The organism is Streptomyces sp. NPDC104581 (assembly GCF_055583685.1).
The window spans coordinates 114,838-163,664 of the sequence record NZ_JBVJNN010000013.1; the positions used below are offsets into that span (position 1 = coordinate 114,838).

General features: G+C 71.8%; 43 protein-coding genes and 2 tRNA genes (1 of these 45 running past the window's edge). 10 read left to right on the forward strand and 35 right to left on the reverse strand.

What is annotated here, in order from left to right; all coding sequences use genetic code 11:
- From era to ACZ61E_RS13705, 3 genes are all read right to left on the reverse strand, one after another.
- A protein-coding gene (gene era, locus ACZ61E_RS13695) for a GTPase Era (RefSeq protein WP_469699827.1) crosses the window boundary here: on the reverse strand, positions 1–286 show its beginning. The gene continues 668 nt to the left of window position 1, outside the view; only the first 286 of its 954 coding nucleotides appear in the window; it begins with the start codon at positions 284–286; its stop codon lies beyond the left edge, outside the window.
- A gap of 69 nt (positions 287–355) precedes the next feature.
- Positions 356–709, reverse strand: coding sequence for a cytidine deaminase (locus ACZ61E_RS13700; RefSeq protein ID WP_469699828.1), 354 nt, complete (start codon positions 707–709; stop codon positions 356–358).
- Positions 706–1,125: a VOC family protein gene (locus tag ACZ61E_RS13705; protein WP_469699829.1), complete on the reverse strand. Its 420-nt coding sequence runs from the start codon at positions 1,123–1,125 to the stop codon at positions 706–708. Before ACZ61E_RS13705 ends, ACZ61E_RS13700 begins: the two co-directional genes overlap by 4 nt.
- A gap of 324 nt (positions 1,126–1,449) precedes the next feature.
- Between ACZ61E_RS13705 and ACZ61E_RS13710 the strand changes: the two genes are divergently transcribed.
- Positions 1,450–2,856 (forward strand): polysaccharide pyruvyl transferase family protein, encoded by a 1,407-nt coding sequence (locus ACZ61E_RS13710; RefSeq protein ID WP_469699830.1) that lies wholly within the window; start codon positions 1,450–1,452, stop codon positions 2,854–2,856.
- Between the two features lie 13 nt (positions 2,857–2,869).
- On the opposite strand, the gene ACZ61E_RS13715 is transcribed toward ACZ61E_RS13710, so the two are convergent.
- From ACZ61E_RS13715 to hrcA, 11 genes are all read right to left on the reverse strand, one after another.
- Complete coding sequence (locus tag ACZ61E_RS13715; RefSeq protein ID WP_469699871.1) at positions 2,870–3,223, reverse strand: MmcQ/YjbR family DNA-binding protein; 354 nt, start codon at positions 3,221–3,223, stop codon at positions 2,870–2,872.
- Positions 3,224–3,246: 23 nt separating this feature from the next.
- A complete protein-coding gene (locus ACZ61E_RS13720) occupies positions 3,247–4,533 on the reverse strand; it encodes a hemolysin family protein (protein ID WP_469699831.1) in 1,287 nt (428 codons plus the stop codon).
- Positions 4,530–5,027: an rRNA maturation RNase YbeY gene (ybeY, locus tag ACZ61E_RS13725; RefSeq protein WP_469699832.1), complete on the reverse strand. Its 498-nt coding sequence runs from the start codon at positions 5,025–5,027 to the stop codon at positions 4,530–4,532. The genes ACZ61E_RS13720 and ybeY overlap by 4 nt, the downstream gene beginning before the upstream one ends.
- Positions 5,028–5,077: 50 nt before the next feature.
- Positions 5,078–6,109: a PhoH family protein gene (locus ACZ61E_RS13730; RefSeq protein ID WP_469699833.1), complete on the reverse strand. Its 1,032-nt coding sequence runs from the start codon at positions 6,107–6,109 to the stop codon at positions 5,078–5,080.
- A 161-nt stretch (positions 6,110–6,270) separates the two neighbouring features.
- Entirely contained in the window at positions 6,271–7,383 is a 1,113-nt protein-coding gene (locus tag ACZ61E_RS13735) for a carbohydrate kinase family protein (protein WP_469699834.1), read from the reverse strand.
- A 106-nt stretch (positions 7,384–7,489) separates the two neighbouring features.
- Positions 7,490–8,398 (reverse strand): ribonuclease Z, encoded by a 909-nt coding sequence (locus ACZ61E_RS13740; protein ID WP_469699835.1) that lies wholly within the window; start codon positions 8,396–8,398, stop codon positions 7,490–7,492.
- A 12-nt stretch (positions 8,399–8,410) separates the two neighbouring features.
- The gene (locus ACZ61E_RS13745; RefSeq protein ID WP_469699836.1) at positions 8,411–8,770 is read right to left on the reverse strand and encodes a histidine triad nucleotide-binding protein; all 360 of its coding nucleotides are present in this window, start codon (positions 8,768–8,770) and stop codon (positions 8,411–8,413) included.
- Between the two features lie 101 nt (positions 8,771–8,871).
- A complete protein-coding gene (locus tag ACZ61E_RS13750) occupies positions 8,872–9,612 on the reverse strand; it encodes a 16S rRNA (uracil(1498)-N(3))-methyltransferase (RefSeq protein ID WP_469699837.1) in 741 nt (246 codons plus the stop codon).
- Positions 9,609–10,682 (reverse strand): nitronate monooxygenase, encoded by a 1,074-nt coding sequence (locus tag ACZ61E_RS13755; protein WP_469699838.1) that lies wholly within the window; start codon positions 10,680–10,682, stop codon positions 9,609–9,611. Before ACZ61E_RS13755 ends, ACZ61E_RS13750 begins: the two co-directional genes overlap by 4 nt.
- 356 nt (positions 10,683–11,038) lie before the next feature.
- Entirely contained in the window at positions 11,039–12,172 is a 1,134-nt protein-coding gene (gene dnaJ / locus ACZ61E_RS13760) for a molecular chaperone DnaJ (RefSeq protein WP_147872988.1), read from the reverse strand.
- A complete protein-coding gene (gene hrcA, locus ACZ61E_RS13765; protein WP_469699872.1) occupies positions 12,173–13,189 on the reverse strand; it encodes a heat-inducible transcriptional repressor HrcA in 1,017 nt (338 codons plus the stop codon).
- 165 nt (positions 13,190–13,354) lie between these two features.
- Between hrcA and ACZ61E_RS13770 the strand changes: the two genes are divergently transcribed.
- Entirely contained in the window at positions 13,355–14,074 is a 720-nt protein-coding gene (locus tag ACZ61E_RS13770) for an MBL fold metallo-hydrolase (protein WP_469699839.1), read from the forward strand.
- Positions 14,075–14,126: 52 nt separating this feature from the next.
- Positions 14,127–14,948 carry a DUF3097 domain-containing protein gene (locus ACZ61E_RS13775; RefSeq protein ID WP_469699840.1) on the forward strand — a complete coding sequence of 274 codons (822 nt, stop codon included), beginning with the start codon at positions 14,127–14,129 and terminating at the stop codon, positions 14,946–14,948.
- 990 nt (positions 14,949–15,938) lie between these two features.
- On the opposite strand, the gene hemW is transcribed toward ACZ61E_RS13775, so the two are convergent.
- Both hemW and ACZ61E_RS13785 read right to left on the reverse strand, forming a co-directional pair.
- Positions 15,939–17,171 (reverse strand): radical SAM family heme chaperone HemW, encoded by a 1,233-nt coding sequence (gene hemW / locus ACZ61E_RS13780; protein WP_469699841.1) that lies wholly within the window; start codon positions 17,169–17,171, stop codon positions 15,939–15,941.
- Between the two features lie 40 nt (positions 17,172–17,211).
- On the reverse strand, positions 17,212–19,347 hold the full coding sequence (locus ACZ61E_RS13785) for a SpoIIE family protein phosphatase (RefSeq protein ID WP_469699842.1): 2,136 nt from the start codon (positions 19,345–19,347) through the stop codon (positions 17,212–17,214).
- 240 nt (positions 19,348–19,587) lie between these two features.
- On the opposite strand from ACZ61E_RS13785, the gene ACZ61E_RS13790 reads away from it, so the two are divergent.
- Entirely contained in the window at positions 19,588–20,259 is a 672-nt protein-coding gene (locus tag ACZ61E_RS13790; protein ID WP_469699843.1) for a response regulator, read from the forward strand.
- 51 nt (positions 20,260–20,310) lie between these two features.
- Here the strand turns inward: ACZ61E_RS13790 and ACZ61E_RS13795 are convergent, their stop codons facing one another.
- Both ACZ61E_RS13795 and lepA read right to left on the reverse strand, forming a co-directional pair.
- Complete coding sequence (locus tag ACZ61E_RS13795; protein ID WP_469699844.1) at positions 20,311–22,200, reverse strand: AMP-dependent synthetase/ligase; 1,890 nt, start codon at positions 22,198–22,200, stop codon at positions 20,311–20,313.
- 203 nt (positions 22,201–22,403) lie between these two features.
- Entirely contained in the window at positions 22,404–24,269 is a 1,866-nt protein-coding gene (gene lepA / locus ACZ61E_RS13800; protein ID WP_469699845.1) for a translation elongation factor 4, read from the reverse strand.
- Positions 24,270–24,470: 201 nt separating this feature from the next.
- Here lepA and rpsT point away from each other — a divergent pair, with 201 nt between their 5' ends.
- Positions 24,471–24,737, forward strand: coding sequence for a 30S ribosomal protein S20 (gene rpsT, locus ACZ61E_RS13805; RefSeq protein ID WP_078077403.1), 267 nt, complete (start codon positions 24,471–24,473; stop codon positions 24,735–24,737).
- Between the two features lie 291 nt (positions 24,738–25,028).
- Here rpsT and holA read toward each other — a convergent pair whose 3' ends face one another.
- Positions 25,029–26,015 carry a DNA polymerase III subunit delta gene (gene holA / locus ACZ61E_RS13810; protein WP_469699846.1) on the reverse strand — a complete coding sequence of 329 codons (987 nt, stop codon included), beginning with the start codon at positions 26,013–26,015 and terminating at the stop codon, positions 25,029–25,031.
- A gap of 69 nt (positions 26,016–26,084) precedes the next feature.
- Between holA and ACZ61E_RS13815 the strand changes: the two genes are divergently transcribed.
- A complete protein-coding gene (locus tag ACZ61E_RS13815; protein WP_469699847.1) occupies positions 26,085–26,339 on the forward strand; it encodes a hypothetical protein in 255 nt (84 codons plus the stop codon).
- Between the two features lie 9 nt (positions 26,340–26,348).
- On the opposite strand, the gene ACZ61E_RS13820 is transcribed toward ACZ61E_RS13815, so the two are convergent.
- From ACZ61E_RS13820 to leuS, 6 genes are all read right to left on the reverse strand, one after another.
- Positions 26,349–27,194: an arylamine N-acetyltransferase family protein gene (locus ACZ61E_RS13820; protein ID WP_469699848.1), complete on the reverse strand. Its 846-nt coding sequence runs from the start codon at positions 27,192–27,194 to the stop codon at positions 26,349–26,351.
- 130 nt (positions 27,195–27,324) lie between these two features.
- Positions 27,325–29,841, reverse strand: coding sequence for a ComEC/Rec2 family competence protein (locus ACZ61E_RS13825; protein WP_469699849.1), 2,517 nt, complete (start codon positions 29,839–29,841; stop codon positions 27,325–27,327).
- Complete coding sequence (locus ACZ61E_RS13830) at positions 29,838–30,794, reverse strand: ComEA family DNA-binding protein (protein ID WP_469699873.1); 957 nt, start codon at positions 30,792–30,794, stop codon at positions 29,838–29,840. Before ACZ61E_RS13830 ends, ACZ61E_RS13825 begins: the two co-directional genes overlap by 4 nt.
- Positions 30,795–31,533: 739 nt before the next feature.
- A complete protein-coding gene (locus tag ACZ61E_RS13835; protein ID WP_469699850.1) occupies positions 31,534–32,379 on the reverse strand; it encodes a DegV family protein in 846 nt (281 codons plus the stop codon).
- A gap of 235 nt (positions 32,380–32,614) precedes the next feature.
- Positions 32,615–33,484 (reverse strand): hypothetical protein, encoded by an 870-nt coding sequence (locus tag ACZ61E_RS13840; RefSeq protein ID WP_469699851.1) that lies wholly within the window; start codon positions 33,482–33,484, stop codon positions 32,615–32,617.
- 216 nt (positions 33,485–33,700) lie between these two features.
- Positions 33,701–36,601 (reverse strand): leucine--tRNA ligase, encoded by a 2,901-nt coding sequence (leuS, locus tag ACZ61E_RS13845; RefSeq protein WP_469699852.1) that lies wholly within the window; start codon positions 36,599–36,601, stop codon positions 33,701–33,703.
- 484 nt (positions 36,602–37,085) lie between these two features.
- On the opposite strand from leuS, the gene ACZ61E_RS13850 reads away from it, so the two are divergent.
- Positions 37,086–38,774 carry a hypothetical protein gene (locus ACZ61E_RS13850; RefSeq protein ID WP_469699853.1) on the forward strand — a complete coding sequence of 563 codons (1,689 nt, stop codon included), beginning with the start codon at positions 37,086–37,088 and terminating at the stop codon, positions 38,772–38,774.
- Positions 38,771–40,366: an NADH-ubiquinone oxidoreductase-F iron-sulfur binding region domain-containing protein gene (locus ACZ61E_RS13855; protein WP_469699854.1), complete on the forward strand. Its 1,596-nt coding sequence runs from the start codon at positions 38,771–38,773 to the stop codon at positions 40,364–40,366. Before ACZ61E_RS13850 ends, ACZ61E_RS13855 begins: the two co-directional genes overlap by 4 nt.
- Positions 40,367–40,414: 48 nt before the next feature.
- Here the strand turns inward: ACZ61E_RS13855 and ACZ61E_RS13860 are convergent, their stop codons facing one another.
- Positions 40,415–41,314, reverse strand: coding sequence for a putative RNA methyltransferase (locus ACZ61E_RS13860; RefSeq protein WP_469699855.1), 900 nt, complete (start codon positions 41,312–41,314; stop codon positions 40,415–40,417).
- Between the two features lie 74 nt (positions 41,315–41,388).
- Positions 41,389–41,461, reverse strand: a tRNA-Ala gene (locus ACZ61E_RS13865).
- Positions 41,462–41,580: 119 nt separating this feature from the next.
- Here ACZ61E_RS13865 and ACZ61E_RS13870 point away from each other — a divergent pair.
- A complete protein-coding gene (locus ACZ61E_RS13870; RefSeq protein ID WP_469699856.1) occupies positions 41,581–42,810 on the forward strand; it encodes a glycosyltransferase 87 family protein in 1,230 nt (409 codons plus the stop codon).
- Here the strand turns inward: ACZ61E_RS13870 and ACZ61E_RS13875 are convergent.
- The 8 genes from ACZ61E_RS13875 to ACZ61E_RS13910 all read right to left on the reverse strand — a co-directional run bounded on the left by ACZ61E_RS13875 (position 42,789) and on the right by ACZ61E_RS13910 (position 47,450).
- A complete protein-coding gene (locus ACZ61E_RS13875) occupies positions 42,789–43,022 on the reverse strand; it encodes a hypothetical protein (protein WP_469699857.1) in 234 nt (77 codons plus the stop codon). The two genes, ACZ61E_RS13870 and ACZ61E_RS13875, sit on opposite strands and share 22 nt — an antisense overlap.
- Before the next feature lie 3 nt (positions 43,023–43,025).
- Positions 43,026–43,190: a hypothetical protein gene (locus ACZ61E_RS13880; protein WP_469699858.1), complete on the reverse strand. Its 165-nt coding sequence runs from the start codon at positions 43,188–43,190 to the stop codon at positions 43,026–43,028.
- A 268-nt stretch (positions 43,191–43,458) separates the two neighbouring features.
- A tRNA-Ala gene (locus ACZ61E_RS13885) sits at positions 43,459–43,531 on the reverse strand.
- A gap of 151 nt (positions 43,532–43,682) precedes the next feature.
- Positions 43,683–44,336 carry a histidine phosphatase family protein gene (locus ACZ61E_RS13890; RefSeq protein ID WP_469699874.1) on the reverse strand — a complete coding sequence of 218 codons (654 nt, stop codon included), beginning with the start codon at positions 44,334–44,336 and terminating at the stop codon, positions 43,683–43,685.
- Entirely contained in the window at positions 44,333–44,764 is a 432-nt protein-coding gene (rsfS, locus tag ACZ61E_RS13895) for a ribosome silencing factor (RefSeq protein ID WP_469699859.1), read from the reverse strand. Before rsfS ends, ACZ61E_RS13890 begins: the two co-directional genes overlap by 4 nt.
- 75 nt (positions 44,765–44,839) lie before the next feature.
- Entirely contained in the window at positions 44,840–46,552 is a 1,713-nt protein-coding gene (locus ACZ61E_RS13900; protein WP_469699860.1) for an LCP family protein, read from the reverse strand.
- A 19-nt stretch (positions 46,553–46,571) separates the two neighbouring features.
- Positions 46,572–47,201: a nicotinate-nucleotide adenylyltransferase gene (gene nadD / locus ACZ61E_RS13905; protein ID WP_469699861.1), complete on the reverse strand. Its 630-nt coding sequence runs from the start codon at positions 47,199–47,201 to the stop codon at positions 46,572–46,574.
- 39 nt (positions 47,202–47,240) lie between these two features.
- Positions 47,241–47,450, reverse strand: a complete 210-nt coding sequence (locus ACZ61E_RS13910) for a hypothetical protein (protein WP_469699875.1) — start codon at positions 47,448–47,450, stop codon at positions 47,241–47,243.
- A 150-nt stretch (positions 47,451–47,600) separates the two neighbouring features.
- On the opposite strand from ACZ61E_RS13910, the gene ACZ61E_RS13915 reads away from it, so the two are divergent.
- On the forward strand, positions 47,601–48,722 hold the full coding sequence (locus tag ACZ61E_RS13915) for a M48 family metallopeptidase (RefSeq protein ID WP_469699862.1): 1,122 nt from the start codon (positions 47,601–47,603) through the stop codon (positions 48,720–48,722).
- Positions 48,723–48,827: the final 105 nt, after the last annotated feature.

The following is a 48,827-nucleotide window of genomic DNA, read 5'->3' on the forward strand; positions in this document are numbered from 1 at the left end:
CCCAGGTGGTGCGCACGACATCGTTCAGCCGCTCACCGAGCAGCGTGCGCGGCTTGTGGAGACCGGGGGTGTCGACCAGGATCAGCTGCGCCTCGGGCCGGTGGACGATGCCGCGCACCGTGTGGCGCGTGGTCTGCGGCCGGCTCGACGTGATGGCCACCTTCTGGCCGACCAGAGCGTTCGTGAGGGTGGACTTGCCCGCGTTGGGGCGACCGACGAAACAGGCGAAACCGGCCCGGTGGGGGGCTTCGGACGTCTCGGGAGACGGAGAGGTACGAGCGCTCATGGCGCCCATTCTCCCCGATCGTCCCGCCGCCTCCGACCAGCCGGCCCGGAGACGGACCCCCCGGACGCCTCAGCCGGCGGTCAGGGACCGCCGCACGGTCCCGTCGGGGGCGGCCACCAGCACGGGCGTCGCGGGCCCGCCGAGATCGCGTACGGCGGCCCGGTCCTCCTCGCTCGGCGCCTCCGCGTCGGTGACGACGGCCGCCGCCTCCAGCGAGGTGGCGCCGCTCGCGACGGCCATGGCGACGGCGGTCCGCAGCGCGCTCAGCCGCAGGGAGTCGAGAGCGACGGTCCCGGCGACATAGGTGCGCCCGGTGTCGTCCCGTACGGCGGCCCCCTCGGGCACGCCGTTACGGGCACGGGCGCTGCGGGCCAGCGTGATGATCTTGCGGTCCTCGGGGTCGAGGTCGGTGCTCTGCGTCATGGCTCCAGCGTAGAGAGCCGCTCCACCGGGCGGGCGGCCCGCCCCGGCCGGCCGAGAAGGCAGAAGGGGTGCCCCGCCGGATCCGCGAAGACCCGCCACCCGGCGGGGTCGACGGCGAGCAACACCGCGCCGAGACCGAGCACTTGCTCCTGGGCCAGGTCGATGTCCCCGACGTCGAGATCCAGATGGAACTGCTGCGGATACGCGGCGTCCGGCCACCGGGGCGCCCGGTACTCCGGCACCCGCTGGAAGGCCAGGACGAGACCGTCCCCGGTGTGCAGGGTCGCGAAGCCGTCGTCCACGGCCCACCGGGGATCGGGCCGGTCGACGTCGCCGCCGAGCAGGGCCTGGTAGAAACGTGCCAGCCGCCGCGCGTCGGCGCAGTCGAGCACCACGCACTGAAGTCTTCCGATCACCGACGGGGTGTCCTTCCGGCTTTCCTGGGGTACAGAGGGGTGTCCCGGTGCGCGTGTTCCACCGTCACCGCGGGGACGCCGGCACACGGAGCGCACCGTCCGCCTGACACAGCGTCGCACTCCGCGATTCCGGCATCCCGCACGAGCTGTGAATCACATGAACGCCATCCCAACAAAGCATGAAATACCCATGTCTTCTAGCTTTTGATCTCGGGTATCGTCCCGTTCCATGCCGCCCGGTCACTGACCAGGACCGGTGCCGGTGGGGGAGAGCGCTTGCCGGGCTCCCAGACAGGTGTGTCTGAGCAAACGAGGAAGAAGGTCATGAAGCGCATACTCATACGCTCTGGTAAGAGCCCGTTCTACGTCGCCAGTCAGCAGGAGTTCATCCAGAAGGACCTGATCGGCACGAACTCCGGGAATCTGCTCTTCAGCGACGCCGCGCACAAGATCCTCCTCACCGAGCGCACCGAGATCACGTCCAACGGGCTCAGCACCGTCCCGACGGCCGAGCGTGCCCGGCAGATCAACGAGCAGTACGACGTCTTCGTCGTCCCCCTCGCCAACGCCTTCCGCCCCTCCTTCAAGGGCGCGCTGGACAAGCTGTCCACCCTCATCGAGCAGCTCACCATCCCCGTCGTCGTCGTGGGCGTGGGCGCGCAGGCCACCCATGACTACGACACCGCCAAGCTGGGGCCCATCGAGGCGTCGGTCAAGCGGTTCGTCAAGGCCGTTCTGGACAGGTCGGCCTCCATGGGCGTACGCGGTGAGCTGACCGCCTCCTTCCTGGAGCGGCTCGGTTTCAAGAAGCACATCGAGGTCATCGGCTGTCCGTCGATGTTCCTGCACGGCGACACCTTCCCGACGCCCCGGAACCCGGGCACGATAGACGCCCACTCCCGGATCGTGATCAACATGTCGCCGGGCGCGACGACCGTCGGCGACCTGGAGGGCCTGGCCCGCCACGCGCTCGAACGCTTCCCGCACCTGCGGTACTACGCGCAGAACCTCGCCGACGCCGAGATCCTCTTCTGGGGCGACACCTCCGCCGTCACCGGCCCGAAGACCCGCTTCCCCCGCCGGCTGACCCACCCGCTGTTCGAGGAGAACCGGGTCAGGGTCCCGCTGGACCCCAAGACCTGGATGGACGAGCTGGCGACGTACGACTTCGTCTACGGCACCCGTATCCACGGCAACATCGCGCCCCTGCTCGCCGGCACCCCCAGCGTCGTGCTCGTCCACGACTCGCGGACCCTGGAGCTGTGCCGCTACTTCGGCATACCGCACCGGATGCTCAGCGCCACGCCCGCCGACATCCACCCGCAGGAGCTGTACGACCAGGCCGACTTCAGCGAGATGCTGAACGGGCACAAGGAGCGCTTCGACCGCTTCGTCGGCTTCCTCGACCGGAACGGGCTGGAGAACACCTTCACCCACGGCGACGGCGGAGCCGCGTTCGACCTGCGCCTCGGCGCGCTCGACCTGCCGCCGTCCCTCGGTGTGTGGGACGGCACGGACGACGGCTCGCTGCACTACCGGTTCAGCCGGCTGCACGAGCGGCACACCGTCACCGACCGCCGTATCGAGGTGCTCACCAAGAAGAACAACGAGCTCCAGAAGAAGCTCAACTCCATGGAGCGGCGGCTGTCCGACCTGGAGAACGGCTCGCCGCTGCGGATCGGTCCGGCGGTGAGGCGTCAGGTGCGCCGCAGGCTGCGGCCCAACAGCTGAGACCGGGGACCTGTCACGGCCGGTCCAGCCGGAGGCGCTCCGCCTTCGGCAGACCGGCCACCACCAGGTCGTAGCTGTCCTCGATCAGCTCGCGCACCGTCCCGGCGGGCAGCCCGGCGACCGTGACCGTGTTCCAGTGCCGCTTGTTGAGGTGCCAGCCGGGGACGATCTGCGGATGGGCGGCACGGAGCCGGATCGCCTCGTCCGGGTCGCACTTGAGCGAGACCTTCAACGGCTCGGCGTCCAGCGCGGTGAGCGCGAACACCTTCCCCACGACCTTGAAGACCGACGTCTCCGGGTTGAAGGGGAACTCCTCCGTCACGGCGTCGAACTCCAGGCAGAACGCGCGCAGTCCGTCCCGGGACAGCGAGCCGTCCCGCGCCGCCCCGCTCACCGCGCGGTCGTCCGCTCGGCCGGCTCCGCGAGGACCGTCACGATCTTGTTCCGCCGGCCGGCCGGGGACTCCGCCGTCAGCCGCAGCGTGCGCCCGTCCGGCAGCTCCACCAGCGCGCTGGCCCCGGCGATCGGCACCCGGCCCAGCGCCTTCGCGAGCAGACCGCCGACCGTCTCCACGTCCTCGTCGTCGAACTCGTCGAGCCCGTACAGCTCCCCGAGATCGCCGATGTCGAGCCGGGCGGTGACCCGGTAGGAGTCGGTGCCCGTCTCCTCGACGGGCGGCAGCTCACGGTCGTACTCGTCCGTGATCTCGCCGACGATCTCCTCCAGGATGTCCTCGATCGTCACGATGCCGGCCGTGCCGCCGTACTCGTCGATGACGACGGCGACGTGATTGCGCTCCTGCTGCATCTCCCGGAGCAGATCGCCCGCGTTCTTCGTGTCCGGCACGAACGCCGCCGGGCGCATCGCAGTGGAGACCAGATCGGCCTCGGAGTCGCGGTTGATGTGCGACTTCCTCACCAGGTCCTTGAGGTAGACGATGCCGACGATGTCGTCCTCGTTCTCCCCCGTGACCGGGATCCGGGAGAAGCCGGAGCGCAGCGCCAGCGTCAGGGCCTGTCTGATCGTCTTGTAGCGCTCGATGCAGACCAGGTCCGTACGCGGGACCATGACCTCCCGCACCAGCGTGTCCCCGAGTTCGAAGACCGAGTGCACCATCCGGCGCTCGTCGTCCTCGATCAGCGACTCCTGCTCGGCGAGGTCCACCATCGCCCGCAGCTCCGCCTCGCTCGCGAACGGGCCCTTGCGGAAGCCCTTGCCGGGCGTGAGGGCGTTGCCCAGGAGGATCAGCAGCTGCGGGACCGGCCCCATGATCCGGGCCAGCGGCAGCAGTACGTACGCGGCGGCGGTCGCCGTGTTCAGCGGGTGCTGGCGGCCGATGGTGCGCGGCGAGACGCCCACGGCGACATAGCTCACGAGGACCATCACGCCGATCGCGACGAGCAGCGCGGCCCAGGTGTCCCGGAACTCCTCCAGGCAGACGTAGGTGACCAGCACCCCGGCGGCCATCTCGCAGGCGACCCGGACCAGCAGCGCCACGTTGAGGTACCGGGTGGGGTCGGCGGCGATCTGGGCCAGCTTGTCGGCGCCGCGCCGCCCGGAGCGCTCGGCCTCGGCCGCCCGGAACGTGGAGACGCGGGCGAGCCCCGCCTCGGCGCAGGCCGCCAGCCAGGCGACGACGACCAGCGCGACCGCCCCGATGATCAGTTGCGTGATCACGAGACGGTCGGTGCGGGAGAGGGACCGGTGAGGCCCTGTTCGGCCCGCCAGCCGTCCACGATGGCCGCCTGGAGGCCGAACATCTCGGCCTTCTCGTCCGGCTCCTCGTGGTCGTACCCGAGGAGGTGCAGGACGCCGTGGACGGTGAGGAGCTGGAGCTCCTCGTCCATGGAGTGCCGCGTCGGCGCTTCCTCGCCCTGGGTCCTGGCGACCTCCGGACAGAGCACGACGTCACCGAGGAGCCCCTGCGGGGGCTCCTCGTCGTCCTTCACCGGTGGACGCAGCTCGTCCATCGGGAAGGACATGACATCGGTCGGACCGGGCAGGTCCATCCACTGCATGTGGAGCTGCTCCATGGCCGCGGAGTCCACCACGATCACCGAGAGCTCGGAGAGGGGGTGGATTCGCATCCGGGTCAGCGCGTAGCGGGCGGCCCCGAGGATCGCCTGCTCGTCGACCTCGGTGCCTGACTCGTTGTTGACGTCGATCGACATGGTGCGGTGTGACTCTCCCGGTAGATGCCGCTGGGCCGCGAGGTGCCGGCTCAGCTGTGCTGTTCGCCGCCGTCGCGGCTGTCGTACTGCTCGTAGGCGTCGACGATACGGCCGACGAGCTTGTGCCGGACGACATCGTCCGATGTGAGCCGGGAGAAGTGCACGTCCTCGACGTCGTGCAGGATGTCCTGGACCTGGCGCAGACCGCTCTTCGTGCCGCCGGGGAGGTCGACCTGGGTGACATCGCCCGTGATGACGATCTTCGAGTCGAAGCCGAGCCTTGTCAGGAACATCTTCATCTGCTGCGAGCTGGTGTTCTGCGCCTCGTCGAGGATGATGAAGGCGTCGTTCAGCGTCCGGCCGCGCATGTACGCCAGGGGCGCGACCTCGATCGTGCCCGCGGCCATCAGGCGCGGGATCGAGTCGGGGTCGAGCATGTCGTGCAGCGCGTCGTAGAGCGGGCGCAGATACGGGTCGATCTTCTCGTACAGCGTGCCGGGCAGGAAGCCGAGCCGCTCCCCCGCCTCCACCGCGGGTCTGGTCAGGATGATCCTGGTGACCTGCTTGGACTGGAGGGCCTGCACGGCCTTGGCCATGGCGAGATAGGTCTTGCCGGTACCCGCGGGACCGATACCGAAGACGATGGTGTGCTTGTCGATCGCGTCCACGTAACGCTTCTGGTTGAGCGTCTTGGGGCGGATCGTGCGGCCGCGGCTGGAGACGATGTTCTGCGTGAGAACTTCGGCGGGGGTCTCGGGTCCGTCCGCGCCGCCGTTCTCGCTCGCCCTGAGCATGGCGATCGAGCGTTCCACTGCGTCCTCCGTCATCGGCTGACCGGTGCGGAGCACCAGCATCATCTCGTCGAACAGGCTCTGGATCAGCGCGACCTCGGCCGCGTCGCCGACGGCGCTGATCTGGTTGCCCCGGACATGGATGTCGGCGGCCGGGAACGCCTTCTCGATCACGCGCAACAGCGAGTCACCGGAGCCGAGGACCGTCACCATCGGGTGCTTGGCGGGGATGGTGAAGTGGGCTCGCGCCTGACCGGGCGCGGTGGTACGGACTGTGGGTGTCTGAGTCATGGGCCGGCACTGTGGCCTGCGCATACCTCCCGTTGCGGGGTTCTCGCCGCTCGACAACCTCTGGGTACCAGCGTACGACTTGGCACTGAGAAGCCCGTAGGGCTTTTCCGCGCGGCTTTCCGGCGGGGGGTCCGAATGGTCACCGGACGGGGCTTCCGTCCTCAGCCCGAGCGGCCGAACCCGATCGTCGGCACGGCCCTGCGCAGTGGCCACGGCCGGCTCGGCGCGGGCAGGAGCCCGGCCAGGAAGGCGTACCGGCGCAGCGCCGCCGGGTCCTGGTCGGACGACTCCCGGACATAGCTCCACCAGGCGGCGACCTCCGCCCAGCCGGGCGCCGACAGCGATCCGCCGAACTCCTGGACCGACAGGGCGGCGGTGAGCCCGGAGAAGGCGAGCCGGTCGGCGAGCGGCCAGCCGGCGAGGGTGCCGGTGACGAACCCGGCGACGAACACGTCACCCGCGCCCGTCGGGTCGAGCGCCTCCACGTCGATGGCAGGCACCTCGGCGGTGGCCCCGGTGGCGCCGTCGACCGCGTAGGCGCCCTCCGCGCCCAGGGTCACGACGACCAGCGGCACCAGTTCGGCGAGCGCCCGCGCGGCGGCCTTGGGGCAGTCCGCCCGGGTGTAGCGCATCGCCTCCTGGGCGTTGGGCAGGAACGCCTCGCAGTGCGCCAGGTCGGGGAGCCCGGCGAGGTCCCAGCGGCCCGTGTCGTCCCACCCCACGTCGGCGAAGACCCGCGCGCCGTGCCCGGCGGCGCGGGCGATCCACCCCTCGCTGCGGCCCGGTGTGAGCGCGGCGACGGCGGCACGCGCGCGTGGCGGGCACTCGGGCAGGGTGCCTTCGGGCGGCGGCGCCTCGTGGCCGTGGGAGACCATCGTGCGCTCGCCCTCGTACGCCATGGAGACCGTGACCGGTGAGTGCCAGCCGGGGACGGTGCGGGAACGGGAGAGGTCGATGCCCTCGCCCTGCTCCAGCGCGTCCCAGCAGTACTCCCCGTAGTGGTCGTCGCCGAAGGCGGCCGAGAGTGAGGTGCGCAGTCCCAGCCGGGCCAGCGCGCTGGCCATGTTGGCGATGCCGCCGGGGCTCGAACCCATGCCCCGGGCCCAGGACTCGGTGCCGCGCACGGGGGCGCTGTCGAGGCCGGTGAAGATGATGTCGAGGAAGACCGTGCCGGTGAGGTAGACGTCGCAGTCCGGGTCGTCGGGGGCGCGCAGGGCGCCCAGCGGGTCGACGTCGGCGGTGTGTGCCTGCGGGGTTCCTTCACGTGGGGTCACGGTCGCGCTCCCGGATCGGCGTACGGTCCGGACAGTGTGCCCGATGGCACTGACAGCCGGCGTGACGGCGGGGCCGTGCGGTCCGTGCCGGCGGGCCGGGCGCGGGTCAGCCGGAGCGCTTGGGGAGCGGCACCCGCACGAGGTCCGCCGCGACGGTCATGTCTCCCTCGTAGCCGGCCGCCCTGGCCTGCCGCTCGAACTGGGCCGGGTCGCTGTAGCGCTGCGAGAAGTGCGTCAGGACGAGGTGCCGTACGCCGGCCTCCCGCGCCACCGCGCCCGCCTGGCCCGCCGTCAGATGCCCGTGGTCGGCGGCCAGTTGATGGTCCTCGTCGAGGAAGGTGGACTCGATGACCAGCATGTCGCAGCCGTCGGCCAGGGCGTGCACGCCGTCGCAGAGCCGGGTGTCCATGACGAACGCGAAGCTCTGGCCCCTGCGCTCCTCGCTGACGTCGGCGAGCGTCACCCCGCGCAGTTCGCCGTCCCGCTGGAGGCGTCCCACGTCGGGCCCCTGGATGCCGTGCGCGGCGAGGCGTTCGGGCAGCATCCTGCGGCCGTCGGGCTCGGTGATCCGGTAGCCGTAGGACTCGACGGGGTGCGAGAGCCGGTGCGCCCGCAGGGTGTACGAGCCGGTGCGCGCGAGTACGCCGTCGGCCTCGACGGGTGCCTCGGTGATGTCGACGCTCTCGCGGTACGCCGTCGCGTAACGCAGCCTCCTGAAGAAGACGTGCCCGCTCGCCGGGTAGTGCGCGGTGACCTCGTGCGGGACGCCGTCCAGGTTGATGCGCTGGATCACTCCGGCGAGGCCGAGCGAGTGGTCGCCGTGGAAGTGCGTGACGCAGATCCGGTTGATGTCGTGGGCCGCGACCGCGGCACGCGCCATCTGGCGCTGGGTGCCGTCGCCCGGGTCGAAGAGGATGCCCTCGCCGTCCCAGCGCAGCAGATAGCCGTTGTGGTTGCGGTGCCGGGTGGGGACCTGGCTGGCGGTGCCGAGGACGACGAGTTCTCGTACGGACACGGTGTCGGACGCCTACCCGGGGGGCCAGTTGAGGCCGCGTCCGCCGAGCACGTGGGCGTGCGCGTGGAAGACGGTCTGGCCGGCGCCGCTGCCGGTGTTGAAGACGATCCGGTAGCCGCTGCCGACGGTCTTGTCCTCGGCGGCGACCTCGGCGGACTCGCGCAGGACGTCGGCGGCGACCTGCGGTTCGGCGGCGGCGAGCGCGGCCGCGTCCGGGTAGTGGACCTTGGGGATCACCAGCACATGGGTGGGGGCCTGCGGGTTGATGTCCCTGAAGGCCACGGTGGTGTCCGTCTCACGTACGACGGTCGCGGGCACCTCCCCGGCGACGATCTTGCAGAACAGGCAGTCGGCCTGTCGTTCTCCCGCCATGGTCCGGGTCTCCTCGTGTCGGTCGGCCGGTCGTGCCCGGTCGCTTCCGTAAGGAGGCATGCTATCCGCCCCGCCGGCGCCGGGAGGTGTCCGCCCGGCGATCAGGACCAGCGGCCGGTGCGGCCGAGCAGCAGCGCGCAGGCGGCCGTGCCGGCGGTGGAGGTGCGCAGCACGGTCCGGCCGAGCCGGTACGGGGCGGCCCCGGCGTCCGCGAACAGCGCCAACTCGTCGGGGGACACGCCGCCTTCGGGCCCGACGACCAGCACGATGCTTCCGGTGTCCGGGAGTTCGGCGGTGGCCAGCGGCAGGCTGCCCTCCTCGTGCAGGACGGCGGCGAAGTCGGCGGTCGCCAGGAGCGCCGCGACCTCTTTGGAGGACATCGCGTCCGCGACCCGGGGGAAGCGGAGTCTGCGGGACTGCTTGCCCGCCTCGCGGGCGGTGGCGCGCCATTTGGCGAGGGCCTTGGCGCCCCGCTCGCCCCGCCACTGGGTGACGCAGCGCGCGGCCTGCCAGGGCACGATCGCGTCGACACCGGTCTCGGTCATCGTCTCGACGGACAGTTCGCCCCGGTCGCCCTTGGGCAGGGCCTGTACGACGGTGACGCGCGGCGCGGGCTCCTCCTCGGTCAGTACGCCGGTGACGGCCACCTCCAGCCGGTCCTTGCCGTGGACGGCCGCGACCGTCCCGTGGGCGCCGGTGCCGGAGCCGTCGGTCAGGACGACCTCCTCCCCCACGCGCAGCCTCCTCACGGAGACGGCGTGGCGGCCCTCGGGGCCGTCCAGCGTGACGGTGCCGGTCCGCAGGGTCTCGGCGGTGTCGACGACGAAGACGGGTGCGGTCATGAGGCGTGTCCCGGGGTCAACGAGGCGCGGGCGGCGTCGAATTCGTCGGCGAGGACCTCGACGAGCCGCCCGGCGGGCAGCGCGCGGGCCATCCGGTGGCCCTGGCCCGCCCACAGGGCCATGCCCTGCGGGTCGCCGACCTTGGCCGCGGCCTTGCGCAGCCCGGCGGTGAGGTGGTGCACCGCCGGGTACGCGGGCGGGGCGTAGGGGCCGTGTTCGCGCATGAAGCGGTTGACGAGACCGCGTGCGGGCCGGCCGGAGAAGGCGCGGGTGAGTTCGGTCCGGGTGAACATCGGGTCGGTCATGGCGCGTTTGTGCAGGGCGTGGGCGCCGGACTCCGGGCAGACGAGGAAGGCGGTGCCGAACTGGGCGGCGTCGGCGCCTGCGGCGAGTACGGCGGCGATCTGGCCGCCGCGCATGAGCCCGCCGGCCGCGATGACCGGCAGGGTCACGGCCTCGCGTACCTGGGTGACGAGCGACAGCAGCCCGATGCCCGCGCCGTCGGTGGCGGGGTCGTCGCGGTGCGTGCCCTGGTGGCCGCCGGCCTCGACGCCCTGCACGCAGACGACGTCGGCGCCCGACCACTCGGCGGTCTGGGCCTCTTCGGGCGTGGTCACCGTGACGACGGTGAGGGTGCCGACGCGGGAGAAGGCGTCGAGCGTGGTGGGAGTGGGGCAGCCGAAGGTGAACGAGACGACCGGGACGGGATCGTCGAGGAGTATCGCGAGCTTGGCCTCGTACCCGTCGTCACGGCCCGCCTCGGGGTCGCCGAGGGGCGTCTCGTACCAGGTCGCCTCACCGGCGAGCTGATCGCGGTAGAGCTCCACGGCGGCGTGGTCGTCGTGGTGCGGCTGCGGCATGAAGAGGTTGATCCCGAACGCGCTGCCGCTGAGCCCCCGGAGCTGTTTGACCTCCTGGTACATCCCGTCGGCGGTCTTGTACCCGGCGGCGAGGAATCCGAGGCCCCCGGCGTCGCCGACGGCCGCGACCAACTGCGGGCAGGACGCGCCGCCCGCCATGGGGGCCTGCACGATCGGATACCGGCAGATGTCGGTCAACACGGAGGGCATGCACGCATCGTGCCATGCCCCCGGTGGGGCGCCGCACGTGGACCGCGATCCCGGGACGGGCGCGGCCCGATGCCTGTCCGCCGAGTCCCGCCGCCCCGCGGCGCACCGCGTTCCGCCCCGGACCGGACGGGCCGCGTGTGCGGCCCGCCGGGCGCGGGGGCGGAACGCGGGAACGGGCCCTGGGCCGTGTCCGACAAATGGCGCCGTCCGCCCGTAGGGCGGGGCTCGCGGCGGCTGGTGCGGTGCATCGCGAGGCGGAGGATCGGACTCGTACCGGGCGTACTCGGCCGAGTCCGACAACGCGGCGAGGTGCCGTACCAGGCGCCGCGAGCCAGGCGGGAATTGTCAGACACGGCCTAGCGGCCGTTGAACGCGTCCTTCAGCCTGGAGAACAGCCCCTGTTGGCCCGGCTGGAACTGGCCGGTGGGCCGCTCCTCGCCCCTGAGCTTCGCCAGCTCGCGCAGCAACCGCTCCTGCTCCGGGTCGAGTTTCGACGGCGTCATGACCTCGACATGGACGATCAGATCGCCCCGGCCGCCGCCGCGCAGATGCGTGATGCCGCGCCCGTGGAGCGGGATCGACTGGCCCGACTGGGTGCCCGGCCGTACGTCGATGTCCTCGACGCCGTCCAGTGTCTCCAGCGGACACTGGGTGCCCAGCGCCGCCGCGGTCATCGGGATCGTCACCGTGCAGTGCAGATCGTCGCCGCGCCGCTGGAACACCGCGTGCGGCGATTCGTGGATCTCAACGTACAGATCGCCGGCCGGCCCGCCGCCGGGGCCGACCTCACCCTCACCGGAGAGCTGGATACGGGTGCCGTTGTCGACGCCTGCCGGGATCTTGACCGTGAGCGTGCGGCGGGAGCGGATGCGGCCGTCGCCGGCGCACTCGGGGCAGGGGGTCGGCACGACCGTACCGAAGCCCTGGCACTGCGGACACGGCCGCGATGTCATGACCTGGCCCAGGAAGGACCGGGTGACCTGGGAGACCTCGCCACGGCCGCGGCACATGTCACAGGTCTGCGCGGAGGTGCCGGGTGCGGCGCCCTCGCCCGAGCAGGTCGTACAGACGACCGCCGTGTCGACCTGGATGTCCTTGGTGGTGCCGAAGGCCGCCTCGTTGAGGTCGATCTCCAGCCGGATCATCGCGTCCTGGCCGCGCCGCGTCCGCGACCTCGGGCCACGCTGCTGCGACGTCCCGAAGAACGCGTCCATGATGTCGGAGAAGTTGCCGAAGCCACCGGCCCCGAATCCGCCCGCGCCACCGCCCGCCTGCGAGAGCGGGTCGCCGCCGAGGTCGTAGACCTGCTTCTTCTGCGGGTCCGACAACACCTCGTAGGCGGCGTTGATCTCCTTGAAGCGCTCCTGCGTCTTGGGATCGGGATTGACATCCGGGTGCAGCTCGCGGGCGAGCCTGCGGAATGCCTTCTTGATCTCGTCCTGCGACGCGTCGCGGCGTACGCCGAGTACGGCGTAGTAGTCCGTGGCCACTTACGACTCCGCCAGGATCTGTCCGACGTAACGTGCCACTGCGCGTACCGCTCCCATCGTTCCGGGGTAGTCCATGCGGGTCGGTCCGACCACGCCGAGTTTGGCGACTGCCTCGTCGCCCGAACCGTAGCCGACCGCGACGACGGACGTGGAGTTGAGGCCCTCGTGGGCGTTCTCGTGCCCGATTCGTACGGTCATGCCCGAGTCCTCGGCCTCGCCGAGCAGCCTGAGGAGCACGACCTGCTCCTCAAGTGCCTCCAGCACCGGCCGGATCGTCAGGGGGAAGTCGTGCCCGAAGCGCGTCAGATTGGCGGTCCCGCCGATCATCAGCCGCTCCTCCGTCTCCTCGACCAGCGTCTCCAGCAGCGTCGCCAGGACGGTGGTCACCGTGCCCCGGTCCTCCAGGTCGAAGGACTCGGGCAGCTCCTGCACCAGCAGCGGCACGTCCGAGAAACGGCGGCCGACGACCCGGGCGTTGAGCCGGGCCCGCAGGTCCGCCAGCGAGGTCTCGCCGAACGGCACCGGGCAGTCGATCATGCGCTGCTCGACCCGGCCGGTGTCGGTGATCAGGACGAGCATCAGCCGCGCGGGGGCCAGCGAGAGCAGCTCCACGTGGCGCACCGTCGAGCGCGTCAGCGAGGGGTACTGCACGACCGCGACCTGCCGGGTCAGCTGCGCGAGCAGCCGCACCGTACGGCCCACCACGTCGTCCAGGTCGACGGCGCTGTCGAGAAAGTTCTGGATGGCCCTGCGCTCCGGCGCCGACAGGGGCTTGACGCCCGCGAGCCGGTCGACGAAGAGGCGGTAGCCCTTGTCCGTCGGAATACGCCCCGCGCTCGTGTGGGGCTGGGCGATGAAGCCCTCGTCCTCCAGGACGGCCATGTCGTTACGGACAGTGGCCGGGGAGACACCGAGCTTGTGCCGCTCGGTCAGCGCCTTGGAGCCGACGGGCTCCTCCGTGCCGACATAGTCCTGGACGATGGCGCGCAGCACCTCAAGCCTGCGTTCGCTCAGCATCGCGCACACCTCCAGCTCTGGTTCCTCGGATCCGGCTTGGCACTCGGTGCGTTGGAGTGCCAGCATTCCCCGGGCCAGTGTACGGCCGTGAGGTACGCCCCTAGCAAGGCCGACCGGTCACGCTACCGCGCGCGGCACCGCCGTCCCCACCGATAGCGTCGCCGTATGAACGTCCGTTGGGAAGAGCAGGGGTGGGAACGCATCGCACCGGGAGTCGGCAGACGCAGGCTCCCTGGCTGGGATGCGACGGTCGGGCTGGTCATGGGTGAGGACGCCGTACTTCTGTACGACACGGGCTCGACGCTCCGTGAGGGCGCCGAGATCCGCGCGCAGGCGCAGGCGCTCTGCGGCCGGCGCGTCACGCACATCGTGCTCAGCCATCCCCATTTCGACCATGTCCTGGGGACGGCCGCGTTCTCCGGGGCGCGGGTGTACGGCGCGGTCGGCATGGCGGAGCTGCTCCCGCGCGACCGCGACAGCCTGCGCGCCTCCGCCGTACGGCACGGGGTGGCCGTCGCCGACGCGACCGAGGCCGTGGACGTACTGGTCGGGCCGCAGCACGAGGTGTCCGGCGAGTCGACGCTCGATCTCGGCGGACGGCAGGTACTTCTCGCCAATGTCGGGCCGGGCCACTCGGGGCACGATCTCGCGCTGCTCGTCCCCGGCGAACGCGAGGTCGTCTTCTGCGGCGACGTGGTCGAGGAGTCGGGCGAACCGCAGGCCGGCTCCGACGCGATCCCTTCACGCTGGCCGGCCGCGCTGGACCGGCTGCTGGCGCTGGGCGGCGAGGACGCGCTGTACGTTCCCGGCCACGGCGCGACCGTCGACGCGGCGTTCGTACGGGCGCAGCGGGACCGACTGGCGGCGCGTTTCGGCACGGCGTAGCCACCCCGCGGGTATCCGCGCGGGGTGGCGCCGGCCCCGATATCGTCGGCGGATGCGCAGCTACAGCCCCGATCTGACCCCGCCCTGGAAGCGTTCGAAGCCGGTGCCCGAGGTGCCCGCGGAACCGGATCTGGTGGTCGAGGAGGTGTCGACCGGCTTCTGCGGCGCGGTGATCCGCTGCGAGAAGACCGCCGAGGGGCCGACGGTCACGCTGGAGGACCGCTTCGGCAAGCACCGGGTGTTCCCGCTGGTGGAGCGGGGGTTCATGCTCGAAGGCCAGGTCGTCACCCTGGTCCGGCCCACCGCGGGCGGTCCCGTCCGCCCCACCCGTACGGCCTCCGGCTCGGTCGCCGTCCCGGGCGCCCGCGCCCGGGTGGCCCGTGCGGGGCGCATCTATGTGGAGGGGCGGCACGACGCGGAGCTGGTGGAACGGGTCTGGGGCGACGACCTGCGGATCGAGGGCGTGGTCGTGGAGTATCTGGAGGGCATCGACGATCTCCCGGCGATCGTCGCGGAGTTCGGCCCGGCGGCGGACGCGCGCCTCGGTGTGCTGGTCGACCATCTGGTGCCCGGCTCCAAGGAGTCCCGCCTCGCGGAGCGGGTCACCGGGGACGACGTCCTGATCGTGGGCCACCCGTACATCGACGTCTGGCAGGCGGTGAAGCCGTCGTCGGTCGGCATCCCGGCGTGGCCGACGGTGCCTCGGGGGCAGGACTGGAAGACGGGGGTGTGCCGCGAGCTGGGCTGGCCGGAAAACACCGGTGCGGCGTGGCAGCGGATCCTGTCCTCGGTGCGGTCGTTCAGGGACCTGGAGCCGGCGTTGCTGGGCCGGGTGGAGGAACTGATCGATTTCGTGACGGAGCCGGGGTTGTAGTGCGGCTGGTTGCGGGGCGCCGGTGGGGTGGGGTGGTGCGGGCTGGCGCCCGGGGCCCGCTTCCGGGGCCGAGGTGCCGCCTCTTCGGGCCGGGGCGGGGTGGCCTCAATCGCCGGCCGGGCTTCGGTGGTGCGGGCCGGTGCCCGGGTGCCGCTCCGGGGTCATGCCCGGACGGCGTGATTTACGGCGCGTGCACCGCTCGTTGGACCCGACGACCCACCCTGTCCACGCACCACAAATCAGCCCAAGTGTCCGACCACGACCCCTGCGCGTCCCCCTTCCCCCCGCGGGAAGAGGGACGACCTGTCTCTGCGGGAGGCGGGACCGCCTGCGGGAGGTGGAAACGGGGGCGGCACGTGCCGGTGCCCTCACGGCGCGAAGCGGACCGGGGCAGGCCACCGCCAAGATCACCCGCGACAGACGGAGACGGGGGCTGGGGTCAATGACCACCGGAATCACCCCGCCGGAGGCGACCCCGGGGCCGTACCGCTGTCGTGACGCCGCAGGAGGGGCACACGGTGACGGTGACCGTTACGGGTGACGGCGGCGGACCCGGGGGCGGCCTCTGCGAGTCCCCTCACGGGGACCGTGGCCGGTGACCGCCAGGATCGCCCGCCGGAGGCGACCCCGGGCCGTGCCGGCCTCGTGACGCCGCAGGAGGGCGGACCGGGGGTCGGTGACCGTCGCGAGTGACGGCGTAAGGGGGGCGGGGTCGCAGGAGGTGCGTGTTCGGACACTCAGGCTGATTTGTGGCGCGTGAACAACCCGGGTCAACGGGTCCAACGAACGGGGCACGCGCCGTAAATCACGCCGTCCGGACATGCACCTCCGGAGACCCCGCACCCCAACCCACACCCACAACCGCAACCCAAACCCCAGACCCCGCACCCCGCCGGGAGGCCACCCGCCCCCGGACCGGGAGGACACCCGGAGGGCACCAGCCCGGCCGGCGATTGAGGCCAACCCGGCCGCCGGCCCGCAGGGGCGGACTCAGTCCACCAGCCCCCGCACCACCGCGTCCGCCAGCAACCGCCCCCGCAGCGTCAGCACCGCCCGCCCCTCCCTGTACGGCCCCGCCTCCAGCAGCCCCTCCGACCGTGCCCGCCCCGCCGCAGCCAGCCCGGCCGGCCGCAGCAGCGACAGCTCCACACCGTCGGACAGCCGCAGCTCCAGCAGGATCCGCTCCACGCGCCGGTCCTCCGCCGTGAGGACCTCCCGGCCCGCCCCCGGCGACCGCCCCTCCGCCAGCGCCGCCGCGTACGCCCCGGGGTGCTTCACGTTCCACCACCGGACCCCGCCGACATGGCTGTGGGCGCCCGGCCCCGCGCCCCACCAGTCCGCGCCGCGCCAGTACAGCTCGTTGTGCAGGCAGCGCCCGGCGTCGGTGGTGGCCCAGTTGGAGACCTCGTACCAGGAGAACCCGGCCGCCGCCAGCGTCTCGTCCGCGATCAGATAGCGGTCGGCGTGCTCGTCGTCGTCGGTCATCGGGATCTCGCCGCGCCGGATGCGCCGGGCCAGCCCCGTGCCCTCCTCGACGATCAGCGCGTACGCCGAGATGTGGTCGGGCCCGGCGCCCACCGCCGCCGACAGCGAGGCGCGCCAGTCGTCGTCGCTCTCGCCGGGCGTGCCGTAGATCAGGTCGAGGTTCACGTGGTCGAACCCGGCCGCGCGGGCCTCGGCCACGCACGCCTCGGGCCGCCCGGGGGTGTGCGTACGGTCGAGCACCTTCAGGACGTGCTGTCTGGCGCTCTGCATACCGAAGGAGATCCGGTTGAAGCCGCCGTCGCGCAGCTCCGCGAGGTACGCCGGGTCGACGGACTCCGGGTTCGCCTCGGTGGTGACCTCAGCGTCGTCGGCGAGGCCGAACTCCTCGCGTACGGCGCCCAGCATCCGTACGAGGTCGGACGCGGCCAGCAGCGTGGGCGTACCGCCGCCGACGAAGACCGTGCGGACGGGCCTGGGGTCGTCGCCGAGTACCTTCCGGGCGAGCCGGATCTCGTCGGTCAGGGTGTCGGCGTAGTTGTCGCGGGAGGCCAGTACGCCGCCCGAGCCGCGCAGCTCGGTCGCCGTGTAGGTGTTGAAGTCGCAGTAGCCGCAGCGGGTGGCGCAGTACGGCACGTGGAGATAGAACCCGAGCGGCCGGTCCGCGGCGCCCTGGAGGGCGTGCGGGGGCAGCGCGCCGGTCTCGGGCATGGGGTCACCGTCGGGCAGTGCGGAAGGCATGCCCCCAGTGTCCCGCACCTCGCGGGTGCGCCGGCGCGCCTCACACCGCGCGCAGCACCAGCATCGCCAGGTCGTCCGAGGGCGGGCTCGGGTCGAAGTCGTGCACGGCGCGTCTGATCCGCTCGGCGACGCCCTGCGCGCTCAGTCCCGCGCAGCCCGCGAGGATCGCGGCGAGGCCGTCGTCGTCGTCCAGGAGCAGCCGTCCCGAGCGGCGCTCGGTGACGCCGTCGGTGACGCACAGGAGCGTGTCCCCGGAGGCCAGGTCGAAGCTGAGGCTCTCGTAGGCGACGTGCTCGTCGACCCCGAGGAGCAGTTGCGGCTCGGCGGCCGCCCGTACCGTCCCGTCGGGCCGCAGCAGCAGCGGCAGGGGGTGGCCGGCGCTGGCGAGGGTGCAGCGGGCGCCGCCGCCGGTGCCGGGCAGCGGCTCCAGCTGGCCGTAGAGCAGGGAGAGGAACCGGGACTGGCCACCGTCGGCGAGCCCGGCGCCCCGGCCGTCGTCGAGGCTCTTGCCGATGTCCTGGATGTCACCGAGCGGGCCCAGGTCGCTGAGCCCGTTCTCGCCGCCGGAGAGGTCCTGTCCGCCGGCCACGGCGACCATCAGCGCCGCGGCCTCGGCGGCCTCCATCGCGTCGTCCAGCAGGAGCCTGTTGAGCCGGTCGAGGACTTCGCCGACGCGGTACCCCTCGCGGGCCAGGAGCCGCAGCCAGGGGCGGGCCAGTCCGGTGACGACGGCGGCCTCGGGGCCGCTGCCCTGGACGTCGCCGAGCATGAAGCACCAGCGTCCGCCGGGCGGCGCGGGGAAGACGTCGTAGAAGTCGCCGCCGACCACTCCGTCGTCGGCGGGCTCGTACACGAGGTGGCTCTCGACACCCGGGATCCGGGCGACCTGGCTGGGCAGCAGGCCGCGTTGCAGGATGCGGCTGATGGTGGCCTGCCGGGTGTAGCGGCGGGCGGCGCCGATCGCGAGGCCGACCCGGCGGGCGAAGTCCTCGATGAGCGCGATCACTTCGTCGGGCATCCGCGCCAGGCGCCGGCGTCCGAGGACGAGGGTGCCCAGGGGGCGGCCGTTGGCGACGAGCCGGCAGGAGACGGCGGCGCCGTCGTGCGCGCCGGTCTGGCCCGAACCGGGCCAGGGGACGGGCACAGGAACGTTCCGCCCTGGGCTCGAACCCGTCGTGTCCTGGGCGTCCGGGGAGTCGAGCAGCCGGGGCGGCTCCTTCTCCAAGAGGGTGCGCAGGATCTCGATGCGGGACTCGTCGGCGTGCCAGACGCGGGCCAGTCGCGGTGCGGCGCCCGCCCTGCCGTGGCCTTCGCCCTCGCCGTCGAGCCAGATCGCGCACCAGTCGGCGATCCGGGGCACGAGCAGCTGACCGGCGAGTGCCGCGACCAGGTCCTCGTCGAGCTGTCCGGCCAGCAGGTCGGAGGCTTCGGCGAGGAAGGAGAGGGCGCCCCGGCTGATCCAGTCGGGATCCTCGCGCGCCGTTCCGCGCGGGGCGGGGGCGATGATCTCGGCGGCGCGCAGTCCGCGCCGGAGCGCGGGTTCGCCGACGACTCCGGCGGCTCCCGCCGCCGCGTCGTCGGCGCCGACCGCCGGGTCGTCGGCGGTCGGCCCGTCGAGGGGGAGACGGGCCCAGACGGTCTTGAGGCCGGTGCGGTAGGTGATGCCCCAGCGTTCCGTGAGGGCGGCGATGAGCTGGAGGCCCCGGCCGTACTCGGGGGAGCCGCCGCCGGCCGGGCCGTGCGCGTCGCTGCGCACCGAGCGGGCGGGGTGGTGGTCGGACACCTCGATGACGAGGGCGGCGGGCTCCCGCTCGGCCGCGCTCTCGTCGTCGGGTCTCTCCTCCACCTCACGGGGTGCTTCGAGCCGGCAGAGCAGTTCCACGTTGGTGCCCGCGTGCACGACCGCGTTGGTGACCAGTTCGTCGACGATCAGCACGGCGTCGTCGGCCAGTCCGTCCGTGCTGTGCCCGCCCGGCGGGCACGCCTCGTCGCCCTGGCACAGGGCACAGGTGGCGAGCAGCCCGAGGCTGGTCCACTCGGCGAGCGCCGCGCGCACGAAGCGGCGCGCGGCGGACGGGGCGAGCGGATTCCCCGGCAGGCTGGTGCGTGCCGTGCGTCGCTCGTCGTTCCTGAACGTCCGGCTCCGAGCCGGATTCGGCTCTTGCGGATCGCCCACGTTCCCACAGTCCCCTATAGGCCCCACGTGCGGCTCCTGGTCGTTTCCCTCGTTGCGCCGCTCACCACCCGGACAGAGTGACAGACTGAGCGTGCCCATAAGCGTCGAGTCGTCGAAAATGGGCGAAGAAGTGAACGAAGAACGGAGCTCGGAACCACTTCCCCGGCCGCCGCGCCCTCCCTCACCCCGTACCCCGGATTCCCCCGCACCCGGCCATCACGCACTCGGACGCCACTCACGATGAGCAACCCGATACCCACCGAACCGCCCGCCGACACACCGGTCACCGACCGCGCCGGCATCCTCCTCGTCGACGACATGGAGGAGAATCTCCTCGCCCTGGAAGCGGTGCTGGCATCGCTCAACGTGCCGCTGGTACGGGCCCGTTCGGGCGAGGAGGCGATACGGGCGCTGCGCCGCGAGCGGTTCGCCCTGGTCGTGCTGGACGTTCGGATGCCGGGCATGGACGGTTTCGACACCGCGGCCGGCATCAAGCGCCTCGATCAGGCCAAGGACGTCCCGATCATCTTCCTGACCGGGAGCGATCCCGACAGCGGCTTCACGTTCCGCGGCTACGCGACGGGGGCCGCCGACTTCATCCCCAAGCCGTTCGATCCGTGGGTGCTGCGCGCGAAGGCGACCGTCTTCCTCGAACTCCACCGCAAGAACCGCCAGTTGGAGGTCCTGCTCGCGCGTGATCACGTACAGCTCGCGGAGATGGCCCGGCGGCTCTCCGCCATCGGGTCCCTGCTCGGCGCGGAGGGCGACGACGCGGACGGCGGTGCCGGCGAGGGTGACGGCGACGCGAAGACCCTGCGCGGGCCCGGCGAGTTGGCGGCGCTGCGCGGCCATGTGGCCGGGCTGGACAACATACTGCGGGAATTACGCCGCGGACGGAGCCCTCAGCCGTAGTTCCCGGCCGACAGCCCCGCCCGCGTACTCATGTACGACGCGTAGATGCCTCTACGCCTCCCGCGCTCCGGCGTACATCTCGTCCAGCAGGTGCTTGTACTCGCGCTCCACGACGGGCCGCTTGAGCTTCAGGCTGGGCGTCAGCTCGCCGTGCTCGATGTCCAGGTCGCGCGGCAGCAGCCGGAACTTCCTGATCGTCTGCCAGCGCTGAAGCCCCTCGTTGAGCTGCTTCACATAGCCGTCGACCAGTTCCTGGGTCCGCGGCGACGCGACCACGTCGGCGTACGACGCGCCCTCCATACCGTTCTCGGCGGCCCAGCCGAGCAGCGCGGCCTCGTCCAGCGAGATGAGCGCGGTGCAGAAGTTCCGGTCGGCGCCGTGCACCAGGATGTTGGAGACGTACGGGCACACCGCCTTGAACTGGCCCTCGACCTCGGCCGGCGCGATGTACTTGCCGCCGGAGGTCTTGATCAGGTCCTTCTTGCGGTCGGTGATCCGCAGATAGCCGTCGACCGACAGCTCGCCGATGTCCCCGGTGTGGAACCAGCCGTCGGATTCGAGGACTTCGGCGGTCTTCTCGGGCAGTCCGTGGTAGCCGTCCATGATGCCGGGGCCGCGCAGCATGATCTCGCCGTCGTCGGCGATGCGGACCTCGGTGCCGGGCAGCGGCTTGCCGACGGTGCCGGTGCGGTACGCCTCGCCCGGGTTGACGAAGCTCGCGGCGCTCGACTCCGTCAGGCCGTAGCCCTCCAGGATGTGGATTCCGGCGCCGGCGAAGAAGAAGCCGATGTCGGGCGCGAGCGCGGCGGATCCGGAGATCGCGGCGCGCAGCTGTCCGCCGAACGCGTCGCGGAGCTTGGCGAAGACGAGCCTGTCGGCGACGGTGTGCTTGACGCGGAGCGTGAAGGGCACCGAAGCGGTGCCGGTGTGGCGGAAGTTGTCCTGGCCGGCCTTCGCGTACTCGCGCGAGACACCGGCGGCCCACTGGAAGATCTTGTACTTCGCGCCGCCGCCCGCCCGCGCCTTGGCCGCGACCCCGTTGTAGACCTTCTCGAAGATGCGGGGCACCGCCGCCATGTAGGTCGGCCGCACCACGGGCAGATTCTCGATGATCTTGTCGACGCGCCCGTCGACGGCGGTGACATGACCGACCTCGATCTGGCCGGAGGTCAGCACCTTGCCGAAGACGTGCGCGAGCGGCAGCCAGAGGTACTGCACGTCGTCCCTGGTGATGAGCCCGGTGGCGGCGATGGCCTTCGCCATGTACGACCAGTTGTCGTGCGGCAGCCGCACGCCCTTGGGGCGGCCCGTGGTGCCGGAGGTGTAGATGAGGGTGGCGAGCTGCTCGGCCGTGATCGCGCCGACCCGCTCCTTGACGACACCGGGGTGCTCCTGGAGGTACTTCGTCCCGCGCTCCTCCAGTTCGGCGAGCGAGAGCACCCAGCCCTCCGGGTCGCCGTCGGCGGGCTTCGCGTCCGCCGTCTCGATCACCACGACATGGGCGAGGTCGGGCAGCTCGGCCCGGCGCTCACGCGCCTTGGCGAGCTGGGCGGCGTCCTCGGCGATCAGGACCCGGCTCCCGGAGTCGGCGAGGATGTACGCGCACTCGTCGGCGTTGGTCGAGGGGTAGACCGTCGTGGTCGCGGCGCCCGCGCACATCACCCCGAGGTCGGCGAGGATCCACTCGACACGGGTGGCGGCGGCGAGCGCGACGCGCTCCTCGGCACGTACGCCGAGCGCGATCAGACCGGCCGCCACCGCGTACACGCGCCCCGCGGCCTGGCCCCAGCTCAGGGACTTCCAGTCGTCGGGGCCCTCGCCCGAGGCGGAGGGAACGGGATAGCGGTAGGCCTCGGCGTCCGGCGTCGCCGCCACGCGCTCAATGAAGAGGGCCGCCACCGACGGCGGCCTGTTCTCGATCAAGGTCTTTGTGTCGCTCACGACGTCCTCCGGGCCCCGCAAAGCTGCGCGACTGGCTTGTTGTTTAACTGGTGAGTAACCATCGAGCAGTGATCAGACTAGAGGGCACCCGCCCGGTGCGTAAGAGGACGCGTGCAGCCGCTTCATAACGAACCGGACCCGTGCATGACGCACGGGCCCGGGCGCCTGAGCGCGCGGGCCCGGACCCCTGACCTACCGGCGAGTCACTTCTTCTTGCCCGACGACTCGTCACTGGAGAGCACCGCGATGAACGCCTCCTGCGGGACCTCCACGCTGCCGACCATCTTCATCCGCTTCTTGCCCTCCTTCTGCTTCTCCAGCAGCTTGCGCTTCCGGGAGATGTCACCGCCGTAGCACTTGGCGAGAACGTCCTTACGGATGGCGCGGATCGTCTCGCGGGCGATCACCCGCGAGCCGATGGCCGCCTGGATGGGCACCTCGAAGGCCTGGCGCGGGATGAGCTCCCTGAGCTTGGCGACGAGCCGGACGCCGTACGCGTACGCCTGGTCCCGGTGCGTGATGGCGGAGAAGGCGTCGACCTTGTCGCCGTGCAGCAGGATGTCGACCTTGACGAGCTGGGCGCTCTGCTCACCGGTGGGCTCGTAGTCCAGCGAGGCGTAACCACGGGTCTTGGACTTCAGCTGGTCGAAGAAGTCGAAGACGATCTCGGCGAGCGGGAGGGTGTAGCGGATCTCGACCCGGTCGGCGGAGAGGTAGTCCATGCCGAGGAGCGTGCCGCGGCGTGTCTGGCACAGCTCCATGATCGAGCCGATGAACTCACTGGGCGCCAGGATCGTGGCCCGCACGACGGGCTCGTGCACCGAGTCGATCTTCCCCTCGGGGAACTCGCTCGGGTTGGTGACGGTGTGCTCCTTGCCGTCCTCCATCTCGACCCGGTAGACCACGTTCGGCGCGGTCGCGATCAGGTCGAGGTTGAACTCACGCTCCAGCCGCTCCCGGATCACGTCGAGGTGCAGCAGCCCGAGGAAGCCGACACGGAAGCCGAAGCCGAGGGCCGCGGAGGTCTCCGGCTCGTAGACCAGCGCCGCGTCGTTGAGCTGGAGCTTGTCGAGGGCGTCGCGCAGCTCGGGGTAGTCCGAGCCGTCCAGCGGATAAAGACCGGAGAACACCATCGGCTTGGGGTCCTTGTAGCCGCCCAGCGGCTCGGTCGCCCCCTTGCTGAACGAGGTGATCGTGTCACCGACCTTGGACTGCCGCACGTCCTTCACGCCGGTGATGAGGTAGCCGACCTCGCCGACGCCCAGGCCGTCCGCCGGGGTCATCTCGGGCGAGGAGACACCGATCTCCAGCAGTTCGTGGGTGGCGCCGGTCGACATCATCCGGATGCGCTCGCGCCTGTTGAGCTGGCCGTCGATGACACGGACGTAGGTGACGACGCCCCGGTAGGAGTCGTACACCGAGTCGAAGATCATCGCGCGCGCCGGGGCGTCCGCGACGCCGACCGGCGGGGGCACGTCCTTGACGACCCGGTCGAGCAGCGCGTCCACGCCGACACCGGTCTTCGCGGAGACCTTCAGGACGTCCTCGGTCCGGCAGCCGATGAGGTTCGCCAGCTCCTCGGAGAACTTCTCGGGCTGCGCGGCCGGCAGGTCGATCTTGTTGAGCACCGGGACGATGGTGAGGTCGTTCTCCATCGCCAGATAGAGGTTGGCGAGGGTCTGCGCCTCGATCCCCTGGGCGGCGTCCACCAGCAGGATCGTGCCCTCGCAGGCGGCGAGCGAGCGGGAGACCTCATAGGTGAAGTCCACGTGGCCCGGAGTGTCGATCATGTTCAGGACATGGGTCGTTCCCTGGTCAGGACCCTCGTTGGGGGCCCACGGCAGCCGGACCGCCTGGGACTTGATCGTGATGCCGCGCTCGCGCTCGATGTCCATCCGGTCGAGGTACTGAGCGCGCATCTGCCGCTGGTCGACGACTCCGGTCAGCTGGAGCATCCGGTCGGCGAGCGTCGACTTGCCGTGGTCGATGTGCGCGATGATGCAGAAATTACGGAGCAGCGCCGGGTCCGTACGGCTCGGCTCGGGCACGTTGGTAGGGGTCGCGGGCACGCAGGGTCCTGATTCTTGAGACGCGCGGCGTCTCGTCTCGGGTCGACATCGGATCGATACGTAGGCTCCATCGTCCCACGGGTACGGGGCTGCGCCCGGTTTGGGCCGGTCGGACGGTCACTGGTAGCGTGGGCGGCTGTGTCTTCCGCTGTCTCGGCGCGGGCACTCATTCAAAGATCATCGAACCTGAAAAGGCATTTCGTGGCGAACATCAAGTCCCAGATCAAGCGGAACAAGACCAACGAGAAGGCGCGCCTGCGCAACAAGGCCGTCAAGTCGTCGCTCAAGACCGCGATCCGCAAGGCCCGCGAGGCCGTCGTCGCCGGTGACGTCGAGGCGGCCAACGTGGCCGTCCGCGAGGCGTCGCGCAAGCTCGACAAGGCTGCCTCGAAGGGTGTCATCCACAAGAACGCCGCCGCCAACAAGAAGTCGGCGCTGGCGTCCAAGGTTGCCGCCCTCCAGGGCTGAGCGACTGTCTGCTCACTCTTGATTCCAACCGCCGGAACGGACTCAGCGGGCCCTCTCTACCGCTCCTGACCGGTGTCTTACGGATTCGCACACGACTGCGTTCGCCACGCGGGTGCGGATCCAGCCAGGTTTGACGACGAAGGCCCCGGTACGCCGTACCGGGGCCTTCGGCACGAGGTACGCGGCTTGCGGCTCCCCTGCTCCGGTCCCCACGGCAACGCGGCAACGCGGCAACGCGGCGAGGGACGCGTACCGGCCGCCGTGAGCCGGACGCCGGTTCGAAAACAGGACCTAGCGGCCGGCGCGGGCCGCGCGGGCGATGGTGACGACCGCCTTCTCCAGCGCGTACTCGGGGTCGGCGCCGCCGCCCTTGACGCCTTCGTCGGCCTCCGCGACCGCGCGCAGCGCCGTCGCCACCGCGTCCGGGGTCCAGCCCCGCATCTGCTGGCGGACCCTGTCGATCTTCCACGGCGGCATGCCCAGCTCGCGGGCGAGGTCGGCGGGCCGGCCGCCCCGCGCCGACGAGAGCTTGCCGATGGCGCGCACGCCCTGCGCCAGGGCGCTGGTGATCAGTACGGGCGCGACCCCGGTCGACAGGGACCAGCGCAGGGCTTCGAGCGCCTCGGCCGCGCGGCCCTCCACGGCCCGGTCGGCGACGGTGAAGCTGGACGCCTCGGCGCGGCCCGTGTAGTAGCGGGCGACGACGGCCTCGTCGATCGCCCCCTCGATGTCGGCGACGAGCTGGGACACCGCGCTCGCCAGCTCCCGCAGATCACTGCCGATCGAGTCGACCAGCGCCTGGCACGCCTCGGGGGTGGCCGAGCGCCCCAGCGAGCGGAACTCCGACCGTACGAAACCCAGCCTTTCGGCGGGCTTGGTCGTCTTCGCGCACGGCACCTCACGGGCGCCGGCCTTGCGGGCCGCGTCCAGCAGGGCCTTGCCCTTGGGTCCGCCCGCGTGCAGCAGGACGAGCGTGATCTCCTCGGCCGGCGCGTCGAGATACGCCTTGACGTCCTTGATCGTGTCGGCCGAGAGGTCGTGCGCGTTCCGGACGACGACGACCTTGCGCTCGGCGAACAGCGACGGGCTCGTCAGCTCGGCGAGGGTGCCCGGAAGGAGCTGGTCGGAGGTGAGGTCGCGCACGTCCGTGTCCGGGTCGGCGGCGCGGGCCGCCGCCACGACCTGCTGGACGGCGCGGTCCAGCAGCAGGTCCTCCTGGCCCACGGCGAGCGTGAGAGGGGCGAGCGGATCGTCGGGGGAAGTCTTCCTGGTGGCCATCGCGGTCCAGCATCGCACGGCCCACCGACACCGCCCGGACCACCGCCCGCGGTACGGGAGAATGACCGGGTGAGTGATGTTCGACATGTACTGGTGCTGCCCGACCGCGACGCCGCGGAGGAGGTCGCGGGCGAACTCGCCGACCGCTTCGGCGTGCTGGAGGAGCCCCAGCTCGTACGGGACGCCCTGGCCGGCGAGGACGACGCCGAGGACGCGCAGTGGCTGGTCGTGATCGAGGACGCGGGGTCCCGGCTGGACCCCGCGGCGCTGGACGCCTTCGCGGGCGAGTACGAGGGGTGGCTCGAAGCGCCCGCCGAGGGGTGAGAGCGCCCCTCAACCGCACGTGCCGGACGTCCAGCTGCGTCCTTCCCTGCGTCCTTCGGTCCTCACGCGCGGCACCTGGTCGAGCTCCAGCCCGAAGTGCTCCCGGTAGGCGGCCAGGACCTCGGCGTCCCCCTCCAGCCGCCGCTCGTTCCGGTCGCCGGCCACGGTGGTGATCAGGGTGCTGCCGGTGAGCGTGATCCGGCCGTCGGCGGTGTTCCGGGAACAGACCAGCGAGCGGGTGAAGTGGGAGTCCGGCGACGTCCGGTGGTACCAGGCGCCGGCGGTGAAGTCGGCGAGCGCACGCGGCCGTTGGTCGACCCGGAACTGGGGCTTGCCGTCCCTGACGACGTCGAGGTCCCCGTCCGGGCCCGCCACGATCCGGAACGTACCGGCGGGGTCCTCCTGGTCACCGCGCTCGTCGCGGGAGAGCGGATGGGCGCTGTGGCTCCCGAAGCCCACGTCGGCGAACCACCGGTCCGTGTCACGTCCCGACCCGGCCGGGGCGGGTGTCTCGACGAGGAGCGTCATGTGGTCGTACGGGATCCCCAGACCTCCGTCCGCCGTGAACACCCGGGCCTGGAGGAGCGTCACCCGGAAACCGAGCCCACGCAGCAACACCGCGAAGGCGCCGTTGAGTTCGTAGCAGAAACCTCCCCTTCTCCTGTCCACGACCTTGGCGGCCAGCGCCCGCTCCTCCAGGACGATCTCCTCGCCCAGATGCACGGACAGATTCTCGAACGGCACGGTCCGCAGATGCCGGACCTGAAGGTCCCGCAGCGCCGTGGCGTCCGGTACGGCGGGCCGGTCGGCGCCGATCCGGCGCAGATAGTCGGAGATGGTCCGGGACATGTCCATGACCTCAGTCTGTCCCGGCGGCCCCCTTCCCACCATGCGTCGTTCGTCCTGGTCCGAACGACCGGGACCCCGGCGGACCCCGGTCCGGCCGACCGGGACCCCGCGACGGGCCGCGCCGACGCGGGGCCGGTCATCCGGGCCCGCGCGCCACGGCCCGCAGCCCCTCCCCCGCGCCGGTCACGGCGACGGCGCCGTCGGTGTCGGTCCGCATCACCACCGCTCCCTGGGCCCGCAGCGCGCCCACCGTGCGCGGGGACGGATGGCCGTACGGGTTGTCCCGGCCGCAGGAGATCAGGGCCAGCCGGGGCCGCACCGTACGCAGGAGTCCGGGGTCCTGGAAGGCCGAACCGTGGTGGGCGACCTTCAGCACATCCACCGGTGGCAGGGCCGGATGGTCCCTCGACAGGCCCTGCTGCGCGGGCGGTTCGAGATCGCCGGGCAGCAGCAGCGTCGTACCGCCCGCCGTCCGGACGAACAGCGTGACACTGGCGTCGTTCGGCCCGCCCGCGCCCAGCCCCGGGCCCGCCCTCGGCCACAGCACCCGCCAGTCGAGCGGCCCGACCCGGCGCCGCTCCCCCGGTGTGGCGCGTACCAGCGGGACGTTCGCGGCCTCCGCCGTGCGCCGCACGAACGCTGCCTGCTCCCACGGCTCCTGAAGGGCCGTCGTCTGGATGGCACCGACCGTCCTGCCCCGCAACACCCCCGGCAGCCCGGTGACATGGTCGGCATGGAAGTGGCTGACCACGAGCAGCGGCACACGGGTGATCCCGAGATCCCGCAGACAGCGGTCGGCCAGCTTCGGATCGGGACCGGCGTCCACGACCACCCCCGCGCCCTCACCGGCCGCGAGCACCATCGTGTCGCCCTGGCCGACGTCGCACATCGCCAGCGCCCAGCCCGGCGGCGGCCAGCCGGTGACCATCCGGGTGAAGGGAGCCGGCCGCAGGACCGCCAGCAGCAGGAGCACCACACAGCCGGCGGCGACCCACGGGCCGCGTATCCGCCGTACCGCGCACACGACGAGGACGGTGATGAGCGCCAGCAGCGCCCCGCCCCGCCAGCCACCTGGCCACTCGGCCTCGGCTCCCGGCAGCGAGGCGCCGGTACGCGCGACGGAGGCGATCCATTCGACCGGCCAACCCGCGCACCAGGCCAGCAGCTCGGCGACCGGCATCGCCACCGGCGCCGTCGCGAGCGCGGCGAACCCGAGCACCGTCGCGGGCGCCACGGCCAGTTCGGCGAACAGGTTGCAGGGGATCGCGACGAGGCTGACCCGCGCGGCGAACACCGCCACCACCGGTGCGCAGACCGCCTGCGCCGACGCGGCAGCCGCCAGTACCTCGGCGAGCCGGGGCGGTACGCCGCGCCGCTGCATCGCCGCACTCCAGCGCGGCCCGATGGTGAGCAGCGCGCCCGTGGCGGACACGGACAGGACGAAGCCGAAACTGCGCGCCAGGGCCGGGTCCCAGAGAACGAGGAGCAGTACGGCGGCTGCCAGCGCCGGGATCAGTGATCTGCGGCGGCCGGTACCGATGGCGAGCAGGGTGATCAGTCCGCAGGCCGCCGCCCGCAGCACACTCGGCTCCGGTCGGCAGACCACCCCGAAGGCGAGCGTGAGCGCCCCGCCGAACACGGCGGTCGACCGCAGCGAGATCCCCAGACGCGGGGCGAGTCCGCGCCGCTCGGCCCGCAGGGCGAGCCCCGGAGGCCCGATGAGCAGGGCGAGAACGATCGTCAGATTGCTTCCGGAGACGGCGAGCAGATGGGAGAGGTCGGTCGCGGTGAACGCGTCGTGCAGTTCGGGCGGGATACGGGAGACGTCCCCGACGACCAGTCCGGGCAGCAGGGCCCGCGCGTCCGCCGAAAGCCCGTCCGTCGCCTCCCGCAGCCCGGCGCGCAGGTCACCGGCCGTGCGCTGCGGACCGGTCGGCTCGCGTACGACCCTCGGCGGCCCGCTCCCCTCCACCCGCAGCACCGCCGCGTACCGCTCGTCGCCCTCCGTCGGCGGCGCGAGCCGCCCGGCCAGGCTGAGCCCGGTGGACGGCAGCAGCCGCTGCCACGCCTCGGCGCCTCCGCCTGCCCCGGCCTGCGCGAAGACGAGCACAGGCGTACGGAGGGTGGTGACGGCTCCGTCCGCGGACCTCACGCGCGTGAGGTCCGCGTCCAGGACGAGACCGGCCGCCGAGAGTGCCTCGCCCCGGACCCTCGGCCTGGTGGGACGCGGGTCGGAGGTGACGGTCAGGTCGACGGTGACGCGCGCGTACCGCTCGGCCAGTCCCGGGACCGGGCCCTGGTGCCGGTCGGCGCCGTGCAGCCAGGCGGAGCCCGCCCCGGCCGCGGCGCAGAGCAGCACCGCGGCGACCGCGACACCGTTCACCCGTCGCCGGACGCCACTCGGCCCGGCAGGGGTCCGGCGTCCCCGCCGCGTCGGGACGAGAGCCGCCCGCACCAGCAGCGCACCGGCCAGGACCAGCGCGGCCAGCACCGCGCCGGCGGTCCAGTCACCCGGGGCGCCCGTCGCCAGGGCCGCAGCGGCCCAGGCCGCCAGCGCGGGCGGAACCAGCCGCAGATCGGCCGGGCCCTCCTGATGGGGGTCCGCGGCACCGAGAGGGTGGCCGGAGGCGGCATGAACTGCCGCGCGGGTCACGGCCGTACACGGGGCTCGATGTCCGCGAACCGGCGCTCGCCGATCCCGTTCACCTCGCGCAGCTCGTCGACGGACCGGTATCCGCCGTGCTCGGTGCGGTAGTCGATGATGTGCTGCGCGAGCACCGGGCCGACGCCGGGCAGTGTGTCGAGCTGTTCCACGGTGGCGGTGCTCAGGCTCACCGGCGCCCCGGCGGCACCGCCGGGCCCACCCGGCACGGCCGCTCCCCCGCCCGGCGCGACCTGTCCGGGTGGCGCGGGGCCTCCGACGACCACCTGCTCGCCGTCCACCAGCACGCGTGCCCGGTTGAGCCCGGTCAGGTCGGCGCCGGGCTTGACTCCCCCGGCGGCCCGGAGCGCGTCGGTGACCCTCGACCCGGCGGGCAGCCGGTGGACGCCCGGACTGCGCACCTTGCCGCTGACGTCGATCACCACCCGCTTGGCCGGTGGCGCGGCGGGCGGCGGTGCTCCCGGCGACGGTTCCGGCTGCCGCGCGGAGCCGCTCGCGGCCACCTCCTCACGGACGGTCTCCGGCGCGCTGACCGGCTGCGGCCTGCCGGACCAGAAGTGCTGGGCCGCCAGGACGGCGGCGACGACCAGCACCACTGTCAGAGCGGCCAGGGTCCTGGGCTCCAGCCCACATCTGAGCTGCACCCACACGGGTAACCGATCCCGCAGCGCGACCCACACCCGCTCACGCCGCCCACTCGCCGGCGCCCCGTCCGGTGGCAACGGCGAAACGGCCGCCGGTGCCGATCCCTGTGCCGGTGCCGGTGCTGTAGACCGTTGCCGGCTCGCACCCACCGGCGCCCGCCCGCCTGTCGGCGCCACCCCGCCACGACCACCACCCGCAGCCCCGACCGGAGTCGATGCCGGAACCGCGACCGAACCGGCTGCCGGTCCTGGTACTTGAGCTGGTCGCGGGCCCGCGCCCACCGGCGCCCGCCCGCCCATGGGCGCCACCCCGCCGGCGCCGACCGTAATCGGCGGCGAACCCACTGCCGCGACCGAAACAGGTGCCGGTCCTGTTACCGGAGCTGGTAGCGGGCCCGCAACCACCGGCGCCCGCCCGCCCATGGGCGTCACCCCGCCGGCGCCGACCGTAATCGGCGGCGAACCCACTGCCGCGACCGAAACAGGTGCCGGTCCTGTTACCGGAGCTGGTAGCGGGCCCGCAACCACCGGCGCCCGCCCGCCCATGGGCGCCACCCCGCCGGCGCCGTGCGCCACGCCGACCGCAGTCAGCGGCGAACCCGGTGCCGCGACTGGCACCGCAGTCGGTGCCGGGCTCGCGGGCCGCGTCGGGGTCGTAGTTGTCGTGGTGGGGCCCCCGGCTGCGGGCACCCCCGTGCCGGGTGTGGCGCCGAACAGGGCGTCGGCGCGGCGGCGCAGCGCGGCGGGCGTCGGCCTCGTACCCGCGCGCCGGTGGCGCGGGCGCGGCGTGGACGAGGAACGGCGGGCACGGCCGTCGGAGGTCGAGGATCGACCCGGACCGCTGGTCACGCTGTGTGATCGAATAGTCATGCCCCAGACGGTAGGGACTCCCGCCCCATCCCGCCGAGAAGGCCGAATTACCGTGGAAAACTCACCAGTTGTGGATAACTCGGCCACCCGAACGAGTGCTTCCGCGCCCCCAGCGCGACCACACCCACACCCACACCCAGGATCAGAACCAGCAGCCCCCGCCCCCGCCTCAGCGCGGCGAGACCACGGCCCCCAGCAGCCCCGGCCCGGTGTGCGCCCCGATCACCGCGCCCACCTCGCTCACATGCAGCTCCGCGAGACCCGGCACCCGCTCCCGCAGCCGGTCGGCGAGCGCGCCGGCCCGTTCGGGCGCAGCGAGATGGTGCACGGCGATGTCGACCTGCCCGGTGCCGGCCCGGTCCGCGACGATCTCCTCAAGGCGCGCGATCGCCTTCGACGCCGTACGCACCTTCTCCAGCAACTCGATCCGGCCGCCGTCCAGTTGAAGCAGCGGCTTCACGGCGAGCGCCGAGCCGAACAGCGCCTGCGCGGTGCCGATACGGCCGCCGCGCCGCAGGTAGTCCAGGGTGTCGACGTAGAAGTACGTGTACGTCCCGGCGGCCCGCTTCTCCGCCGCCGCCACCGCCTCGTCCAGCGAGCCGTCCGACTCCGCCGTCTCGGCCGCCGCCAGGGCGCAGAAACCGAGGGCCATCGCCACCATGCCGGTGTCCACGACCCGTACCGGCACCGGCGCCTCGCGCGCGGCGAGGACGGCCGCGTCGTACGTCCCGGAGAACTCCGCCGACAGGTGCAGCGAGACGACGCCCGTCGCACCGGCTTCGGCGGCCGACCGGTAGACGTCGGCGAAGACCTCGGGGCTCGGCCGGGAGGTGGTCACGGAGTGCCGCTTCTGAAGCGCGAGGGCGAGCGATCTGGCCGAGATCTCGGTGCCCTCTTCGAGTGCCCGGTCGCCCAGCACCACGGTCAGCGGCACGGCGGTGATGCCATGGCGTTCCATCGCCTGCGGCGGCAGGTAGGCCGTTGAATCGGTGACGATCGCGACATGGCGGGACATGAGCGGGAGGTTACCCGCCGCGACCACCGGTCGGGCGCCCGGCCCCGCCTCGCCGGGTGAATCGGCGGGTGAATTCGAAGAGGTCCCCATCGGCTTCCGCCTCTTCCTGCTTCCACGTTCTCGTCCCGGCGGTGCCGTGCGTCTGACGGCCTGCCGTCCGCCATGCGTGTGCCCGCCCCGGACATCCGCAACCACCGCCCATCGGCGGTGAGCGGACACGCGGCGGTCGCTCCGGTCAGTTCGTCGTCTCCGGCCGTGCGGACTTCTCCTGCCACGGATAGGTCGTCTGCCGGGGGTCCGGCGGGTCGATCGCCTGTGGCCGTCCGGCGACGGGCGGCGGCTGGGGCCATGTCTGGTCGGCGAGCGTGGGCTCCGCGCCCTCCGCCCGCTCGGTGCGCCCGCCGGGCTGCCCGGTCTGCTCCGGGGCTGACGTCTCCGGCTCCGGCCACTCCATCGGCTGCGGTCGCACGGGCCCCGTCCGCGTGTTCTGCCCGGCCTGCGTGTTCTGGTCCCCGTGCGCGTTCTGGTCCCCGTGCGCGTTCCGGTCCGCGTCCGGTTCCACCGCGGACCAGTGCCGCAGCGCGCCGGACTCGACGTCGATCTGTTCGCTCAGCAGCGTCAGCTCGTCCTCGGAGAACTTCCGCGCCCGGTCCCTCGCCGCCCAGCGCAGCGAATCGGCCGACTTCGTGATCCGTTCCGTACGGTCGCGCAGCTCGGGCAGGCGCTGCGAGATCGTCGCGCGGTCCGGGTCCCGCTCCAGCCGCCTCAGCTCGTCGTCCAGCTCGCGCCCGTACACACTCAGCCGCTGGAAGAGGCTGATGGACTCGGCCAACGAGGCGTCCTCCGCCTCGTTGGCCCGCAGCGCCTCCTGGGTGGCGCGCATGGACGTACGCAGCGAGAGCCGGAGCTGCGCCAGCTCGGCCGTCACTCCGGTCTGCCCGAGGCTCTTGGCTCTCAGGGTGGTGTCCTCGACGGTCCGGCGGGCCTGCGTGATCGTGCGGTCCACACCCCGCTTCGCCGCGCGGACCGCTTTGACGCTCACGAACACGCCCAGGGCCACGAATGCGACAAAGAGCAGCGCCACGATCAAAAGCACGGCCTCCATGGTGGATGCCTCTCCGGTGTCGACGTCGGTACCTCCACGGTAAACGGAACGGGCAGCCCGAGGGTTCCGCCGGAACCCTCAAACTGCCCGTAGGGGAAAGCCCTGTACCGGCACCAGGCCGTGCGCGTGCCCGCCCGGGGCCCGGGAAGACCCCGTAGAGCCCCCGAGCCGCCGCCGACACCCGCCGGGACTCCCCTCGCTCCGCGCCGTAGGCGGCTACGCGGGCACGATGTTGACCAGCTTCGGCGCCCGCACGATGACCTTCCGGATCCCCGCGCCGCCCAGCGCCGCGACCACCGCGGCGTCACCCAGCGCCAGCGCCTCCAGATCCGCGTCCGAGATCGACGGGGAGACCTCCAGCCTCGCCCTGACCTTGCCCTTGACCTGGACGACGCAGGTGACGGACTCGTCCACCAGATACGCCGGGTCGGCGACCGGGAACGCCTCGTGCACGACCGAGCCGGTGTGCCCCAGCTTGCGCCACAGCTCCTCGGCGACGTGCGGCGCCAGCGGCGCCGTCAGCAGCACCAGCCGCTCGGCCACCGAGCGGGCGATCGGCGCGCCCGTCTTGGTCAGATGGTTGTTCAGCTCGGTGATCTTGGCGATGGCGGTGTTGAAGCGCAGCGCGGCCATGTCCTGGCCGACGCCGTCGATCGCCTTGTGCAGGGCGCGCAGCGTCGTCACGTCGATGTCGGCGTCGGGGACGTCGAGGACCGTGACCTCTCCGGTCGCCTCGTCCACCACATTGCGCCACAGCCGTTGCAGGAGCCGGTACTGGCCCACCACCGCGCGGGTGTCCCACGGCCGTGAGACGTCCAGCGGGCCCATGGCCATCTCGTACAGCCGCAGGGTGTCGGCGCCGTACTCCGCGAAGATCTCGTCCGGAGTGACCGCGTTCTTCAGGGACTTGCCCATCTTGCCCAGCAGCTTGCTGACCTTCTCGCCGCGGTACCAGTGGCCGTCCTCGCGCTCCTCGACCTCGGCCGCCTCGACCGCGATGCCGCGGCTGTCGCGGTAGACGAACGCCTGGATCATGCCCTGGTTGTACAGCTTGTGGAACGGCTCCACGGACGAGACATGGCCCAGGTCGTACAGCACCTTGGACCAGAAGCGCGCGTACAGCAGGTGCAGCACGGCGTGCTCGGCGCCGCCCACGTACAGGTCGACGCCGCCGTGCGGCATGCCCTCGCGGGGGCCCATCCAGTACCGCTCGACGGTGGGGTCGACCAGCTCCCGCGTGTTGTGCGGGTCCAGGTAGCGCAGCTCGTACCAGCACGAACCGGCCCAGTTCGGCATGGTGTTGGTCTCGCGGCGGTAGCGCCGTACGCCCTTGCCGTCGCCCAGGTCCAGGTCGACGGAGACCCACTCCTCGTTGCGCGACAGCGGCGTCTCGGGGCGGGTGTCCGCGTCGTCCGGGTCGAACGTGCGGGGCGAGTAGTCGTCGACCTCGGGCAGCTCCAGCGGCAGCATCGACTCGGGCAGCGCGTGCGCGACGCCGTCCTCGTCGTAGACGACGGGGAACGGCTCGCCCCAGTACCGCTGCCGGCTGAACAGCCAGTCACGCAGCCGGAAGTTGACGGTTCCCTCGCCGATCCCCTCGGCGACCAGCCATTCGGTGATCCTCGCCTTGGCCTCGACGACACCCAGACCGTCCAGGGTGACGGCGGGAGCCGACGAGTTGACGATCGTGGCTTCGTACGCGACGAACGCGTCGTCCCACTCGGCGGGGTCGGTGCCCCGGCCGTCCTTCGGCTCCACGACGCAGCGCATCGGCAGTTCAAAGGCGCGTGCGAACGCGAAGTCACGGCTGTCGTGCGCCGGGACGGCCATGATCGCGCCGGTGCCGTATCCCATCAGCACGTAGTCCGCGATGAAGACCGGGATCCGCTCGCCGTTGGCCGGATTGGTGGCATAGCCACCGGTGAAGACGCCCGTCTTGTCCTTGGCCTCGGCCTGCCGCTCGACGTCGGACTTGGACGCGGCCTGCTTGCGGTACGCGTCGACGGCGTCGGCGGGCGTCGCGTGGCCGCCGGTCCACACGTCGTGCGTGCCCTCGGGCCAGGCGGCGGGCACGATCTTCTCGACCAGTTCGTGCTCCGGCGCCAGCACCATGTACGTGGCGCCGAACAGCGTGTCCTGACGCGTGGTGAAGACGGTGACGGCACCGGCGTCGCCGACCGGGAAGTCGACGCGCGCGCCCTCGCTGCGCCCGATCCAGTTGCGCTGCTGCTGCTTGATGGCGTCGGGCCAGTCCAGCGCGTCCAGGTCGTCCAGCAGCCGGTCGGCGTAGGCCGTGATGCGCATGTTCCACTGGCGCAGCTTGGACTTGAAGACGGGGAAGTTGCCGCGCTCGGAGCGTCCGTCGGCGGTGACCTCCTCGTTCGCCAGGACGGTGCCGAGGCCCGGACACCAGTTGACGGGGGCGTCGGAGGCGTACGCCAGGCGGTACCCGCCCAGGATGTCGGCGCGCTCCTTCTCGCTCAGCGCGCTCCAGCCGCGGCCGTCCGGCGTCGGGCGCTCGCCGCTCTCGAACCGGGCCACCAGCTCGGTGATCGGGCGGGCCGCGCCGGCCTCGGGGTCGTACCAGGAGTTGAAGATCTGTACGAAGATCCACTGCGTCCAGCGGTAGAACTCGGGGTCGATCGTGGCGATCGAGCGCCGCTTGTCGTGGCCCAGGCCCAGTCGGCGCAGCTGCCGCGTCATGTTCTCCATGGCGGCCTCGGTCGACTCCCGGGGGTGGGTGCCGGTGCTGATCGCGTACTGCTCGGCGGGCAGGCCGAAGGCGTCGAAGCCGAGCGTGTGCAGGACGTTGTAGCCGCTCATGCGCTGGTGGCGGGCGTAGACGTCGGTGGCGATGTAGCCGAGCGGGTGCCCGACGTGCAGTCCGGTCCCGGAGGGGTACGGGAACATGTCCATGACGTACTTCTTGGGGCGCTCGACGACGGCCGGGTCACCGGCCAGGTCACCCGTCGGGTTCGGCGCGCGGTAGGTGCCGTCCGCGTCCCAGAAATCCTGCCAGCGTGCCTCGATGTCGGCGGCCATGGCAGCCGTGTAGCGGTGCGGCGCGGTCGGTGCGGTCGTCTCCGCGCCGGCGGCGGCCGGATTCGTCTCGCTCATGTCCTCTGAAGCTCCATCGATCGTCTCTGCCGCGGGAATGAAAAAACCCCTCGCACAGGAGGGGCAGCCACGCTGATTCCGACCGGACCGGTCATCCGTCGGTACTGATCAGCGCGGCTCGCCAAGCAGAAGGCGTACGGCACGCATGCGAGCAGGGTACCGCAGCGGACACAGCGCTCGCATGCCGCATTCGGGGCGGTATGGAGAGTGCGGTCCGGCGGCGGCGACGGCGATTCGCGACAGCGACGGGGCGTTCGACGGCCATACAGGATCGTTCGAGACGGGAACAGGTCATTGGCCTCTATGTGATTCATCGAACCTTCGACGCCCGAGTTACCCCGCGTATCGACCCTATCCGGGGCATCCCCAGGGGCAGTTGACGCTCCGTCCGCCCGTTAAACCAGCAAACGGCGTACTGCCCGGTATGGAGCGACTTAGCATGCGGCAACGGGACCGCTTTGCCGAGCCATTCGGAGTTGCCCCTATGAACTTTCACAAGATCCGTTCATCGCTTCCCCCGAGCCACGGCATGAGCCGCTCGGTCCAGGGAGGGTTGTCGGTCGCCGCGCTGGTACTGATCCCTCTCCTGGCCGTCGCGGGGAGTGACGGGTTCCGCGCGATGCTCGACTTCACCACCGGTGTCCTGTCGCTGGTCTCCCTGACGGCCGCCGTCGCCTGGGGCCTGATGGCCACGGACCGGCTGCTGCTCTCCCCGCGTCACCGGCTGCTCGCCCAGGGCATCCACCGGTTCACGGCCATGGCGTCCCTCGGTTTCCTGCTGCTGCACGCCACGGTGAAGGTCTCGCTCGGGCATGTGGCGCTGATCGGTGCCGTACTGCCCTTCAGCCTCGGGATCACCGGCACGAGCGGCCTCATCGGCCTCGGCTCGCTCGCCGGGTTCCTGATGGTCGTCGCCGCCTCGACGGGCGCGCTGCGCAGCGCCTTCGCCGTCCCCGGCCGGATCGCCGGCCGCTGGCGCGCGCTGCACATGCTGGCGTACCCGGCGTGGTGCTTCGCGCTGATGCACGGGCTGTACGCGGGGCGTGCCGCCGCCACCTGGGTGATGACGCTGTACTGCCTGTCGCTCATCGGCGTCATCGGCGCCGTCTCCGTACGGCTGCTGCCGCCCCCGGTCCAGCGCCGCCTCGCCGACAGGATCCTCACCCTGACCGGCGGCGTGCGCGAGATCCCCGAACCGGAGCAGTCGGAGCGCCGCGATCCGACCCGTGAACCGCTGCCCGGTACGGCGGGTCTGCCACGGGTGGAGTTCGAGCAGCGTTTCCCGCGCCGGCGCTCCGCCTCCGACCCGGCCTCTCCCCCGGTGTCGGCGCTGCCGCTCGGTCCGCCACTGGGCGCGGCGCGGGTACCGCCGCGCATCGCCCCGCCGTCGCCGCCTCTTTACGAGGCGGGGCGCCCGCAGGGCGCGGACCCGTTCGCGGACACCTTCGTCCCCGACTCCTTCACTCCGCCGCCGTCGGCCGCGCCGTACGCCGCCGCCCCGCCGGCGCCGCCCTCGGCCGCCCACGCCGACCCGCTGGCGGACACGTTCGTCGACCAGGGACGCGGTTCCGGTGCGGGCGGCGCCCCGGGTGCCGGTACGGGCCTCCCCCGTACGGGCCCCGGTACGGGCCTGTCGGCCGGCTACCGGGCCGTCTCGCTCGGCGCCGACCCCTCGGCGCGCACACCGGCCCCCGCGCCGGCGCCCCCGCCCTTCGCGGGTCCGTCCGACCCGCTGACATCGCCCGAGGTCCCGTACGCCGAGCGCGTCCCCATGACCGAGGAGATACCGGTCATCAGCGAGCCGTCGGCCGCCGGGGCCGGTCTGTGGCCCACGCCGTCGCCCCCGCCCCCCGTCCAGGCCCGCGCCCACGAGCAGGGCGCCGCCAGCGCCGCGCCGCCGCCCGTGACGGACCCGTACCGGCAGCCGTCGCCGTACCAGCAGGACCACCAGCGGCGGGAGACCTTCCAGCGCACTGAGACGAACCAGCGGTCCGGCACGTACCTACGGTCGGCCCCCTACTCACAGCCCGACGCCGCCCCGGGGCCCGGCACCCGCCAACAAGCCGCCCCCCACCGGCAGTCGGACGACACGTTCCGGCAGCCTCCCGCCGACGGCGGGGGAACCCCGAGTGCCGGTGAACCCTGGTACCCACCCGCAGGAGACCGACCGTGAACGCCCCTCTCCCCGATGTCCCCGAAGTCCGTGTCGTCGGCCTTCCCCAGCTGACACAGGGATTCGACCTCGTCGAGCGACTCGACCTCGCCATGCATCTGAAGGTGCACGGGCCGCTGGAGCCGATGACCGGGGAACTGCTCGCCCAGCTCGCCGAGAACATCACCCTGCGCGGACGCGGCGGCGCCGGTTTCCCGTTCGGCAAGAAGCTCCGCGCCGTCGCCAAGGCGTCGATCCGGCGCGGGGTGCGCCCCGTCGTCGTCGTCAACGGCAGTGAGGGCGAGCCGGCCTGCCGCAAGGACACGGTGCTGCTCAACCGGGCGCCCCATCTCATACTCGACGGCGCCCTGTTGGCGGCCGAGGCGCTGGGGGCGCGCACCCTGGTCGTCGCCGTCACCCGCAACTCCACCGAGATGTCGATGCGGGCCGCGCTCGCCGAACGCGGCCTGTCCGACCGGCGCGGGCAGCAGCTGCGGGCGCGGGTGGTCCGTACGCCCGAGCGCATGGTCTCCGGTGAGGCGTCGTCCGTCATCCGCGCGGCGAACGGCGGGCCCGCCCTGCCGCCCGGCCGCCGTGTGCGGGCCGCCGAGTCGGGCATCGGAGGCGCCCCGACACTGCTGTCCAACGCCGAGACGTACGCGCAACTCGCCATCGGCGCCAGGATCGGCGCGCGCCGCTACGGGCACACGGGGCTCGACGCGGAGCCCGGCACGGTCATGCTCACCCTCTCGGGCGCCGTCGCGCGTCCGATGGTCGTGGAGGTGCCGACGGGGGTGCCGCTGCGCTACGTACTCCAGCTCGCCGGGGCGCCGCCGCTCCCCCAGGGCGTGCTGACCGGTGGCTACCACGGCAACTGGATCGACTCCGTGGCCGCGCACGACGCGGTCGTCTCGCGCGAGTCCCTCGCTGCGGTGGGCGGTTCCCTCGGCGCGGGCGCGATCCTGCCGATCGGCCCCGAGACCTGCCCGCTGGGCGAGGCGCTGCGGGTGGCCAACTGGCTCGCCGCCGAGACGTCCGGCCAGTGCGGGCCGTGCAGGCTCGGCCTGCCGGCCGCGGCGGGCGGCCTGAGCGACGTACTGAACGGGGGCGGTCCCGCGGCCCTGGAGGCGCTGCGCGAGGTCACCCAGGCGGTACGGGGGCGGGGGGCGTGCAAACACCCCGACGGTTCCGCGCGCTTCTTCATGTCCACCCTCTCCGCCTTCACCGACGACCTCGCCGCGCATGTGCTGGACGGCGGCTGCGGTCGCGACACCACCGGTGTGCTGCCGCTGCCGGGCCCCGGCTACCAGACCGCGGAGGAGTCGATCCCGAGCGGCGAGAAGCTGGCGGTCGACTGGACGCTCTGCCAGGGCCACGGCCTCTGCGCGGACATCGTGCCCGAGCTGATCAGGCTCGGCCCCGACGGCTTCCCCGCGCTCGCCGACGCCTCCGTACCCATGCATCTGCGGGGCCGCGCCCAGCGCGCCGTACGGCGCTGCCCGGCGCTCGCGCTCCGTATCGAACAGCCGGAGCCGCAGCGCCCCGTCCGGCCGGGAGGCCCGGCGGCCCTGCCGCGGGGCGGTGGCAGGAAGGCCCTCGGCATGGGGCGCTGACGCGTCGTCCTTCGTAGGAAGGCAGGTCCGGGCGCGCCGGGACGGGTGTCAGAGCGGCCGGTGGACGGAGACGAGGAAGGAGACGGTCACCGGGAGCGGCGTGTCGAGCGACGCGACGCTCCGGTGCACCTCTTCCGGGCCGAGGTGGTGGGCGCTCGGGCCCATCAGGATCAGCTCACGCACGTCCTGGCCGGTCATGGTGACCGCGCGCTCGACGACATCGGCGCGTTCCGGCCGGAAGTGACCGGACAGGGTGCGGTGCAGCCGGTCCTCCTTGGCGGCGTCGACCGACAACATGCCCAGGCTGGCGGGGAGTTCACCGAGGTGGCGGGCGGTGGGGGTGACGACGACGAGGGCGCCGTCCGGCCGCAGGACGCGCCGGAACTCCGGGCCGTTGCGGGGTGCGAAGACGTTGACGACGACATCGGCGGCGCCGCTGACGACGGGCAGCGGCTTCCAGATGTCGCCGGTCGCCGCTCCGGCCCGCGGATGGGCGCCGGCGGCCCGCCGCAGCGCGAACTTGGACGCGTCGAGGCCGAGTCCCACGGCACCGGGCAGGGCGTCGAGGACGGCCGCCAGGTAGTAGCCGGTGCCCGCGCCGGCGTCCACGACGGTGCCGTCCGGCGGGCAGAGCCGGGCGACCGTGCCGGCCAGCGTACGGGCGAGCGGTTCGTAGTGACCGGCCTCCAGGAACAGCGTCCGGGCCGCCACCATGGCCGCGTTGTCGGCGTTGGCCGTGTTCGCGTTGCCGGTCAGCAGGCTGAGATAGCCCTGGCGGGCGATGTCGAACGAGTGGCCCGCCGGGCAGCCGAGGGACTTGACGCCCCGGAGGGTCTCGAAGGGCTCGGGAACACCGTGCGGGGGTGCGAGCGGCCCGCCGCACAGGGGGCACCTCAGCACATCGAGCAGCCGGTGCCAGAGGCCGGGCGCGGCGGGCGAGTTGGACACGGTGTTCCTCCGCGACGGGCTGTCAACGAGAAGAACCCGCCCGGACACGGTGTCCGGACGGGAACTTCGAGATGTGGAGCTAAGGAGAATTGAACTCCTGACCTCCTGCATGCCATGCAGGCGCTCTACCAACTGAGCTATAGCCCCTTGCGATGTACCGCGCTCCGGGCATCCCCTCGGCGGCGGTGCCAACATTACACGGTCCCCGAGGCCCACCGCCAAATCGTTTCCGATATGCACCGATAGTACTGCTACTGTCACCCTTCGTGACCGTAACCACTCACGCGCTCACGCGAGTGACCGCCGTCCGGCGGTCCGTCCTCGCGGGCGCCGGTGTCTGTCTGTTGTCCTTCGCGGGATTCTGGATCGCGCAGCGCCTCGCCGCGGTCTCGATGATCGACCTGATGGTCTATCGGGCCGAGGGCCGTACGGTCATCGACGGGCTCGACCTCTACGCGATGCGCGCGACCCGGGCGGGTCTGCCGACGACGTACCCGCCGTTCGCGGCACTGCTGTTCACACCGCTGACCCTGCTGCCCGTCCCCGAGATGCGCACCCTGGCCACCGCGGGCAACCTCCTTCTCCTCGTGGCGTTCGTCCACCTCTCACTGAGGCTGACGTTCCGGGACGCGGTGAAGCCCGCCGCCGTCCTGTGGGTGGCCGCGGTCGCCGTCTGGTGCGAGCCGGTGTGGACGACGCTGCGCTACGGACAGATCAATCTGCTGATCGGTGTGGCCGTCCTGTGGGACCTCACCCGCCGAGACGGCCACCGCTGGGCGGGCGTCGGCATCGGTCTCGCCGCGGCGATCAAACTGACACCGGCGCTCTTCGCCGTCATGCTGCTGATCACCGGTCTGCTGCGGTTCCGCGAGGCAGGCTGGAACCCCTGGCTGCGGCGGGCGGGCGTGGCGATGGGCGCGTTCCTCACCGCGACCGTCGCGTCGGCGGTCGTCCTGCCGGCCGACTCCCACCGCTTCTGGACCGAGATCGTCTTCCGGGCGGACCGGGTGGGCCGGGTCGAGGGCGCCGCGAACCAGTCGCTGCGCGGGGTGTTCGCGCGCGCCCTGCACACCGTCGATCCCTCGCACTGGTGGCTCCCCGTGGCCACGGTGGTGGCCGTGGCGGGGCTCGCCGTCGCGGTGACCGCCGCCCGCCGGGGACGGACGGCGGAGGCCACCGTCGCCTGCGCGGCCACGGCACTGCTGATCAGTCCGATCTCCTGGTCGCACCACTGGGTGTGGTGCGTGCCGATGGTGCTGCTGCTGGTGGCGCACGGCAGGACGGAGTGGGCGGTGGCGGTGGGGGTGGGCTTCTGGTCGTACGCGCTGTGGCGGGTGCCGCACGGCGCCGTGGAACGGCTTGAACTCGCCCAGAACCGGTCGCAGATGGTGCTCACGGCGATCTATCCGACGATGGCGCTGGGGATGCTGGTGTATCTGGCGGTCGCCGGCCGGAAGGAACCGGTACGCGCCGATTACGCGGTGGCGAAGGAGTAGAAGCGCTTGAGTGCGCAGTGCTCGTCCAGGAGCCGCCCGTAGATGGGCTCGCCCTCCAACTCCCGGTAGGTCTCGATCGGGTCGCCTTTTATGATGAGCGCGCGGGCGCACTCCGCGCACCAGTACTGGAACGAGGCGTTGAGCGGTTCCATGTCCCTGACGATGGGCGTACCGCTGCCGCACCAGTCGCATTTTCTCCTGTGCGCACCCATCAATCAGCTCCAGCTGTGGCCGCAGGCCGTGCACATGTAGGAAACTCCGCCGTTGTCTCCGAGTACTTGGGCCACATGGGACGAACCGCACGACGGACAGCTCGGGCCGGTGGCCGGCTCCGCCGCCGCGAGCAGATCACCGACCTGGTCGATGCTGCTGGCGGGCATCGCGCTCTCTCCTCCCCGTCCGTGCCGTCGTCCCCCTCCGGCGGTCCGATTCTGTCATGGCATCGCAAGCGGAGCAGCACGATCAGGCCGGGCCGTTACCTTCCGGCGTACGGCACCCGCTCCACCGGGTCGGGTCGGAACGGCGACCGGGTGCCTCCGGGCCCCGCGTGAGGACGTTCCGGCCCGCCGCGATCGGTGGGACACAGAACCCGGCCAACGGAAAATCCCGCCCTCGTGAAGAGAACGGGATTCATGGTGCGGAAAGATGTGGAGCTAAGGAGAATTGAACTCCTGACCTCCTGCATGCCATGCAGGCGCTCTACCAACTGAGCTATAGCCCCTCGTGTTCTCGGCGCTCGGCGCCCTGAACAAGAAGAACCTTAGCCTGCGACCAGCCGGAAAGTGAAATCCCTTCCCACGAGGTCCGGCAGGCGCCGGCCGACGTCGCTCGGCGGTCGTTCCGACGGCGTCCGCAGGCGGTCCGGGCCTTGCTCAGTCGTCGTCGCCAAGCACCGGCTCGGGGAGCGTCCCCGCGTTGTGCTCCTGGAGACGCCAGCCCCGGGCGCCCTCGCCCAGGACGGACCAGCAGCAGTTGGAGAGGCCGCCGAGACCTTCCCAGTGGTGCGCCTCAAGACCGAGCAGCCGGCCGATCGTCGTGCGGATCGTGCCGCCGTGGCTGACCACGACGAGCGTGCCGCCGTCGGGGAGCTTGTCGGCGTGCCGGAGCACGACGGGCGCGGCCCTGTCGGCGACCTCGGTCTCCAGTTCGCCGCCCCCGCGCCGGACGGGCTCACCGCGCTTCCACGCCCGGTACTCCTCGCCGAACCGCTCCACGATCTCCTCGTGGGTCAGGCCCTGCCAGGCGCCCGCGTAGGTCTCGCGGAGCGCGGAGTCGTGGCTGACGGGGAGCCCGGTCAGCGTGGCCAGCTCGTCGGCCGTGGCGACGACCCGACGGAGATCGGAGGCGACGATCGCGTCCGGCCGCAGCGAGGCCAGCAGCCGGGCGGAACGACGGGCCTGGGCCACGCCGTCCGCCGTCAGCTCGATGTCCGTCGTGCCCTGGAAGCGGCGTTCGACGTTCCAGGACGTCTGGCCGTGCCTCCACAGGATGACGCGGCGGCCCCTGCCGCCTCTGCTGCCGTTCAGCTCAGCTCACCGTCCACGGAGCCGTTCACCTCGGCGTGCTCGGCGCCCTTGCCCCGGGTCTTGACCGCGTCCTCCGGCAGCGGCAGCTCCGGGCAGTCCTTCCAGAGGCGTTCGAGCGCGTAGAAGACCCGCTCCTCGCTGTGCTGGACGTGGACCACGATGTCGACGTAGTCCAGCAGGATCCAGCGGGCGTCACGGTCGCCCTCGCGGCGCACCGGCTTGGCGCCGAGTTCCTTGTTGAGACGCTCCTCGATCTCGTCCACGATCGACTTGACCTGACGGTCGTTGGGAGCGGAGGCGAGCAGGAACGCGTCGGTGATCGACAGCACGTCACTGACGTCGTAGGCGATGATGTCGTGCGCGAGCCGGTCTGCCGCCGCCTGGGCGGCGGTGTTGATGAGCTCGATGGCGCGGTCCGTGGCGGTCACAGGCGATGCTTTCGTCGGCGGTCTGGAGACCCCCAGGGTCTCACGGACCGCCGACAAGCCGGTGCGGCCTTTCGATCAGCCGCTTTCGTAGTCCCCACCGAGGGTGACCGAGACATCGGCGTTGGGCGCGGCCTTGCCCTTCTTGACCGCGCTCACCGGCAGTCCGAGGGTCTTGGCGACCTCCTCCGCCTGCGCCTTGTTCTTGGCGTCACCATAGGTGACCTGCGACGACGCGGCCGGGTCGGCCGAACCGGCATCGACGAAGGTGTAGCCGCCGTTGATGATCGAGACCCGCGCGGCGTCCCTGTCCGCGCCGTCACCCGTGGCGTTCTTCACACCGACGCGCAGTGCGGCTCCCTGCTCGGGGGCGCTGACGGTACCGCCGAGGATGTCCTTGACGACGGTCTCGGTCGCCTTCTCACCGAGGCTGCCGTCCTCGGCGACGGGCAGGACGGTCGTCTTGTAGTCGCCGACCTTGGCGTGCGCCGCGAGGTTCGCCAGCGCCGCGCCGAGGTCCTGCTCGGTCATCGGCGGTTCGAGGATCTGCGCCAGGGTCTCGACGGTGATCGTCGCGCCCTTCGGGTCCTCGGAGATCTTCCGCAGGACGCCCTGCATGACCGCGCCGAAGCGCTGTAGCTGCTTCACCTCGGACTCACCGTCGGCGAGGTACGTGGCGTACGCGACGGCCGCCCGGCCGTTCAGCGACTGTTCCTCGCCCTTGGTGACCAGCGGGTCCTCGCCCTTCTTGGCGGCCGGGACCTCGGTGTCCGTGGTGATGTCGATGTTGCCGACCAGCTCGACCAGGTTCTCCAGATACGGGGTGTCGAGCCGCCAGGTACCGGAGATCTTGGTGCCGAGCAGGGTGTCGACGGACTCGCGGGTGGACTGGGAGCCGCTGTCGGCGATGGACTTGGCGAGGGTGCCGGTGGCGCCGGTCTCACCGTCGGCCACGGCGAGCGAGTTGGGCAGCAGGACGGTGGTGCCCTGCTTGGTCGTCTCGTTGTTGACGAGCAGGGCCGTGGAGGTGTCCTTGCTCTTGGTGTTGTGCAGGTTCACCATGATCACGTCGCGCTTCTGCGGCCCGGTGGCGGTGTTCTGCTTCTCCTCGCCGTCCGAGAGGCCGGGGATCTTGCCCGCGTACCAGAGGTAGCCGACACCGCCGACGACCACCAGCGCCATGACGACGACCAGGGCGACGACGCGGCTGCGACCGCGCCGGCGGGCCTCCTCGCGGCGCTCGGAGCGGCTCTCGGTGAACTTGAGCCAGTCGATGACGTCTTCGGACTCGGCGTCCGGCTCCTCTATGAAGGAGAACTGCTCGGTCCTGTACTCGCCGTCCGGGGCGGAGCGCCGCTGGCCGGGTACGGCGGGCTCGGGAGCCGGGGCGGACGGGGCCGCGGGGGGCGCCGCAGGCTCCTCGACCGGCGCGGACTGGTGTTGTTGCTGTTGCTGCGGCGGCTGTTGTTGCTGCGGGATGTTCCACTGCGTGGTGTCGACGGCCGCCGGCTGCTGGCCGGTGTCGTAGCCGTAACCCTGTTGCTGTTGCTGTTGCTGTTGGGCGTACGGGTCGTACGGGGCGGCCTGCTGCGCGCCGTACGGGTCGTAGCCGTAGCCCTGTTGCTGCGTGTACGGGTCGTACTGCTGCGCCTGGGGCTGTTGTTGCTGTTGCTGTGGCTCCTGCTGCTGGTGCTGCTGTCGGTACACCGGCTGCCCGTACTCGTCGTAGCCCACGATCTGCGGCTGCTGGTAATACGGGTCGTACGGGTCGTACGGCTGCTGGTCGTTCACCGGTGCCCCTCTCCGCGGCTCACTGGCCGCGGTACAACTGGCGCTTGTCGATGTAGCGCACCACACCGTCCGGCACCAGATACCAGACCGGATCGCCCTGCGCGACCCTTCCCCGGCAGTCGGTCGACGAGATCGCGAGCGCGGGCACCTCCACCAACGAGACGCCGCCCTTGGGCAGTCCGTCGTCCGTCAGATCGTGTCCGGGCCGGGTGACACCGATGAAGTGGGCCAGCGCGAACAGCTCTTCGGCGTCCCGCCAGCTGAGGATCTGGGACAGCGCGTCCGCCCCGGTGATGAAGAAGAGATCCGCGTCGCCGTGCAGGGAGTGCAGATCCCGCAGCGTATCGGTGGTGTAGGTCTTGCCGCCACGGTCGATGTCGATACGGCTGACCGAGAACTGCGGGTTGGAGGCCGTCGCGATGACCGTCATCAGATAGCGGTCCTCGGCCGGGGAGACCGCCGTCTGGCTCTTCTGCCACGGCTGTCCCGTCGGTACGAACACCACCTCGTCGAGGTCGAACAGCGCGGCCACCTCACTCGCCGCCACCAGGTGTCCGTGGTGGATCGGGTCGAACGTCCCGCCCATCACACCGAGACGGCGCCTGGCGCCGCCCTTCGCGCCGGCGGCCGACGCTTCCTGCTCTCCCATGCCTGCGGAGCCTACCGGCACGGCGTTACGGCTCCGTTCTCAGCGATCGCGGTTGAAGCGAGTGGTGATCCACAGCATGAGAAGCAGCGCGAACAGGGCGCCGCCGCCCGTGAGGTAGGCATTGAGGCTCTCGTGGTTGCCGCTGTGTTCGCCGCCCTCGGCGGCGACGGTGACCAGGTTGGCTGCGGTGCTGTAGAGGCTCATCTTCGGCAGGACCCATTCGATCGGGGGCGGAGACTTCGCGCACATCGTATGCGGGCCCTTCGGGCACCCTCACGCCGACTCGGACGTTGATGTCGACGACGGCGCACCGCGGCCCACGCACAACCGTATCGGCAGCACATACGGTGGGGCCTGTCAGGGGGACGAGCCGACGACTCGTACGAACAGGGGATTTCCATGACCGAAGACAGCCACGGGGCAGCCAGTCACGAGAGGGTGCCGAGCCGGCAGCGCAAGCGCTTCCCCGGAATCTCCTCCCGGGCGTACGAACATCCCGCGGACCGCTCGGCCCTCGTCGCGCTGCGCAAGCTGAGCGGCTTCGACACGGTCTTCAAGGCGATGAGCGCCCTGCTGCCGGAGCGCAGCCTGCGCCTTCTCTTCCTCTCCGACTCGGTGCGGGTCAGCGATGTGCAGTTCGCGCATCTGCACACGATGCTGCTGGACGCCTGTTACATCCTGGACCTGGAGAAGGTCCCCACGATGTACGTCGCGCAGAACCCGATGCCCAACGCGATGTGCATCGGGCTCGACGAGCCGATCATCGTGATCAACACGGGTCTGGTCGAGCTGCTGGACGAGGAGGAGATGCGGGCGGTCGTCGGCCACGAGGTGGGCCACGCGCTGTCCGGCCACTCCGTCTACCGCACGATCCTGCTGTTCCTGACGAATCTCGCGCTCAAGGTCGCCTGGATCCCGCTCGGCAATGTCGCGATCATGGCGATCGTGTCGGCGCTGCGCGAGTGGTTCCGCAAGTCGGAGCTGTCGGCGGACCGGGCGGGGCTGCTGGTCGGCCAGGACCCGCAGGCGTCGATGCGCGGTCTGATGAAGATCGCGGGCGGCAACCATCTGCACGAGATGAACGTCGACGCGTTCCTGGAGCAGGCGGCGGAGTACGAGGCGGGGGGCGATCTGCGCGACTCCGTTCTCAAGATCCTCAACGTCCTGCCGCGTACGCACCCGTTCACGACGGTGCGCGCCGCCGAGCTGAAGAAGTGGGGCGAGAGCCGCGACTTCCAGCGGATCATGGACGGGCACTACCCGCGCCGTACGGAGGACAAGGACACCTCGGTCAGCGACTCGATCCGGGACTCCGCCGCGCACTACGCGGACACGGTCCGTACGAGCAAGGACCCGCTGATGAAGCTGGTCGGTGACATCGCGGGCGGTGCGGGCGATCTGGGCGGCAAGCTCCGCGACAGGTTCACGGGCAACGGCGGCGGGAGCGGCGGGGGCGGCGCCTCCGGCTCCGACGACACCGGTGGCACCGGCGGCCGGCCGGCGGACGACGGCGGCAGGTAGGCCACCGCCCGACCGGGGGGGGGGGGGGGGGGGGGGGGGGGGGGGGGGGGGGGGGGGGGGGGGGGGGGGGGGGGGGGGGGGGGGGGGGGGGGGGGGGGGGGGGGG

Excerpts from the sequence above, each read along its gene's own strand:
- ACZ61E_RS13875 (WP_469699857.1), bottom strand. The coding sequence starts at position 43,022 with ATGGGTGCGCACAGGAGAAAATGCGACTGGTGCGGCAGCGGTACGCCC.
- ACZ61E_RS13840 (WP_469699851.1), bottom strand. The coding sequence starts at position 33,484 with ATGGAGGCCGTGCTTTTGATCGTGGCGCTGCTCTTTGTCGCATTCGTG.
- ybeY (WP_469699832.1), bottom strand. The coding sequence starts at position 5,027 with ATGTCGATCGACGTCAACAACGAGTCAGGCACCGAGGTCGACGAGCAG.
- ACZ61E_RS13850 (WP_469699853.1), top strand. The coding sequence starts at position 37,086 with ATGAACTTTCACAAGATCCGTTCATCGCTTCCCCCGAGCCACGGCATG.
- ACZ61E_RS13910 (WP_469699875.1), bottom strand. The coding sequence starts at position 47,450 with ATGTGCGCGAAGTCTCCGCCCCCGATCGAATGGGTCCTGCCGAAGATG.
- ACZ61E_RS13915 (WP_469699862.1), top strand. The coding sequence starts at position 47,601 with ATGACCGAAGACAGCCACGGGGCAGCCAGTCACGAGAGGGTGCCGAGC.
- ACZ61E_RS13880 (WP_469699858.1), bottom strand. The coding sequence starts at position 43,190 with ATGCCCGCCAGCAGCATCGACCAGGTCGGTGATCTGCTCGCGGCGGCG.
- ACZ61E_RS13770 (WP_469699839.1), top strand. The coding sequence starts at position 13,355 with ATGAACGTCCGTTGGGAAGAGCAGGGGTGGGAACGCATCGCACCGGGA.
- hemW (WP_469699841.1), bottom strand. The coding sequence starts at position 17,171 with ATGCCTTCCGCACTGCCCGACGGTGACCCCATGCCCGAGACCGGCGCG.
- ACZ61E_RS13835 (WP_469699850.1), bottom strand. The coding sequence starts at position 32,379 with ATGTCCCGCCATGTCGCGATCGTCACCGATTCAACGGCCTACCTGCCG.
- ACZ61E_RS13710 (WP_469699830.1), top strand. The coding sequence starts at position 1,450 with ATGAAGCGCATACTCATACGCTCTGGTAAGAGCCCGTTCTACGTCGCC.
- hrcA (WP_469699872.1), bottom strand. The coding sequence starts at position 13,189 with ATGCTGAGCGAACGCAGGCTTGAGGTGCTGCGCGCCATCGTCCAGGAC.
- ACZ61E_RS13755 (WP_469699838.1), bottom strand. The coding sequence starts at position 10,682 with ATGCCCTCCGTGTTGACCGACATCTGCCGGTATCCGATCGTGCAGGCC.
- ACZ61E_RS13830 (WP_469699873.1), bottom strand. The coding sequence starts at position 30,794 with ATGGGCGGGCGGGCGCCGGTGGGCGCGGGCCCGCGACCAGCTCAAGTA.
- ACZ61E_RS13745 (WP_469699836.1), bottom strand. The coding sequence starts at position 8,770 with ATGGCGGGAGAACGACAGGCCGACTGCCTGTTCTGCAAGATCGTCGCC.
- holA (WP_469699846.1), bottom strand. The coding sequence starts at position 26,015 with ATGGCCACCAGGAAGACTTCCCCCGACGATCCGCTCGCCCCTCTCACG.
- ACZ61E_RS13775 (WP_469699840.1), top strand. The coding sequence starts at position 14,127 with ATGCGCAGCTACAGCCCCGATCTGACCCCGCCCTGGAAGCGTTCGAAG.
- leuS (WP_469699852.1), bottom strand. The coding sequence starts at position 36,601 with ATGAGCGAGACGAATCCGGCCGCCGCCGGCGCGGAGACGACCGCACCG.
- nadD (WP_469699861.1), bottom strand. The coding sequence starts at position 47,201 with ATGGGAGAGCAGGAAGCGTCGGCCGCCGGCGCGAAGGGCGGCGCCAGG.
- ACZ61E_RS13790 (WP_469699843.1), top strand. The coding sequence starts at position 19,588 with ATGAGCAACCCGATACCCACCGAACCGCCCGCCGACACACCGGTCACC.
- ACZ61E_RS13730 (WP_469699833.1), bottom strand. The coding sequence starts at position 6,109 with ATGACTCAGACACCCACAGTCCGTACCACCGCGCCCGGTCAGGCGCGA.
- ACZ61E_RS13750 (WP_469699837.1), bottom strand. The coding sequence starts at position 9,612 with ATGACCGCACCCGTCTTCGTCGTCGACACCGCCGAGACCCTGCGGACC.
- ACZ61E_RS13700 (WP_469699828.1), bottom strand. The coding sequence starts at position 709 with ATGACGCAGAGCACCGACCTCGACCCCGAGGACCGCAAGATCATCACG.
- ACZ61E_RS13820 (WP_469699848.1), bottom strand. The coding sequence starts at position 27,194 with ATGGACATGTCCCGGACCATCTCCGACTATCTGCGCCGGATCGGCGCC.